Source organism: Eubacterium coprostanoligenes, from assembly GCF_900167205.1.
In the GTDB taxonomy this organism is placed as follows: domain Bacteria; phylum Bacillota; class Clostridia; order Oscillospirales; family Acutalibacteraceae; genus Eubacterium_R; species Eubacterium_R coprostanoligenes.
Window position 1 is genome coordinate 1 of the sequence record NZ_FUWW01000007.1, and the last position, 57,671, is coordinate 57,671.

At 41.3% G+C, this 57,671-nt stretch carries 40 protein-coding genes and 1 tRNA gene (1 of these 41 running past the window's edge); 25 read left to right on the forward strand and 16 right to left on the reverse strand.

What is annotated here, in order from left to right; translation table 11 throughout:
• The 3 genes from B5D29_RS08685 to B5D29_RS03975 form a co-directional block, all read left to right on the forward strand.
• Positions 1 to 391: tetratricopeptide repeat protein (locus B5D29_RS08685; RefSeq protein WP_159443382.1), on the forward strand; the 391-nt coding region annotated here is incomplete at its 5' end.
• Between the two features lie 13 nt (positions 392 to 404).
• Entirely contained in the window at positions 405 to 2,372 is a 1,968-nt protein-coding gene (locus B5D29_RS03970) for a fibronectin type III domain-containing protein (protein WP_078768286.1), read from the forward strand.
• Positions 2,373 to 2,385: 13 nt separating this feature from the next.
• Positions 2,386 to 3,162: a hypothetical protein gene (locus B5D29_RS03975; protein WP_078768287.1), complete on the forward strand. Its 777-nt coding sequence runs from the start codon at positions 2,386 to 2,388 to the stop codon at positions 3,160 to 3,162.
• 1,039 nt (positions 3,163 to 4,201) lie between these two features.
• Here the strand turns inward: B5D29_RS03975 and B5D29_RS03980 are convergent.
• The 8 genes from B5D29_RS03980 to B5D29_RS04015 all read right to left on the reverse strand — a co-directional run bounded on the left by B5D29_RS03980 (position 4,202) and on the right by B5D29_RS04015 (position 16,820).
• Positions 4,202 to 5,221 carry a glycerophosphodiester phosphodiesterase family protein gene (locus tag B5D29_RS03980; protein ID WP_078768288.1) on the reverse strand — a complete coding sequence of 340 codons (1,020 nt, stop codon included), beginning with the start codon at positions 5,219 to 5,221 and terminating at the stop codon, positions 4,202 to 4,204.
• 151 nt (positions 5,222 to 5,372) lie between these two features.
• Positions 5,373 to 6,074 carry a M23 family metallopeptidase gene (locus tag B5D29_RS03985; protein ID WP_078768289.1) on the reverse strand — a complete coding sequence of 234 codons (702 nt, stop codon included), beginning with the start codon at positions 6,072 to 6,074 and terminating at the stop codon, positions 5,373 to 5,375.
• Between the two features lie 41 nt (positions 6,075 to 6,115).
• Positions 6,116 to 9,574, reverse strand: coding sequence for a transcription-repair coupling factor (gene mfd / locus B5D29_RS03990; RefSeq protein WP_078768290.1), 3,459 nt, complete (start codon positions 9,572 to 9,574; stop codon positions 6,116 to 6,118).
• A 15-nt stretch (positions 9,575 to 9,589) separates the two neighbouring features.
• Positions 9,590 to 10,180 carry an aminoacyl-tRNA hydrolase gene (pth, locus tag B5D29_RS03995; protein ID WP_078768291.1) on the reverse strand — a complete coding sequence of 197 codons (591 nt, stop codon included), beginning with the start codon at positions 10,178 to 10,180 and terminating at the stop codon, positions 9,590 to 9,592.
• A gap of 3 nt (positions 10,181 to 10,183) precedes the next feature.
• Entirely contained in the window at positions 10,184 to 11,452 is a 1,269-nt protein-coding gene (locus tag B5D29_RS04000; protein WP_078768292.1) for a hemolysin family protein, read from the reverse strand.
• 82 nt (positions 11,453 to 11,534) lie between these two features.
• Entirely contained in the window at positions 11,535 to 12,959 is a 1,425-nt protein-coding gene (locus tag B5D29_RS04005) for a radical SAM protein (RefSeq protein ID WP_078768293.1), read from the reverse strand.
• A gap of 136 nt (positions 12,960 to 13,095) precedes the next feature.
• Positions 13,096 to 16,155 (reverse strand): beta-galactosidase, LacZ type, encoded by a 3,060-nt coding sequence (gene lacZ, locus B5D29_RS04010; RefSeq protein ID WP_078768294.1) that lies wholly within the window; start codon positions 16,153 to 16,155, stop codon positions 13,096 to 13,098.
• Positions 16,156 to 16,202: 47 nt separating this feature from the next.
• Positions 16,203 to 16,820, reverse strand: a complete 618-nt coding sequence (locus tag B5D29_RS04015; RefSeq protein WP_078768295.1) for a sugar transferase — start codon at positions 16,818 to 16,820, stop codon at positions 16,203 to 16,205.
• 239 nt (positions 16,821 to 17,059) lie between these two features.
• Between B5D29_RS04015 and B5D29_RS04020 the strand changes: the two genes are divergently transcribed.
• The 11 genes from B5D29_RS04020 to B5D29_RS04070 all read left to right on the forward strand — a co-directional run bounded on the left by B5D29_RS04020 (position 17,060) and on the right by B5D29_RS04070 (position 30,648).
• Positions 17,060 to 17,656, forward strand: coding sequence for a hypothetical protein (locus B5D29_RS04020; RefSeq protein WP_078768296.1), 597 nt, complete (start codon positions 17,060 to 17,062; stop codon positions 17,654 to 17,656).
• A 109-nt stretch (positions 17,657 to 17,765) separates the two neighbouring features.
• Positions 17,766 to 20,582 carry a preprotein translocase subunit SecA gene (gene secA, locus B5D29_RS04025; RefSeq protein ID WP_078768297.1) on the forward strand — a complete coding sequence of 939 codons (2,817 nt, stop codon included), beginning with the start codon at positions 17,766 to 17,768 and terminating at the stop codon, positions 20,580 to 20,582.
• A gap of 226 nt (positions 20,583 to 20,808) precedes the next feature.
• A complete protein-coding gene (locus B5D29_RS04030; protein WP_078768298.1) occupies positions 20,809 to 21,981 on the forward strand; it encodes an Mbeg1-like protein in 1,173 nt (390 codons plus the stop codon).
• Between the two features lie 14 nt (positions 21,982 to 21,995).
• Positions 21,996 to 22,550, forward strand: a complete 555-nt coding sequence (locus tag B5D29_RS04035; RefSeq protein WP_078768299.1) for a VanZ family protein — start codon at positions 21,996 to 21,998, stop codon at positions 22,548 to 22,550.
• Positions 22,551 to 22,593: 43 nt separating this feature from the next.
• The gene (locus B5D29_RS04040; protein ID WP_078768300.1) at positions 22,594 to 23,940 is read left to right on the forward strand and encodes an MFS transporter; all 1,347 of its coding nucleotides are present in this window, start codon (positions 22,594 to 22,596) and stop codon (positions 23,938 to 23,940) included.
• 2 nt (positions 23,941 to 23,942) lie between these two features.
• The gene (locus B5D29_RS04045; RefSeq protein ID WP_078768301.1) at positions 23,943 to 26,180 is read left to right on the forward strand and encodes a glycoside hydrolase family 2 protein; all 2,238 of its coding nucleotides are present in this window, start codon (positions 23,943 to 23,945) and stop codon (positions 26,178 to 26,180) included.
• 161 nt (positions 26,181 to 26,341) lie between these two features.
• Positions 26,342 to 27,208: a leucine-rich repeat domain-containing protein gene (locus tag B5D29_RS04050; protein WP_078768302.1), complete on the forward strand. Its 867-nt coding sequence runs from the start codon at positions 26,342 to 26,344 to the stop codon at positions 27,206 to 27,208.
• 64 nt (positions 27,209 to 27,272) lie between these two features.
• Positions 27,273 to 28,766, forward strand: coding sequence for an exo-alpha-sialidase (locus B5D29_RS04055; RefSeq protein ID WP_078768303.1), 1,494 nt, complete (start codon positions 27,273 to 27,275; stop codon positions 28,764 to 28,766).
• 98 nt (positions 28,767 to 28,864) lie between these two features.
• Positions 28,865 to 29,059 carry a hypothetical protein gene (locus B5D29_RS04060; RefSeq protein WP_078768304.1) on the forward strand — a complete coding sequence of 65 codons (195 nt, stop codon included), beginning with the start codon at positions 28,865 to 28,867 and terminating at the stop codon, positions 29,057 to 29,059.
• Complete coding sequence (locus tag B5D29_RS04065; RefSeq protein WP_078768305.1) at positions 29,056 to 29,745, forward strand: hypothetical protein; 690 nt, start codon at positions 29,056 to 29,058, stop codon at positions 29,743 to 29,745. Before B5D29_RS04060 ends, B5D29_RS04065 begins: the two co-directional genes overlap by 4 nt.
• Positions 29,746 to 29,751: 6 nt before the next feature.
• Positions 29,752 to 30,648: a hypothetical protein gene (locus B5D29_RS04070; RefSeq protein ID WP_143406722.1), complete on the forward strand. Its 897-nt coding sequence runs from the start codon at positions 29,752 to 29,754 to the stop codon at positions 30,646 to 30,648.
• 178 nt (positions 30,649 to 30,826) lie between these two features.
• Here the strand turns inward: B5D29_RS04070 and B5D29_RS04075 are convergent.
• Positions 30,827 to 30,904 (reverse strand) — tRNA-Pro (locus B5D29_RS04075).
• Between the two features lie 411 nt (positions 30,905 to 31,315).
• On the opposite strand from B5D29_RS04075, the gene B5D29_RS04080 reads away from it, so the two are divergent.
• Positions 31,316 to 32,449, forward strand: coding sequence for an iron-containing alcohol dehydrogenase family protein (locus tag B5D29_RS04080; protein WP_159443392.1), 1,134 nt, complete (start codon positions 31,316 to 31,318; stop codon positions 32,447 to 32,449).
• A gap of 23 nt (positions 32,450 to 32,472) precedes the next feature.
• Positions 32,473 to 33,633 carry an FprA family A-type flavoprotein gene (locus tag B5D29_RS04085; RefSeq protein WP_078768308.1) on the forward strand — a complete coding sequence of 387 codons (1,161 nt, stop codon included), beginning with the start codon at positions 32,473 to 32,475 and terminating at the stop codon, positions 33,631 to 33,633.
• 118 nt (positions 33,634 to 33,751) lie between these two features.
• On the opposite strand, the gene B5D29_RS04090 is transcribed toward B5D29_RS04085, so the two are convergent.
• The 7 genes from B5D29_RS04090 to B5D29_RS04120 all read right to left on the reverse strand — a co-directional run bounded on the left by B5D29_RS04090 (position 33,752) and on the right by B5D29_RS04120 (position 41,355).
• Positions 33,752 to 35,026, reverse strand: a complete 1,275-nt coding sequence (locus tag B5D29_RS04090; RefSeq protein WP_078768309.1) for a metallophosphoesterase — start codon at positions 35,024 to 35,026, stop codon at positions 33,752 to 33,754.
• Positions 35,027 to 35,065: 39 nt separating this feature from the next.
• Positions 35,066 to 35,671, reverse strand: coding sequence for a cation diffusion facilitator family transporter (locus B5D29_RS04095; RefSeq protein WP_078768310.1), 606 nt, complete (start codon positions 35,669 to 35,671; stop codon positions 35,066 to 35,068).
• On the reverse strand, positions 35,668 to 37,611 hold the full coding sequence (gene metG, locus B5D29_RS04100; RefSeq protein WP_078768311.1) for a methionine--tRNA ligase: 1,944 nt from the start codon (positions 37,609 to 37,611) through the stop codon (positions 35,668 to 35,670). The genes B5D29_RS04095 and metG overlap by 4 nt, the downstream gene beginning before the upstream one ends.
• 30 nt (positions 37,612 to 37,641) lie before the next feature.
• Entirely contained in the window at positions 37,642 to 38,337 is a 696-nt protein-coding gene (locus tag B5D29_RS04105) for a hypothetical protein (RefSeq protein WP_078768312.1), read from the reverse strand.
• A gap of 135 nt (positions 38,338 to 38,472) precedes the next feature.
• On the reverse strand, positions 38,473 to 39,198 hold the full coding sequence (gene nagB, locus B5D29_RS04110) for a glucosamine-6-phosphate deaminase (protein WP_078768313.1): 726 nt from the start codon (positions 39,196 to 39,198) through the stop codon (positions 38,473 to 38,475).
• Between the two features lie 14 nt (positions 39,199 to 39,212).
• On the reverse strand, positions 39,213 to 39,683 hold the full coding sequence (locus tag B5D29_RS04115) for a VanZ family protein (RefSeq protein ID WP_078768314.1): 471 nt from the start codon (positions 39,681 to 39,683) through the stop codon (positions 39,213 to 39,215).
• Entirely contained in the window at positions 39,667 to 41,355 is a 1,689-nt protein-coding gene (locus tag B5D29_RS04120; protein WP_078768315.1) for an ABC transporter substrate-binding protein, read from the reverse strand. The genes B5D29_RS04115 and B5D29_RS04120 overlap by 17 nt, the downstream gene beginning before the upstream one ends.
• Positions 41,356 to 41,764: 409 nt before the next feature.
• Between B5D29_RS04120 and rpoB the strand changes: the two genes are divergently transcribed.
• From rpoB to B5D29_RS04165, 9 genes are all read left to right on the forward strand, one after another.
• Positions 41,765 to 45,517 (forward strand): DNA-directed RNA polymerase subunit beta, encoded by a 3,753-nt coding sequence (gene rpoB / locus B5D29_RS04125; protein WP_078768316.1) that lies wholly within the window; start codon positions 41,765 to 41,767, stop codon positions 45,515 to 45,517.
• 69 nt (positions 45,518 to 45,586) lie between these two features.
• Complete coding sequence (gene rpoC, locus B5D29_RS04130; protein ID WP_078768317.1) at positions 45,587 to 49,240, forward strand: DNA-directed RNA polymerase subunit beta'; 3,654 nt, start codon at positions 45,587 to 45,589, stop codon at positions 49,238 to 49,240.
• Positions 49,241 to 49,457: 217 nt separating this feature from the next.
• The gene (gene rpsL, locus B5D29_RS04135; protein ID WP_078768318.1) at positions 49,458 to 49,877 is read left to right on the forward strand and encodes a 30S ribosomal protein S12; all 420 of its coding nucleotides are present in this window, start codon (positions 49,458 to 49,460) and stop codon (positions 49,875 to 49,877) included.
• Between the two features lie 138 nt (positions 49,878 to 50,015).
• Positions 50,016 to 50,486, forward strand: coding sequence for a 30S ribosomal protein S7 (gene rpsG, locus B5D29_RS04140; RefSeq protein WP_078768319.1), 471 nt, complete (start codon positions 50,016 to 50,018; stop codon positions 50,484 to 50,486).
• Between the two features lie 21 nt (positions 50,487 to 50,507).
• Positions 50,508 to 52,616: an elongation factor G gene (gene fusA, locus B5D29_RS04145; RefSeq protein WP_078768320.1), complete on the forward strand. Its 2,109-nt coding sequence runs from the start codon at positions 50,508 to 50,510 to the stop codon at positions 52,614 to 52,616.
• An 86-nt stretch (positions 52,617 to 52,702) separates the two neighbouring features.
• Positions 52,703 to 53,896 carry an elongation factor Tu gene (tuf, locus tag B5D29_RS04150; protein WP_078768321.1) on the forward strand — a complete coding sequence of 398 codons (1,194 nt, stop codon included), beginning with the start codon at positions 52,703 to 52,705 and terminating at the stop codon, positions 53,894 to 53,896.
• A 140-nt stretch (positions 53,897 to 54,036) separates the two neighbouring features.
• On the forward strand, positions 54,037 to 56,265 hold the full coding sequence (gene recD2 / locus B5D29_RS04155) for an SF1B family DNA helicase RecD2 (protein WP_078768322.1): 2,229 nt from the start codon (positions 54,037 to 54,039) through the stop codon (positions 56,263 to 56,265).
• A 68-nt stretch (positions 56,266 to 56,333) separates the two neighbouring features.
• A complete protein-coding gene (gene mreB, locus B5D29_RS04160) occupies positions 56,334 to 57,362 on the forward strand; it encodes a rod shape-determining protein (RefSeq protein WP_159443393.1) in 1,029 nt (342 codons plus the stop codon).
• Positions 57,359 to 57,671, forward strand: partial view of a cob(I)yrinic acid a,c-diamide adenosyltransferase gene (locus B5D29_RS04165; RefSeq protein ID WP_078768324.1) — the 5' portion only. Its footprint extends 149 nt past the window's final position; only the first 313 of its 462 coding nucleotides appear in the window; the start codon lies at positions 57,359 to 57,361; its stop codon lies off the right edge, out of view. Before mreB ends, B5D29_RS04165 begins: the two co-directional genes overlap by 4 nt.

A 57,671-nucleotide genomic window follows, 5' to 3' on the forward strand; every position in this document is an offset into this window, starting at 1 on the left:
AAATGACAAACAATCAGCTTATGTTCTTGCACAAGAAATTTTGAAGCGGAATGACAGTGTTTATGAACCGAATAATGTTATGGCTAACATTTATTCGGCTGATAATAAATACGGTAAGGCTATAAAGCAAATGGAACTTGTAATTGAAAAAGATCCACGAACTATGCAGCACTACCGTGATTACATTGATTTGCTTGTAAAAGCAAATAAATATTATGAAGAAAGGGGAGAAACAGAAAAATCTAAAAACTGCAAAAACAAAATTGCTTCAGTTGATGATATGATTATGGAGTTGAAAGAGAATACTGCAGCAAGAGGAATTTTGTACGGAAGAAAGCAGAATTTTGAGATTGGAAAAAAGTACAAAAAAATCATAAAACAACAAAGTTAAAGGAGAAAAAATTATGGAAAAATCAACAAAAAAGTTTTTGTCTGTTTTGCTTTCTATTGCAATGCTTTTGAGCTTTCCAATTGCAGTAAATGCTAATCAGGCATATGACGAAACATTCAACGGTACTTATGTTGCACCGTCAAGTACCAAAAATTATCTTATTAGCGGTGATGAAGCATCATTGACTGAATGGTATGGAGAAAGAGTAAAGACAAATAAAGGCGTATATTCTGTTCGCCAAAATCAATATGGTTTGAATGAAGACGGCAATATCATTGAGGCAAAGCAACAAACAAAGTACACTCTTTGGCTTGCTCAATACGGTGTTGCAACTCTCAAATTTGTTGTACCTGAAGACGGTAAGTATGTAATCACTACATTGAGAAACAAGCAGTATAGCAATGATAAAAAGCCGTCTGTCAGTCACAATGATATCAGAGTATATGAAGATATTAACGGTAATAAAGATGCAGCCCTTGATATTGCTTCTGCAAAAGATAAAACCGATAATATTATGTATGCTTCGGCTTTGACCTATACATATCATGAAGGCGATGTGCTTTATATTGCTGCTTCAGCGGCATTTGGCGGTTATGAAACTCAAAGTTTGCTTGAAAATGATAGCGATTTCTTGAATCTTCGTCCAAATGATATGGTCTATGATATTGAAATCAGAAATGTAGATGATATAGATCCGAACACATGTACACATGCTTTTTCATATTTTGTTTCAAGAGAACAACAGGAAAATTCTTGTATAGAAACTGAAACAAGAGAATGTGAACTTTGCGGTAAAAGATTTACACTTGAATATGAAAATCATAATTATATAGGGTTCGAGATAAAAGAGCCGGAAGATGCAAAGTGTGGGGAAAAACAGAAAGTAACTTTTGGAGACAAATGTTCTCGTTGCCAAAAAGAGGAATATGTTCACACTTATACAACATATACCGATCACAAATTAGGAGATGATAAAAAATTAGTTGACCCTAATGATGAAATTGTTAAAGACTTTTGGAGACATTATTCTTATAATGGTGGTGTAAACCAAGGTTGGAATGCTTTTTATGAAGGCACATGTACTGACTGTGGCGAATATATTAAATATCAGCTCGAAGAGTCTCCATGCCGTGATGAAGAAAATAATGTAAAGCATGATTTTGGTGTGGATGAATCTTCAATAGATTGTCAACATCCGGCAACTTGCAAGACTTGTGGATATACTGCAGCACCTCATAAGTTTGAAGATGAAAAAGACGAATCATACAAGGGAAGCAAATGCATTCATTCATATTCAAAATGCAAATGTTGTGATAAATATAGATCTAATTATATTAATCACAAAAAGGTAAGATACATTCAGGTTACTCATCAATATGGCAAAGTTTGTGGAACATATAAAATTCATTGTGACGAATGTAATGAGGATATAACTCCTGTTCTTACATGTCATTCATATTATACAGTTGAAAACGAAGACGGCACATATACAAAGAAATGCTCTCGTTGCGGACAACTATATAATAATGATAATCACGGCGGTAACCCAGGCGGCTCAACAGGCGGCTCAACAGGCAGTGGCGGAGGCTTCGTTCCTGCACCTGCTCCTGAAGACACAGACAAAAATGATGACGACAAGAAGCCTGAAGCAAAGCCAAACGAAACAACTCCTGCACCAAGCACATCAAAGAAGCCTGCTAAAGTTACAATAAAGAAGCCACAATCAAAGAAAAAGGCTGTTGTTGTAACATGGAAGCCTGCAAAGAATGTAACCGGATACGAGATTCAGGTTGCTACAGACAAGAAGTTCAAGAAGAACAAGAAGTCTGTAAAGGTTAACAAGAAAAAGGCAAAGAAAAAGACTGTTAAAAATCTTAAGAAGAACAAGAAGTATTATGTTCGTGTAAGATCATATAAGATCGTAAACGGCAAAAAGGTTTACGGCAAATGGTCAAAGGTTAAGGCAGTAAAAACTAAGTGATTTGGGGTAAAAAATGAAAAACAAAATGTTTAAAAGAGTTATTTCAGTAATTTTGGCAATTTGTTGCATAGTGTCAACTCTTGCATTTACAAATATCAGTGCACTTGCCGCATCCAATGCTCGCAATAAAGCTTATAGCAAGGTTGTTACAAGTCTTGTAAATCAATATGGCAAAGCAAAGTACAGTCATAATGATAACGCAATTTTAGGTGTAAACTGTGTTGAACTTATTGATTTCAATAACGATGGCAAAGATGAAATGCTTGTTACTTATACAACTGTAAGTGAGAAGTCTGAAGAATTTAACTGTGTGCTTTATTATAGAATTTATGCATTTATTGATAAAAAAGCAAAATGTGTAAAAAAAGGCATTTACGGTAAAGGTGTAGAAATCGGCGAACGCGGCGGAGTATTTTTGTGTTATACAAATAAAGGTGTTTTGCTTGTAACTGAAAAATCCGATTATGATTTTGAACAAGAAAAGGATTATTATTATGTAACTTCTTATTCTTTTAACGGAAAAAAGGTTAAGGCAAAAGATAAACTTTCCAGTCTTTATGACGGAAAAACCGATAAATCAACCCGAAAGATAAATGGCAAAGCTGCTTCTGAAAAAGAATTCTTGAACAAAAAGAAGACTTTGCTTTTTGACAGATTTGATGCAGAAAAGAAAGGTCAAATTATTTACAAAAAGGGTAAGGTTAAACTTATCTTGACCGATTCATATGAAAAGAAAAATCGTTCTATGATTATTTCAAGAGTAAACAAAAATATTGCTAATTTGAAGTGATATAATTAATCCCCCTCTTGTATGAACAAGTCAGTGAATAATTGACACAAAAAATCCCTCTTGGTGTAGGATATACATCAGGAGGGATGATTTTTTATATTTGTGGAAAATGCAGAAGCACAAAAGATGTATGTTTCAATTGACTGTTATTGTTACTAAAAAATTTTCTTCAGGTAACATACAAATAATATACACGCATTATGTCGGCATTTCAATATGTTTCCTTTATCTGATGAAAAGGTAACACATAGGTAACATATTGCAAAATAATTGATTTTGTGCAATACTTTATTCGCTGGTTAGTTTTGTACGACTGTGTTTTAAGCTGTAATTTCTTTAAGTGTTTTGTTTTGAGGTTTGGGACTTAATTACAAAACATTGAGTTGTTGTTAAAACAAGCTATACCGCCTATGGGGTGACTGCTGTTGCAAATCGGTAGTTGTGATGAAATGAATGAGCCACGATTATGGAAATTCTTTTGATGATGTCATTGGAGAGAAAAGAGGACGCATCATCAGGGGAGTTTCATATTACATAAGGCATATGGTTAGGGGAGAAACAGAGAAACCAAGGCTAATAAGAGATAAATGTGCATAAAGCACAACGGCGGTAAAAAGAAATTATAGCTAAACAAGTCAAAAACTAAATCTAACAGAAAACCCTCCACGAATGGGAGGGCTTTTGCATGTTCAGGAGTTTTATCGACACGCTGTAGGCTGTTGAGAAAGTTTCTGAATTTCGTTTTCTTGCGAAGGAAGATGTACGATGGTACCTCGACTGAGCAAAAAAAGAAAAACGCCAAAAATGCTGTAAGTACGATACTTACAGCATTTTTAAAACCCCACCGTCAACACTTCGTGTTGCCACCTTTACTGCGTAGACGCCCCCTTTTGTCTGTGTTGCAGACATTTCCCCCGATTAACGGGGGAATCACCTTGCGTCAAAGGGAGGCATAATTTGGTTGATTATATTTTGGCGTGTTTCAGGAGCTTTATCGACAGTCTGAATCCCTCCCAGATTGGGGAGGGATTCGTTTTTGTTATGAATTTTTTACATTGTAGAGCTTGTCAGGATAGTCTGTCATAATGCAGTCAGCGCCCATTTCAAGCAAGTACTTCATATCTTCTTCGTCATTGACTGTCCAATATTGCACAGCCATATTGTGCTTGTGTGCATAGTTAATCATTTGTGCAGTTGCAAGGTTAAATCCAAGATTTTTGTACGGAGCACAGAATGGAATTTGTAAAACATTGCAAGGTGGCTCGTAATTAGGGTCATCCTTGAGTGCTGCTTTCCAGAAATTAACAACTTCCGGAATTGATGTGCTTCGTGCAAGGTCAGGGTATTTCTCGTCAACATATGCACTCACTTCTTTGTGGAATGTGCCGAACACAACATTTTCAAGAATGCCTTTTTCAATCAAGGTGTTGTAGAGAATATCTACACCTTCTTTGCCCAAATCATCGCCGTTCTTGATTTCGATGATGTATTTGTATCTGCCGCCGCCTTGAGCAATGAGATAATCAAGAATATCGTTGAGCTTGAGAATTCTCAAATCGTCAGGCACTTCGTCACCCTTAAGGTCGGCATATGGTGATTCGCCGTCTTCGTTTTCGAATTTCGCACCCATATTAAGAGTTCGGAGTTCTTCATATGTCTTGTTTTCAGGTCTGACTTTCTTTTCGCCGAAAACTTCAACGCTGTCGGAAGTTCTGTCGAGTGTGTCATCGTGCAAAAGAATGAGTTGCTTGTCTTTTGTGATGTGCAAGTCAAATTCAAAAACATCAATGCTGAAAGCAGGGTTTTCTGCACAGTTCTTGAATGCAAGCATTGTTTCTTCAGGTTCGATTCCGCCACCGCTTCTGTGACCCGAAATGTCGGTTTCCTGAAGTATGTATTTGTTGTCGGTTTCGTATGTTTGGAGCTGGTCAGGTGTAGAACGGTGCTTGCCCGACACAGTCATTACTGTTGCAAGTGCAACAATCAACAAAACAACGATAGCCAAAACTATCCATTTTGTCTTTTTTTTGTTTGATTTTTTTGTTTTGGTTTCTGCCATAATTATCCCTCTTTGTTAATATTATACAAATAATTTTACACAATGAATACGACAATATCAACAAAAGTTTTCCACAAAATATACAAAAAGTTGTAATTGTATATAAAAAGCCTCCCGCTGTTTGAGGGAAGCCTTTTAAAGATGATTTGGTTTATTCGGTTTTGCTCATAACATTCAAAGGATTCACGGGTTGACCTTTTAGCTTTGCAGACAGGTGCAAATGTGCGCCGTCACCGACTTCGCACGGAACTTTTCCGAGTGTGCCGATTGTGTTGCCGATGTCAACAAAATTGCCCTTTTTTACGGTTGCACTTTCAAGTCCGCAGTATCTTACAACAAATTTTCCGCCGTGGTCAATTTCAACGCACAAGCCGTACATTGAATCGGTGTAAACCTTTGTCACAAGTCCGTCATTGATTGCAGTCACTTTGTCGCCGAGTGCACCGCTGAAATCAACTGCCGTGTGCGCACGGTAATCACCCATGGTTTTGTCGTAGGTCAACTCCTCGCTATAACCCTTTGAAACAGCGTCCGTCAGCGGATATTTGTAGTAGCTTTTGTACGGAGTGTTGCCCTTGCCCTGCGACATTGTAACATCCTTTTTCGCAGTCGGTTTTTGTTTGGAAACCCTTGCTTCGCTTGTTGTTTGCGTTGTGGTTTCTTTTGCCGTAACTGCGTGCTGAACCTCGGTGGTTTCAACAATCGTTGTCGGCTCGTTCACCGTGCTGTCCTTGCCCTTTTGAGTGGTAGAAAAGTAAACTATCAAGCCAAGCGAAACAATGCACAGGCAAACAACGGAAAATAACGCTTTTACATTTTTGTTGTCGTTCTTTTTTGAATTTGATGTAGACATAAAAAACACCTCGGTTATATTATCAACCGAGGTTTCGTTTTTTATTCATTTTTGACAGATTCGCTCAAAAGATTGAGTGTGTCACGCACGCATCCGATTGTGTCACCGCCAATGGTTTCAACCGATATAAAGGTCTTTTTGCAGGAATTCAGCTTTGCTCTGCCACGCATTTTTTCGTTGAGAGCAATAAGATATTCAGGCTTCACATCATTCAAGAAGAATTTTGCGTTTATGCCGGATTGCCTGATTTCATAAATGCCGAGTTGCATTGCTGTGTTTCGCAAAAGTGCAATTTCTACAAGTCCGTACACGCTTGCCGGCGGAACACCGAAACGGTCGGTAAGTTCGTCATAAACATCGTTTGCTTCCTCGTTTGAACGGATGTTTGCAATAGTCTTGTACATATCAAGCCTTTGCGGAGTGGAGGTGATGTATGTTGACGGAATACTTGCATCAACAGGTAGGTCGATGAGGCACTCTTGTTCTTTTTCGTCAGGAACAGCCTCGCCCTTTTCTTCGCTGACAGCCTGTTCAAGCAGTTTGATGTACATATCGTATCCAACGCTTTCCATATGACCGTGTTGCTTGTTGCCGAGCAACGAACCCGCACCTCTGATTTCAAGGTCACGCATAGCAATTTTGAAGCCTGAACCGAATTCGGTGTATTCACGGATTGCCTCAAGTCGTTTTTGCGCAATATCGGTCAGTTCCTTGCCCTTTGCAAAGGTGAAGTAGGCATATGCACGCCTGCTGCTTCTGCCGACTCTGCCACGGATTTGGTGAAGTTGCGCAAGTCCGAGTTTGTTTGCGTTTTCAATTATCAATGTGTTTACATTTGGTACATCAATACCTGTTTCGATGATTGTTGTGCACACCAAAATGTCAATTTCGGCATTGAGCAGTTTTTGCCAAACATCGGATAATTGCTCCTCGGTCATTTGACCGTGTGCAACTCCCACCGTTGCATCCGGGAGTTCTTTTTTTATCTGCATTGCAATGTGGTCAATGGTTTCAATGTCGTTGTGCAAATAATAGCATTGACCGCCTCTTGCAAGCTCTTTTTCCATGGCTTCGATTATGATTCCAAAATCGTATTCAATAACATAGGTCTGCACAGGCTTTCTGTCGCCCGGTGCTTCTTCAAGCAGGCTCATATCACGGATTCCGCTCATAGCCATATTGAGTGTTCGTGGGATAGGTGTTGCCGAAAGGGTGAGAACATCAACTCTTGGGAATTTTTCCTTGATTTTCTCTTTTTGAGCAACGCCGAAACGCTGTTCTTCGTCAACAATCAGCAGCCCCAAATCTTTGAATTTGATGTCACCGCCGAAAATTCTGTGAGTGCCGATTAACAGGTCAACCTTGCCTTTTTCAAGGTCACTCAGCACTTCCTTTTGCTTGGTTGCCGATACAAATCTGCTGAGCATTTCTATCCTCACAGGGAACGCTTCCATTCGTTTCTGTGCGGTTTGGAAGTGTTGCATTGCAAGAACGGTGGTCGGCACAAGGATTGCACATTGCTTGCCGTCACCAATACATTTGAATGCCGCACGCAAGGCAACTTCTGTTTTGCCGAATCCGACATCACCGCAAAGCAGTCTGTCCATAGGTGCGGTTTTTTCCATATCGCCCTTGATTTCGTCAATCGAACGGAGCTGGTCGTCTGTTTCTTCGTATGCAAATCGAAGCTCAAAATCTCGTTGCATATCGGTGTCCTCGGAAAATGCAAAACCCTTTGTGTTCATTCGCTTTGAATACAGGGCAATAAGCTCTTTTGCCATATCCTGAAGTCCTGCACGAACCTTGGATTTAGTCTTGCTCCAATCACCCGAACCGAGGCGGTTAATTTTCACTCTTGAATCGTCTCGAGGTCCGATGTATTTTGAAACAAGGTCAAGTTGGGTTACGGGAACATAAAGATTGTCGCCTTTTGCGTAGCTGATTTTGATGTAGTCCTTGCTGACATTGTTTATTTCGAGTGCCTGTATGCCCTCAAAAATACCGATACCGTGGATGTTGTGAACAATGTAGTCGCCGATGACGAGTTCGTCAAGCGAATGAATAGCATCCTTTGAACTGAAATGCTTGTGCTTTTTCTTGGCTTGGTTAACTTTGCCGTAGGTGATGAGCGCAAACTTGCAAGTCGAAAGCTGAAATCCTGCCGATGTTGTGCCCGACATAACGGTTACAAGACCGTGGGCGAATTCGCTTGGCTTTTTGTCGCAGTAAATTGCTTGATAGCCCATTTCCTGCAAGTCGTAGGCAAGTGCCTTTGCCGATTTTGCTGTGCCGGCAAGTATGCAAACGGCGTATTTTGTTTTGATGAGAGGGAACAGCTCGTCTTTTAACTGGCTTAATGTTCCGCTCCAAGAATTGAATGTTTGACAGGTGAATGACGCAAGGTGTCTTATCGGTGTGTCAAAACTTCCACGAGGGAATGAGTCGAGATAAATCGCCTTGCAGTTTTCGTAAACGCTCAAAAGGTCGGTGAAATCAAGGCTGAATTTGTCAATGCCCTTGCAGATTATGCCGTCCTCAAGAAGCCACTTGATGTCCTCAAGCATAAGTTTCTGCTGATTTTCGCACTTTTCCTTGCATTTGCCGCTTTCAAGCACAAACAGCAGACCGTCAAAATAATCAAACAGTCCGTTGCTGTTGTATGCAAGCGGAAGATATTTGTCGTTGCACGGCAGATTCACACCCTGCTTGAGCTTGTCGCTGTCGGCATAGAGTTTTTCTCTTGCTTTGATAGCTTTTCCCTTTAGTGAGCCTGCAAGCTCGTCAATCTTCTTCGCCTGAATTTCCTTTGACGGAAACAAAACTTCCGTTGCCGGAATGATGTCAATCTTGTCAACAATATCATTTCGCCTTTGGGTTGAAATATCAAATTTTGCGATAGAATCAACGGTGTCGCCCCAAAGCTCGATTCTCACCGGGTCGTCTGCTCCGGGAGGGAAGATGTCAATAAGTCCGCCTCTTACGCTGAACTGACTTGTGCCGTCAACTTGGTCAAATCGTGTGTAGCCTGCTTTTACGAGCTTGTTAACGGTTTCGTCAATGTCGATGTCCTCGCCCTCGCTGATGGTGAAAGAACGGTCAATGAGAGCCTGCGGAGGCATCGTCATTTGGCAAGATGCTTGCACCGATGCAACAACAATGTTGTATTCGCCCTTGATGATTTTTGACAGCACGCCGAGTCTGATGTGCTCAAATTCACGGCTTATGCCCTCAACATCAAGGAATGTGAACTCTCTCCTCGGATAGAGCAAAACTCCGTCTGTCATTGTGGACAAATCTTCGTAAGCCTTGATTGCGCTTGCTTCATCGGGAGTAATTACAAAAGCCTTTTTCTCAAGGTCGTCACACAAAGAGTGAACAATGTGAATCTTGTTAATTTCGGGCAGACCAACAGCGCCCACAGGAAATTCGTGGGCGTTAACTGCTTCTTTTAAATTTTGGTATTCTTTGTTTTTTTCAAATATTTTTGAATAACAGCTCATATTTGCCTTGTGCCTTTAACTGTTGTATTTGTTCATAGCTTCATCGGTTTTGCCGTTGACCATAAGCCTTACTGCCTTTGTTGCGTTTTCAAGTGCGGTTTGCAGTTCTTCGGATTTTTCCTTTGGAAATTCGCTCAAAACCCATTTTGCAAGGTCGTATGACGGATTTGGCTTTTTGTCAACTCCGATTTTAATTCGTGGAAATTCTTCAGAACCAAGGCAGGAAATAATGCTTTTGATTCCGTTATGACCGCCGGCACTGCCTTTTCTTCTGATTCTCGTTTTGCCTATGTCAAGGCTAATGTCGTCATATATTACTATGATGTTTTCGTTTGGAATATTATAGTATTCCGCAGCTTCCATAATTGCCTCACCGCTGAGGTTCATCATCGTTTGCGGTTTCATAATCAAACAACGCTTGCCGTCAACCATCTCGTCTGCAATAAGAGCCTGAAATTTTGATTTCTTGATTTCAAACCCCTCTTCTTTTGCAAGTTGGTCAACAGCCTTGAAGCCTGCGTTGTGCCTTGTGTTTGCGTATTTTGGACCCGGATTTCCAAGTCCCGCAATGATGTATTCTATTTTTCCTCGTCTGAATGAAAACATTTGTTATTCCTCGATTTGTTCTTCGTTTTCTGTGATTATTTTTGTAACCTTGACTTTTTCTGCTCTGCGTCCGTCGGTTTCTATAACTTCAAAATGCAGGTCGCCGTAGTCAAAGCAGTCGCCGATTTCAGGTATTTTGTCTGTGTTTTCCATAACCCAGCCGTTGAGCGTGGTTACATTGGTGTTCTTGTCGTTGATTTCGAAATATTCAAACACATCATCAAGGTTTGCCATACCGTCAACAATGCAGGTTGTGTCGTCAATTTTTTCAATGTCAACCTCAATCTCGTCGTGCTCGTCCCAAATTTCGCCTACAAGTTCTTCAATTATGTCCTCAAGCGTCACAATGCCCTCTGTACCGCCGAATTCGTCAATAACAACGGCAAGATGGGTTTTGTTCTTTTGGAATATCTTCAAAAGTTTGCTGATTTTTGTATCGGGGCTGACGGTCGGAACAGTCTTGATGATTGTGCGCAACGATTTCAATCCACGGCTTCTGATGTCCTCAAAATCACGGTGGTGAATGATGCCCACAATGTTGTCGATGTCGCCGATATAAACAGGCAATCTGCTGTATCCGCTTGATTTGAATATCTTTTCGATGTCGGACAACTTTGCGTATTTGTCAACCGCTTCAACATCAATTCTCGGAGTGAGGATGTCGCTTGCGTAAAGGTCGTCAAATTCAATTGATGAACGGATGAGTTCGCTTTCGTTTTCGCTGATTTCACCGCCTGTTTGAGCCTCGTCAACATAGGTTTTCAGTTCTTCTTCTGTCACAGCACTGTTTTTTTCAAGGTGGAACATTTTGTTGAGCAGAAGTTTCCAACCTCTGAACAACATGTTGAGAGGGTAGAAGAGAAACACGAAAAACTTAATTGCCGGAGCAACTGCAACTGCAAAGGTTTCTGCCTTTTCTTTTGCAATGGTTTTTGGTGTGATTTCGCCAAAAATCAACACAACGATGGTCATAACCACCGTGCTCACGGTTGCGCCGAGGTCGCTGTTGTCGCCCAAAAGTCCTGTAAAAAACAGGGTTGCAATAGAGGTTGAAGCAATGTTTACGATGTTGTTGCCAATCAAAATTGTTGAAAGCACAATGTCAAAATCATCCGCCAACTTCAATGTTCGCTCGATTTTTTTGCTTTTTTCGCCCTGCTCCATAGCCTTCAACTTCACCTTGTTGAGTGAAGAAAACGCTGTTTCGGCTGACGAAAAAAATGCCGAAAACATTACTAAAATAATCATCACGATTAATAAGGGTGTGTTCATTTCTACTCCTTTGTTCAAAAATTGATTTAAAGGGCATATCTGTGTGATATGCCCTTATTTTGTTTATGCGAAAAACCTGTTGTTATTCAGTTTTTTCAAATTCGCTAAATTCTCTTTCAGAGTCATCTTTCTCGTAGTTGTACATATTTTCATCTTTAACATGCTTTGCAATGTACTCATCTCTGTCAAACAATTCGTCTGCCTTAACTTTCCAAGCCTTTGCAGCCTCAATAGTTTTGTCAAACAAAGCGTTTGCACTTTCAGGATGTTGCATTTCTGTTGAATATGCACCTGTTTCGGCAACCATCTTGCTGATAGCACCCGGGTTGTCAAGCACAGGACATGGACGAAGCATATTGTTTGAGAACGGCTGATTATTCTTGTAAGCCATAAAGAGTGGGCTTTGGAGTGCTTCCAAAACGCTGCAATCCTTGATGTTGACATTTGAATAGTGAACAAATGCACATGGCTCGCAGTCACCGTTTGAATTGATGTGGAAATAGTGTCTGCCACCTGCGATACAGCCCTGAACATACTCACCGTCATTCCAGAAATCAAGAGCGAAAATAGCTTTTGTCTTGCGCCACTCGTGCATCTTTTTGTACATAAGAGCACGCTGTTCAGGAGATACCATAAGATCTGTTACGGCACCGTTGCCTGTTGGCATATATGTAAAGAACCAAGCAAACTTTACGCCCTGTTCAATGAGCCAATCCATATATTCGTCTGATGCCAAAACATCGGTGTTTTTGCTTGTGTAGCAAAGAGAAGCACCAAACGGAACGCCTCTGTCCTTAAGGCGCTTCATAGCGGCTGTGCACTTTTTGAATGTGCCGTTTCCACGGCGGAAGTCGTTTTCTTCTTCGTATCCCTCAATAGAGAATGCAGGGTAGAAGTTGCCAACCTCTTTGATTTCGTCAGCAAAGCTGTCGTCAATCAATGTGCCGTTTGTAAAGCTCAAAAATGCACAATCAGGGTTTTCACGGCAAAGACGCATCAAATCTGCTCTTCTCATAGTAGGCTCGCCGCCTGTGTAAAGATACATATATGTGCCGAGTTCCTTGCCCTGTCTGATGATTCTTGCAAGGTCGTCATATGAAAGACTGCTTGTGTGGCCATATTCGGCAGCCCAACAGCCTGTGCACTTGAGGTTGCATGCTGCGGTTGGGTCCATAAGGATTGCCCAAGGCACATTACAGCCGTATTTTTCGATAGCTGCCATACGCTTTGTGTAGCTGTTTACGGCAACATTCATAAGTGGCGGAACGAGCTTTTCAAGAACATGCTCGTCTGTGTTGCAAATGATGTCCTTAACAAATCTCATCCAGTTGTTGTTTGGGTCGTCCATAACTTTGTGGAGACCCGCATATGTTGAACGATTAACACGCTTTACATCTGCTTTTTCAATTAAATTTAAAATTTTCGGTGCGTTTCTGTCAAAATCTTTTCTGGCATACTTGATAGCATTTCTGATAGCAAAATCAACTATTTGCTCTTTAAGTGACATGGTTTTACCTCTCTCACGGGGCACAGCCCCTCTTTCATCTGATAAATTCAATTAAACCTTTAATTGCTAATTATAATAGTACTTATAAAACTGTTTGTCAAGATAGATTTGTCTAAATTACAATTTAGTAATATTCTTAAAACCTAAGTTGGAATTTTAGACGATATGTTTTATCTGTCTTGTTTTTGTATTTGTCGTTGCAATGTGCGCCCCAGCTGTCGTATCCGCCGACACCCTGCTGTCTTGCAATAACTCTCACAACGGTTTTGTCGTATTCAGGCATATCCTTTTCGTGCCAAATGTTTTCAATTTCCTTTGGCAGATAGTGGCAAGCGTTCAATTCGCAAACAGGCTCTGCAACAATGCCAAACGACTTTTTGTCGCCGATGAGAGTTGCGTATCTCACTCCTGTTCTGTTTCCGCATTCTTGCGGTTTGAGATAATTAACCCACATATCGTTTACAGTGGTGGTGTACAAGCCGATTTTTGCAGATGCACATCTGTCAATGTAGTTTTCGTCAGGACCTGCGCCAAGATATGTGATGCTTTCAAAATCCTTTGGAAGTTCAAACAAAAGGCTGACTTCAGGAATTTCAGGCAATGTTTCGTTTGGCTTGAATTCAAGGCTGATTTCCATACCTTTTGATGTGATTGTGTATACCACAATGGCTCTTGAAACAGGTTGTGTGCAAACTTCCGCACCGCCCACAACAACAACTTTTTTGCCGTTGTCGAGGATTTGATAATTCTCAATTCTCCATTTGGTGTTGTTGAAGATGCCCGGTGTGTCGCCTGCATCTCTCCAGCAACCGAGTCTGCTTCCGGCTCTTGAACCTCTGTCGTTGTCGGTGAGTGCTCTCCAGAAGTTAAGTCGCATAGGTGCTTGAAGCATTTCTTCACCGTTGACTTTGATTGAGTAAAGCTGATTGCGCTCTCGTCTTTCAAAGCGAATGTTGATGTCGTCGCTGATTATGCGGAGTGAACCGTAGGTGTCGTCAACAAGTAGAGGAATGTCCTCCTCCAATTCATCGTATGTGTTGACAAACTCATTTATAACAAATTGCTCTTCTGCAACAATGTGACCTGCCTTGCACCAAGAGGTGTCCTCTTTTGTGCGAAGTTCAAGGTTGAGATAATATTCGGTTGATGATGCCTTTGCAAGTTCAAGATTGATTGTCTTTTTGTCAAACGGCTCAAGGTCAACCGTGATTGTGCCCTCGCTGAACACTCCCTTGTCACTGCATTGGCTCCAGTGCAATTCGTATTCGTTGAGATTTGTGAATATGTTTTTGTTCTTGATTTCAATTATTCCACGCTCTGCGTCAATAGACTTGAAATCAACATTCTGATATAGTTTTTTGATTTCCGTAAGTTTTGGAGTAACGGTTCTGTCGCCAAACAAAAGACCGTTTCCGCAGAAGTGACCGTCGTGTGGATTTTCACCGAAATCACCGCCGTATGCAAGATATTCCTTGCCGTTCTCGTCGGTTGTCATTATGCTTTGGTCAACCCAATCCCAAACAAATCCGCCTTGAAGGCAAGGATATTTGTCCCAAAGAGTGGTGTATTCGTCTGTTGAACCGCAGGAATTGCCCATTGCGTGTGTGAATTCGCAGAGAATATAAGGTCTGCCGTCTCTGCCTGTGAGTGCGTATTCTTCACATTCCCAAGGTTTTGCGTACATCTTGCTTTGAACATCCGAAAGTTCTTTTTCATCGGGTGCTCTGTCACATTCAAAATGCACAAATCTTGATTTGTCGTTGTCTTTGAGCCACTTGTACATCTTCTTTGGTGTTTCACCGCCGAGTGATTCGTTGCCAAGACTCCAACAAACAACGCAGGAATAGTTCTTGTCACGCTGATACAAAGCCTTGATTCGCTCCATGCAAGCCTTTTCCCATTCGGGACGGGAAGCAGGGAGTTGCGGGCAGCCGATGATGGTTGACCAGCCTGTACCGTGAGTTTCCATATTGTTCTCGTCAATTACATACAGTCCGTATTCGTCACAAAGTTCATACCATCTCGGTGTGTTCGGATAGTGCGAAGTACGAACTGCATTGATGTTGTTTTTCTTCATAAGTTCGATATCTTGGCGCATAACATCCTCTGTGATGTATCTGCCTTTGTGACAATCAAACTCGTGTCTGTTTGTGCCCTTGAACACAATTCGTCTGCCGTTGATTCGGATAATTCCGTCTCTGATTTCAACGGTTCTGAAGCCGATTTTGTGAGATATGTATTCAATCGGTGCGCCGTTGTTTTTGAGTGTGAGCACAACGGTGTAAAGGTGAGGGAATTCACTGCTCCAAGGCTTAACATTTGTAACAATCGCCTTGAGGTCTGTAACATGATCCTCGCTTGCATATTGACTGTCGAGGGCAACCATTGTGCCGTCATCGTCAAACACGGTCATATCAAGGCTCAATCCCTCGTATGCACCGTTTGTTTTGACTTGAACTGTCAAATATCCGTCATGAAGTTGTGAGTCAGGCTCTGCGTGAATTTCAAAATCACGGATATATTCTCTTTCTGTTGTGTAGATGTAGACATCACGGAAGATACCGCCCAAACGCCACATATCCTGACATTCAAGCCAACTTCCCGTGCACCAACGGTAAACTTCAACGCCGATAACATTTGAACCCTCAACAAGATGACGGGTGATGTCAAACTCGGCTCTGTTGAATGTTGATTCGCTGTATCCGACTCTTTCGCCGTTTACATAGAGATAAAATGCCGATTCAACACCTTCAAAGCAGAGAACAACTCTTCTGTTGAGCACTGCCTGATTGATGTGAAATCTTTTGAGATAACAGCCGACAGGGTTGTGCTTTACAGGTGCGTTTGGCGGGCAAATATCTTCGCTTCCCTCCCAAGGATAACGAACATTGCAGTATTGCGGTTGGTCATAGCCTTGCATTTGCCACGAACATGGCACAATTACAGAATCCCAATTATGCGAATCGTAATTTGGGTCTGCAAAATCCGATGGTTTGTATGCATAGTTTTTGTACAGCTTAAATTTCCATTTGCCGTTCAAAAGTTTGCATCTTGAAGAAGCGTATCTGTCCGCCTTTTTTGCTTCTTCAACATTTTCGTATGGCATAAGAGTTGCATGTTGCGGAAGTCTGTTTACTCCCACAATTTCAGGATTGCTCTGCCATTCGGTATATCCGTCAATAAAGTTTCTTTCCATATATCTTCTCCCTCGGGTGTGTTATATATTCGAGTAAAGTTTGCTTGTTATCTTCTGTGGATAGCGCCTTCTTGGTATCCCTCTCTCTTGACAACAACACCGATTGAACGGAGCAGAATAATCAAATCGAGTTTCAAGCTCCATTTGTCGCAGTATTCTTTGTCAAGTTTCATTTTCTTCATAAGAGAAATATCGTCACGGCCGTTGATTTGTGCCCAACCGGTAAGTCCCGGTCTGAAACGATAAACGCCGTATTCAAGTCGAAGTCTGTGCGCTCTGATTTCACTTGAAATGAGCGGTCGAGGACCGACAAAACTCATATCTCCTTTGAGAATGTTCCACAATTGCGGAAGCTCGTCCATGCTTGTTTTTCGAAGAAAAGCGCCGAATTTTGTGATGTATTGTTCAGGATTTTCAAGTTCGCCGGTGGCACAGTTAGGTGTGTCGTTTTTCATTGTTTGGAATTTGTAAATCTTAAACGGTTTTCCGCTTCTGCCTCTGCGTTCGTGACTGAAAAATACCTTGCAGTTCGGTGTAAAATAGTTGACCGCTATAATGAACAAAAATAGCGGTGATAAAATAATCAGACTGAAAAATGAAACTACAATGTCAAACAAGCGTTTCCACTTTGTAGCCCCAAAATATTTGTGCAAAAACTGTTTCATTTATTCTTCCTTAATTCATCAAATAATCGTGTTCGGTCACAACAAAATGTGCCGTGCCGGGTGCAAAACCCCAATATATAGTTTATAGACTAAATGATTATAGCATAACTAAATAAAAAAATCAACATTATTTCGTTAACAAAAAAATTAATAAAATTTTACAAAAAATATATACAAACAGTGTTCAGTGTGGTAAAATAGCGTATAATTTCTTGTATATATTATAGTGAGGTATAGATATGAAAAATATTCCTAAAATTCTTTTATCCGTGGTATTGGTTGTGGCGCTGGCGTTTTCTTTTTCGTCTTGCTCAAAAAGTGTTGAGTTGACAGAGGAAAATGTGATTGAAACTGTTGCCGTTGTTGAGGAGTCATTAAAGAAATTCGACACTAAAAAACTTGAAAAATATGTCAATTCCTCAACTTTGAGCACAATTATGAGATATGCAGATAAGCATAAGCAGTTCAAGGAACTCGGAAAGGCTATTTTTAGCGATTTGAGCATAACGGTTGATGATGTTGACATCAAAAATCAGACCGTTACCGTAACCGTGAAAAACAAGGATTTGAGTTCGGTGGCATCGGATTTTGCCGAAAAATTAAAAAATAATTACTCTGCGGTTCAGTTGCTTAACAAACTTGATGATGACGATTTTCTTGATTTTTCACTCAATCAACTTGTTGAGTCTATGGATGCCGTTGATGACGAAACCGAAGTAACCGTTACACTCAATGTTAAAAAAGGCGACAAAAATCTTGTTTTGACATTTGATGACGATTCCGAGGACGCAGTTTCGGGCGGAGCATTGACGGCAATAAAGAATATATATAAATAAGATAAATATTTACTTGAGATAAAATAATAATTGACAATTTGCTACCGATGTGGTATCATATCAAAGTATGCAAATGCAAAATACTAATTCCTATTTTGAGGTGAAATAAATGGCTAACAAATTTGTAACAGCTATTTTCGGAGATTACTCAAAGCATGAGGTAAAGAAGCTCCGCAAAACAGTTGACAAGATTAATGCTCTTGAAGAAAAGTACAAGAGCATGGATGACAAGGAGCTTGCAGCACAAACTCCTGTCCTTAAAGAAAGACTTGCAAACGGAGAAACTCTTGACGATATTCTTCCTGATGCGTTTGCGGTTTGCCGTGAGGCAAGCTCCCGTGTTCTCGGTATGCGTCACTTTGATGTTCAGCTTATCGGTGGTATCGTTCTTCATCAGGGCAGAATTGCCGAAATGAAGACCGGTGAAGGTAAGACTCTTGTTGCTACACTTCCGGCTTATCTTAACGCACTTTCAGGCGAGGGCGTACATATCGTTACCGTTAACGACTACCTTGCAAAGCGTGACTCCGAGTGGATGGGCAAGATTTATCGTTTCCTCGGCTTGAGCGTTGGACTTATCGTTCATGAAAAGAGCGATGCAGAGCGCCAGGAAGCATATAATGCAGACATTACTTATGGAACAAATAACGAGATGGGCTTTGACTATCTTCGTGACAATATGGTTCCTTACAAAGAGCGTAAGGTTCAGAGAGGTCATTCATTCGCAATCGTCGATGAAGTTGACTCAATCCTTATTGATGAGGCTCGTACTCCTCTTATCATTTCAGGTAAGGGCGACGCTTCAACAGACCTTTATCGTCAGGCAGACATCTTTGCAAATACCCTTACAATGACAAAGGTTGCAAAGACTGATGACAAGCAGGACACTGAAGAACAGTACGAAGGCGACTATGTAGTTGACGAAAAGGCAAAGACAGCAACCCTCCTTAAGAGCGGTGTTGAAAAGGCTGAAGCATTCTTTAAGGTTGATAACCTTATGGATATTGAGCACACAACTCTCCGTCACCATATCGACCAGGCTATCAAGGCTCACGGTGTTATGACAAGAGATATCGACTATGTAGTTAAAGACGGTCAGGTTAAAATCGTTGACGAATTTACAGGTCGTATCATGGAAGGCCGTAGATATAACGAGGGTCTTCACCAAGCTCTTGAAGCCAAGGAAGGCGTAAAGGTTGAGCACGAGAGCAAGACTCTTGCAACCATCACATTCCAAAACTACTTCCGTTTGTACAAGAAGCTTTCAGGTATGACCGGTACAGCTTCAACAGAAGCAAACGAATTTGACGAAATCTACAAGCTTGATGTAGTTGAAATTCCAACAAACAAGCCTGTTATCCGTGTGGACAAGCCTGATGTTATTTTCCAAACAGAAAAGGGCAAGTACTACAATGTAATTAAGCAGATTGAAGAATGCCACGCAAAAGGACAGCCTGTTCTTGTTGGTACAATCAGCATTGAAAAGTCAGAAGAACTTTCAAAACTCTTGAAGAAGGAAGGCATTGAGCATAAGGTGCTCAACGCAAAGAACCACGAAAAGGAAGCAGAGATTGTTGCACAGGCAGGTAAGTTCGGTGCTGTTACAATCGCAACAAATATGGCAGGTCGTGGTACTGATATTATGCTCGGCGGTAACGCAGAATTCCTTGCAAAAGCTCAAATGAAGAAGATGGAATTCACAAATGAGCAAATCAGAGAAGCAACAGGCTTCGGCGACACTGATGATGAGGACATCCTTCGTGCTCGTAAGACATTTATCGAGCTTGAAGCAAAGTTCAAGGATGAAATCAAGGAAGAAGCAGATAAGGTAAGAGAAGCAGGCGGTTTGTTCATTCTCGGTACAGAAAGACACGATGCTCGCCGTATCGACAATCAGCTTCGTGGTCGTTCGGGTCGTCAGGGTGATCCGGGTACAAGCCAGTTCTTCCTTTCACTTGAAGATGACCTTATGCGTTTGTTCGGTGGCGACAAAATGCAAAAGATGATGAGCAAGCTCACAGATGATGAGAATATGCCTATCGAATCCCGTCTTATCTCAAAGACAATTGAGTCATCACAGCAAAAGGTAGAGGGCAAGAACTTTGCTATTCGTAAGAACACTCTTCAATACGATGATGTTATGAACCGTCAAAGAGAGCTTATCTACAATCAGCGTGATCAGGTTCTTGACGGTGTTGACCTTACAGAAACTGTTAACAAGATGCTCGACACAAATATTGAAGAAACAGTTACAAACTATTTCACAGGCGAATCAAAGGCCGACTGGAATGTTGACGGCTTGAGAGAGAAGTACAAGGATTGGAACATTGCAACTGATGATGACTTCAAGGATGTTGAGTCACTCACAATTGCAGACACGGTTGAACTTCTCCAAGACAGAGGTCACAAGATTCTTGAAGAAAAGGAAAAAGTACTCGGCTACGATATGTTCCAAGACTTCGAGAGAATGGTTATCCTCAGAAATGTTGATACATATTGGATGGATCACATTGACGCTATGGAAGACTTGAAGCAGGGTATTCACCTTCGCTCTTATGCTCAAAAAGATCCTGTTGTTATCTTCCGTATGGAATCATATGATATGTTTGATGAAATGACATCACTCATCAGAGAAGATACAGCAAAGATGATGCTCACACTTATGCCTATCCATAAGTCAGATGTTCAGCGTAAGGCAGTTGCACAGGTTACTTCAACAACTTCAGGCGGCGAAGATCCTGAAACTGCAAAGGCTGTTACAATCCGTAAGGATAAGAAGATTGGTCCAAACGATCCATGTCCATGCGGAAGCGGATTGAAGTATAAGAAGTGCTGCGGTTCTCCTGCAAAGCTTGCAGAGGCTGCTCTTGAGGCAGATAAGAAGCACAAGGAAGAAAAGCGCAGAATTAAGCCAAGATTAAAGTAATCAAATAGGAATTTTGAAAGCGATTCGATTTTCGAATCGCTTTTTTACTTATATAATATATAATAATATTACATTATATATATGTTACTTTCTGTCGTTTTTTTGGCATATTGCAGGATTTTGATATAAATAAACAGCATTTGTAAAAATTACATAGTTTTTTATTGAAATAGTGTAATTCTTTTGTTATAATCAATATATATTTACATTAAACGGAGTGATTATTATGCCCAATGTTATAAACTATATTGAAAAATACGGAGATACTTCTTTTTGCTCTGTACCATTCAGTGAGGCAGATAATGTTGCGTTGTGCGATATGTACTATATGCCACTTGACCTTGTTGTGACAGAGAGTTTTGATGATGAGCCTATGAACTATGCCGATGTTGCAAACAAGATTTTTGAACTCCGTGGCAGAAAGCACGAGCCTGTTGGTTTAGTGCTTCAAAAGTGCATAAGCGAAGTTATGATGGCAATGGCAGAAAAAAAGCGTTTTGCCGAGATGAAAGTTGTTTCTGCCGTTCGTATTTACGAAAAAGAGCCGGCTGTTCAGTTTGAGGCGGCAACATTTTTGCTTCCTAACGGAGATGTTGTTGTGCTTTTCAAGGGCACGGATGATACTCTCATCGGCTGGAAAGAGGATATAGACATCCTCACCAAAAAGGGAATTCCGTCAAATATGTTTGCAACCGAATATCTTGAAAAAGTGGCAAACAAATTCAGCGGAAACATCATAGTTTGCGGTCACTCAAAAGGTGGCTTCATTGCTCAATATGCAACCCTGTTCTGCAAAAAGGAAATCAGAGACAGAATAATAAAAGTATACAACAATGACGGTCCGGGCTTCTGGGATTATTCTTATCTCGAAAGTGATGCGTATGCAGAAATGTTGCCAAAATATCGTCATTTTGTTCCGCAATCGTCTTTTATCGGAATGATGCTTGCCCATGATTATGACTATACAGTAGTTAAGAGCGACCAAGTTTTGGGTCCGCTTCAGCACGATTTGTATTCTTGGCAGTTTGAGGGCAGACGACTAAAGAAAGTTGACGACCTTACACCGATCGGTAAACTTAACGACGGCATTTTGCGTGACTTGGTTGAAAATCTTACCGATGAGCAGGAAAAAGCGCTTGATGAAGTGTTTGATGTTGTGATTTCGGGCATAAATCAAGAGGGTTTGCTTGATGTTAAAAATAATATTATTCCGTCACTCAAGGGCGGTGTAGAGGCATGGCGTTCACTCGATAAGGATACTCAAAAGAAATTTTTGAAGATTTTTTCTTCCGCTCCGTCAATAGTTGTTAAAAATACGGAAAAGGTAAGAAAAGAAGAGAACGCAAAGCGTATCAAAAATATTTCCGATACATTGAAATATCTTAATGTATTGTTTTAAATTCGAGGTGTAATATGCGACATTTAATACGCAATATCTATTGTATGGATAAAGGCGTTGTTCTGCTGGCATTCGTTGTGCTGTCGCTCCTTTGTGCCGTGTATAAATTTTTGTTTCAGTCAAAAAAATTCAACAATTCACTTGTGGGTGTGGCGTTTGCTTTTTGTGTTGCGATGGCTCTCGGTCCGTCAATTTTGACAAGGTTTGCCGATGCTTACACACGGGAACTTGCACTTGAGCCGTTTAGGTCAATCAAGCTGTATTTCCACACCGGGTATGAGGAATGGCTGCGTGTTCTTGTGATGAATATGGCAATGTTTTATCCTCTCGGCTGTGCTTTTGCATGCTTCAATAAGCAGGTCAATATCAAGCCGTGGATGTTCTTTTGCTTTTCTTTTTTGTTAAGCGTTGCGATAGAAACCGTGCAGTATATATTCTCTCTCGGCGTCAGCGAAACGGACGATGTCATTTTCAACACCCTCGGTGCAGTTCTTGGATACTTGATAACATTTCTTTTTTACAAAATGTTTGAAAAGTCGGCAAAGGGTAATACTAAATTAGAAAATTAAACAGGCTGAAAGGCATTGTGCCGATAGCTTGAAAGGAGAAAAAATGGGAAACAAGGAAGTTAGACCTTTTGGTATGCGTGACAAAATAGGATACGGTCTTGGTGATTTCGGCTGTAATATGAGCTTCGCTTTCATCAACAACTATCTTATGGTGTTTTATGTCACTTGTATGGGAATCAAAGCAAAGCATTTTGCGATTATTATTTTGCTCGCAAAGATTTTTGATGCAATCAACGACCCGATTATCGGTGGTATTTGTGACGCTTCAAAGCCGGGCAAAGACGGTAAATTCAAGCCGTGGATTAAGTGGGCGAGTTTACCGCTTCTTGTGTCAAGCATTCTTATGTTCATCTATGCGCCAAACGCACCGTATGCACTCAAAATCGCAATGTGCCTCGGTTTGTACTGCGTGTGGAGCGTTGCTTACACAAGTGTAAATGTGCCTTATGGTTCAATGCAGTCTGTAATCACAACGCAGTCGGATGAGCGTTCGTCACTTTCAACTTGGCGAAGTGTCGGCGCAATGTTAGCACAAATCCCGGTAATGGTTTTGCTCCCGAAACTTGTTTACGATTCAAAAACTTCAAATCCACGAGGCAATGTGTTCATCTATATTGTAGGTGTAATGGGACTTATCGGCTTCGTATCGTTTATTCTTCTTCGCAAACTCACAACGGAAAGAGTTGAGCCTACGGTTAACAATGTGCAAAAGTTTAATTATTTCAAAACTCTTGCTTCATTCTTCAAGAATAAGCCTATGATGGGCGTAACAATTTCTTCGGTTGCTTATCTTGCGTTGATGATGACAGTTACAAATTCTATGCAGTATGTGTTTATGTGCTATTTCAAAAACACAAAGATTATTCCGATTGCAACCGTTATTGCAGGGCTTCCGATTGGCTTGGGTATTGTTATCACAAAACCGCTCCTCAAGAAGTTCACAAAGAAACAGCTTTGCACCTATCCGTTTGCAATTTCAGCTGTTGCGGCAGGCATTGCAACTTTTGTAAGATTTGACAACCCTTATGTTTGGATTGCATTCATCGGTGTCTCGATGTTCGGCACTTGCTTCTATCTCACTCTTATGTGGGCACTTGTTGCCGATTGTATTGATTATCAAGAAGAAAAAACAGGCAGACGAGAGGAAGGCTCAATTTATGCAACCTATTCTCTTTTCAGAAAGATTGCACAGGGCGTAGGTGCTTCAATCATCGCTCTTTCACTTGATTTGACAGGATACAGCGAAAAACTCGATGCACTTTCACAGGCAGAGGGCGTACCTGAAAAAATATACACTATGACAGGTGCATTGCCTCTTATCGGTGCACTCATTTGCTTATTTAGTATGCACTTCTTGTACAATATTAAAGATAAAAAATCGGAGGAATGATTTTGAGAAATATCATTACAATAAACGAAAATTGGTCATTTACCAAAGAAAATAAAACAGAAACAGTCAATTTGCCACACACTTGGAACGGCACAGACGGTCAGGACGGCGGAAACGATTATTATCGTGGCACTTGCATTTATCAAAAGGAAATTGCAAAAGCCGATATGCCTGACGGCGAGGAAGTTTACATTCAGTTTGACGGTGTAAATTCAAGCGCAAAGGTGCTTTTCAACGGCAGGGAAATAGCAGTTCATCACGGCGGATATTCAACCTTTAGGGCAAAACTTGACGGCATAAAGGACAGCAACACAATTGTTGTTGAAGCAGATAATTCGCCAAATGATTTTGTTTATCCACAGCAGGCAGATTTTACATTTTACGGCGGAATTTATCGCAGTGTAAAACTTATCGGCGTGCCAAAGGTTCATTTTGATTTGGACTATTACGGTGCACCGGGTATTATGGTGACCCCTGTTGTTGACGGCAAAAATGCAAAAATCAACATGCAGGCATTTGCAGACGGCGAGGTTCAGTTTGATATTATTTCAGACGGCGAGGTTGTTTGCACAAAAACCGCAAACGGCAAAAATCCGACTGCCGAGGCTGTTATAGAAGATGTCCGCCTTTGGAACGGAACAATTGACCCTTATCTTTACACGCTCAAGGCAAGCCTTCTTGTTGACGGCGTGGCTGTTGATGAAGTCAGCACAAAATTCGGTGTCCGTTCATTCAAGATTGACGCACAAAAAGGCTTTATTCTCAACGGCAGGGAATATCCGCTCCGTGGTGTTTCCCGTCATCAGGACAGACCGCAAATCGGCAACGCTCTAAATTATGAGCATCACAAGGAAGATATTGACCTTATTTGCGAAATGGGCGCAAACACAATCCGCCTTGCTCACTATCAGCACGCACAGGAATTCTATGATTTGTGCGATGAAAGGGGTCTTGTTATTTGGGCGGAAATTCCGTATATTTCCCGCCATATGCCAAACGGTGTTGAAAACACAAGAACGCAGATGACCGAGCTTATCTGCCAAAATTATAACCATCCGTGCATCGTCACTTGGGGATTGTCAAACGAGATTACCATGGGCGGAGCAAGTGACAAGAGTTTGATTGATAATCACAAAATGCTCAATGACCTTGCCCATTCGCTTGATAAAACCCGACCGACTACTCTTGCGGCACTCACAATGTGTGGCATAGATGAGGAATATGTGCACATTTCCGACATTTTGTCATATAACCATTATTTCGGTTGGTACGGCGGTAATGTTTCAATGTACGGTCCGTGGTTTGATGATTTCCACAAAAAATATCCAAACAGGGCAATCGGCATAAGCGAATACGGTTGCGAGGCGCTTAATTGGCACACCTCAACTCCTGAACAGGGCGACTATACCGAGGAATATCAGGCGTATTATCACGAGGAGGTAATCAAGCAGATTATCGACCGTCCGTATTTGTGGGCAACTCATGTTTGGAATATGTTTGATTTTGCCGCAGACGCACGAAGCGAGGGCGGTGAAAACGGTATGAATCACAAGGGTCTTGTGACCTTTGACCGCAAGTACAAAAAGGACAGTTTTTATGCTTATCAGGCTTGGCTTTCGGACAAGCCTATGGTGCACATTTGCTCAAAGAGATATGTTGACCGAGTTGAACCTGTAACAAAAGTTACCGTTTATTCAAATCAAAACGAGGTTGAACTTTTTGCAAACGGCAAAAGTGTCGGCAAGCAGACAAAGGGCAAGTATCCGTTCTTCTATTTTGAAGTTGAAAATGCAGGCGAAACCGCACTTGTTGCCAAAGCGGGCGAGTGCGAGGACACCGCTGTTATCAAAAAGGTTGACACTTTCAACGAGGCTTATAGAATGGCGGAGGAGGGTGCAGTTATCAACTGGTTCGAGATTGACACCCCTACGGGTTACTTTTCCATAAACGACACTTTGGGCGATATTATGTCAACCTTTAGGGGCAAAATCGTGCTTCTCAGTATGATTCCGATGCTCAAAAAGGCACTTTCGTCACCCGATAAGCCAAAGGAGAAAAAGGAAAAAGAAAAATCTTCGGGCGGTATGTCGGTTATGGGCTTCAAGATTAACAAAACCATGCTCGACATTGCCAAGGGATTTGCGCTCAAGCGTGCGTTCTCGATGCTCGGCGGAAAGTTCACAAAAGAGCAAATTCTCACAATCAATAAGCGCCTTAATAAGATTAAGAAAAAATCATAACCGCTTCACAGTTCCTCTTTTTGCTATTAAGGGGAACTGTTTTGGTATTTTTTGTTGTTTTATTACCAATTGTTGACAATAACGATGGTTTAAGTTATTCTAAAATTAAGAGTTAAACTTTTTTAACAAAGCAGAGGGTATATAAAAAATTTAAGTTTGGAATGAGGTGCTATTATGAAAAAGTTAACGAGCATTTTGTTGGCAAAGATGCTTTTTCAAACAGCAAAAATATCACAAAAATCACACTCGGCAAAAGAATTGAGCGAATCGGCAAAGACGCATTCAAGGGCACAAAGTTCTACAAAAACAATGCAAAAACCGTTTCAAACGCAAAATACATCGGCAAATATCTTTGCGAGGGTGTTTACGGCAAAAAGAGTGTAAAGGTCAAAAACGGAACAACTGTTATTGCTGACGGTGCGTTTGATTTTGGCGACAGAAAGTCGAAACTTGAGAAAATCGCTTTGCCGTCAAGCCTCAAGACTATCGGCGACATAGCGTTTAAGAATTCAAAATTAAAGACTGTGACCATTCCTAAAAATGTGAAATATATCGGCAATCAGGCATTTTTAGGCAACAAGAAGATTGAAAAGTTCAAGGTCAACAACGACAGCAAGTATTTCTCTGTAACATCGGGTGTGCTCTTTAACAAGAAAAAGTCGGAAATTATCGTTTATCCGTCTGCATCATCACGCACGGCGTATTCTTTGCCAAATAGCGTGAGATATATTGCTCCGTATACTTTTGCAGGTGCAAAAAATATTAAGAGCGTAAAGCTGAACAAAGGTCTTGTGTTCATCGGCGAGCTTGCATTCCTCGATTGCAAAAATCTCGACAGCGCAACCGTTCCCGATTCTGTAAGACGAATTTGCTCAATGGCATTCGGTGCAGTTTCCGCAAATGAAGGTTCGTTTGTGTCAAAGCAGTTTACACTGTACGGCAGTGCTTCAAGCGTGGCAAAACGCTTTTGCGAGGCGCAGGAACTCGACCACCAAGGCTACCACGCACCGATATTTCAAGAACTCTGATTTCATCGGTTAAAAATATAAATAATAGTGAGAAGAATTTTGCCATGGGCATGGAGGGAAAACAATGAACAAAAAACTCGTAAAGAAAATATGCTTGTCCGTGTTGGGTGTTGCAATTCTTGCATTGGCAATCACTGCGATTGTGTTTTTTGCAAAGCTCAGCGACAGCTCACCGCTTGAAATTGCTGACAAACCAAGCGAAAATATAACCGCAGATCAACCGTTTGTGCAAGGTGTCAGCGGAGGCAGTGAAAATTTCCGTATTCCCGCAATCATAACTCTTGACAGTGGCAGACTTGTAGCTGCTGTTGATGCCAGGTACGACCAAACGCAGGACGGTGGCGGACTTGATACCGTGGTTGCTTACAGTGACGACAATGGCAAAACTTGGAACAGCTACACAGCGAATTTCCTCGGCGACAACGGAAACAAATATTCCACCGAATCAACTGCATTTATCGACCCTGAATTGTTGACAGACGGCAAAAATGTTTGGATGATGACAACATTTTATTCGGGCGGAGTTGCTTTGTCGGACTACACAGGACTTAAGGCTGCCGTTGACAAGCCTGCATTTGATGATGACGGAATGTTGCTGCTTTCAAAAAATCACGGTTTGAGCTATAAGTACAAGGTTGATGTTGAGAATTTTGAAAACGGTTATTCAAGCATTTTGAGTATTGACGGCGAGGACACAGGCTACAAGATTGACGAATACTATTTCTTATATGACGAAAACAGCGAAAAAATCGGCAACATTTTTTACATCAAATCAAAGTCGGTATTTTCAGTTGTGCAAACAACATTTTTGTATATGACAAAGTCGGTTGACGGCGGTGCAAGTTTCGGTGCTCCGAGATTGATAAATGTTAAAAATGCGGACGAACCGTTCTATGGTGCTGCACCGGGCAGAGGACTTGTTGCGTCAGACGGCACTATGATTTTGTCGGCATATTTTGCAAATATCAAAAAAGGACTTCAGTTTTCGTCGTTCATTTATTCAAATGACGGTGGCGAAACTTGGCAGAGAAGCGACAATTTGCCGTTCAATGAGCAGTGTGAATATTCGGGCGAAAACCAAATTGTTGAGCTTCCAAACGGCAATTTGCGTTGCTTTTTCAGAAACAACAGCAATAGAATTACTTATGTTGACGCTGTCAAAAAAGACGGAAAATACACCTGGGGCGAGATTGTCATTACCGATATTGAGTCAACAAGCAGTTGTATGCTCAGTGCTGTCAGCGTTGCAAAAGACGGCAAAAACTACATTCTCGTGTCCTGCCCAACGGGTACAGAAACCGATGATAAGGGCGAAACAAAGCACGCAAGAACAGACGGAAAAATCTTTGCATTTGCCTTGGACGAGGCAGGCAATATGACTCTTGCAAATACAACTTCAGTCAAAAAAGATGCGTTTTTGTATTCCTGTATGACTGTGACAAAGGATGGAAACATCGCAATGCTATACGAAAGCGAGGTCGGCGAAATCACATTCGCAACCTACCAACTTTCGGATTTGTCTTTAATTGATGTTCAGTTTAAAAGTTCATATAATTAACTTAGATAATAAAACAGGGGTGGTGCCAATGTACTTCTAAATTAAATTTTATCATATAAATGAAATAAAAATTATATATTTAGAAAGAAGGTTCAATTATGAAAAAAATATTTTCACTCTCATTAGCAATAATAATCTGTGCAATTAGTATCGTTAATTATTTTCCAGTATATGCAAATGAAGGAAATAATTCTATAAATAATAAAGTAATAATTACAAGAGAAGAAAAAATGCTTTTCAGTAATTATTTTTTGAAAATAATCAAGAGTTTGAAGAAATATTATCTGCAATGACAAACCAAGAAACTTCAGCACATTCACTTAATGAATATATGAAATTATCAAATAATGAATTTAATGAAGAAGAGATAAATTGTATAATAAAAAATATATTTATTGCAGATGAATATGTAAAAGAAGAATCAAATAATCATGATTACTCAATTCAACCATTGTGGAATAAAGATACTGTTCATAACAGTAAAACTGCAGAATTGGCTAAACAATATTTTTCAACAACAGTTGCAAATAAAATAGGAACTTATAATAGAGAAGTAGATATAGAATATTCAGCAACAAAGGGATTCGTATTTAATACACCTTGTAAATATATTCATTTCAATGAATATGCATCTGGTAGTGACGATAGCAGAGATTATGTAGCGTCAATGTGGTTTGTTTCAAGTGAATTAGCTTGGAAAAAAGGACAAAAAGAAAATGCATATATGTATTTAGGATATGCATTGCATCCATTACAAGATAAAGAAGCACACGGACAAATTGACAGAGGAGAAAAATATCCTGCACACACTTATATAGTAGGAAGTAATAGACATCATGCTGATGACGAAACGGATTGGGAATGGACAAACAGTAATAGAAATGAATTAAAAAAAGTTCCAGGAAGTAGAGCAAGATATAATGCGACTGTATCAGTAACAAAAACATGGCTTGCAAAATATAGCAAAATATTTACTTGATTTCAGATGATTTATATGAAAACTTTATTTAAAAATTTTCTGCCTTTTGTTTCTTATTGGGCATTTGCGGGCATATTTTTGCTTTTGCCTGCATTAGTTTTTTCATTTGTCAGCAATACAACAACCGAAACTGACAAATCCATTTTGAGTTTTTCTTGTATTATTTCCTGTTTGGTTTTCATTGTTTGCAATATTTTAATCGGTTTAAAATGCAAATTGAAAGAATTTTTAACAGGATTTATTTTGCTTGAAATTCAACTTGGTGTTTTTGCTGTTTTGATTTTTACGAGCGACTTCTATCAAACTTTTGCTCCATTTAATATCATTTTCGGCAATGCAAAATATTTATTTTTAAATGAAATTTTTGCGCTCGTTTTTTCCTTATTATTACCTTTGAGCGTGTTTATCGGCTATTGCTTGCAAAAGAAAAATATATTTGTCGGCAAGAGTAAAACAAATTCAAACGCAAAAACACTCTCTAAAACCATACTCAAAAACACTTTTTCTATACTAACATATTGGATTCTGGTATTTTTCTTCGTGTTTTCAATTCCTGTATTTTCGGTATTTGTGCCCGAAAATATCAACACTCATCTTAACATAATTTTGTTGTGTGTTTTCATTATTTTGTTTGTACTTTTCACTTTTGTAATTGGTTTCAAGCAAAAATTGAGTGAATTTATCGGTGGTTTTGTTTTGCTCGAACTTCAACTGCTCGTTTTTGGAATTTTAATTTTTGCAAAAGGGTATAACAATCTTATATATTTCAATATTCCTTATTGCTGTTTTGAAATGATGCATATTAACGGAGTTTTAAGTCTTATTTTATCCTTACTTTTACCTACTGTCAGCACATTTTCAGGCTACTTTGTGCAGAAAAAAGCAAATGATGATAGTAAGTAAAAATTATAAAAGTTGTTTATATGTAGTTTTTAAGCGATAAGTCGGCGAAATCACATTCGCAACCTACCAACTTTCGGATTTATTAGGCTAAACAAAACCGCCGATTTGTGAACATTCACAAATCGGCGGTTTTTTATTTTTTTTAAAAAAATAAAGACCGGAAAGTTCCGATCTTTGATGGTCGAGGTGACAGGACTTGAACCTGCGGCATCCTGCTCCCAAAGCAGGCACTCTAGCCAAACTGAGTTACACCTCGATATGATTATTAAGTTTTTGAGGTCTTGCTCTGTTGTGATTTGGTCGCCCTCTTGCAAAATCGTCGCACTGTACACTGCCGTGTCCATTGCTCTGTTTTGCTGCGCTTCCTCAAGCTCCCTTTATCTGCCACCGGTAGCGGTCGTTTTCGTCACCCAAAGCAGGCACTCTAGCAAAACTGAGTTACACCTCGAAGTATATTAATGAGCGGTGCTCATTGCTTGTTATATGTAAAACTCCCGAAGGAGTGTTACTGCTTGATTTCCTAATGCTTTGAAATTATACTATAAAAATAAGCATATGTCAAGGATTATTTTTGATTTTTTTAATTTTTTATGAAATATATTTTATTTGATGTTCGTTTGTGGTAAAATGTTTAAGAAATATTATTGCTTTTCGTGAGGTGATTTTCTTGAATTGGGATTTTAATTTGCCTGTAAAACTTGCATTTGGCGTTGGAAGGCATAAGGAATTGTCCGCATTTATTGATGAAATCGGCGGTCAGGTCGGAGTGCTTGTTTGCTCTCGTTCATTTGCAAAAAACGGACTTGCCGATGAATTTGTTTCGCTTGCAAACGGCAGAATTAAGGCGGTTTTCTCCGATATAAGACCTAACCCTACCACAGATAATGTTAATGCTTGCGTTGCGGTTATGCGAGAGGTTAACGCAGATTTTGCCGTGGCTCTCGGTGGTGGTTCGCCTATGGATTGCTGTAAGGCGGCTTGTGCCATTGCAAAGGGTGATGACTTAATCGAACCGTATCACAGCGGTGGAAAGCCTGTCAGTTCGGCAGAAGCAATACCAATGATTGCCGTTGCCACAACTTCGGGAACTGCAAGCGAGGTCACAAATATTTCTGTGCTTACCGACACGGCGAAAAATTTGAAACAACCGATGAACGACCCGGCAATGTATCCGAAAATTGCGGTTATCGACCCTGTGTTGACACTCACTGTGCCGCCGCAGGTTACGGCTTCGACAGGTCTTGATGTGTTGTCCCACGCAATCGAAAGCTATTGGGCAACTCTCAATCAACCGATTTGTTCTGCGTGTTCAATTTATTCCGCTCGACTTGTTTTTGAATATTTGGAGCGTGCGTACAATCATCCTGACGACCTTGAGGCAAGAGAAAAAATGGCGGAGGCTTCTATTGTTGCGGGTGTTGCGTTCAGCCATCCGAGAACAACAGGTTCTCACGCTTGCTCTTTTCCGCTGACTAATATCTATGGTGTGCCTCACGGCGAGGCTTGTGCGTTCACTCTTGATTATTTTGTCAAGTTCAATGCCGAGCACGCCGATGCTGACGGCAGAATTTCTGCATTCGCAAGGGATTGTGGATTTGAGTCACCGCAGGCTATGGCAGATGAAATTTCTGCTATGAAGAAGCGAATGGGTATGCGTTCAACACTTGAAGAAATCGGATGCACAACCGATGAGCAAATTGACGAGCTGACAAAAAAGAGTATGTCAATGCTTATGAAACGAAATCCTATTGAACTTACCGAAGAAGATATATATAATATGTATATAGCATTGAGGTATTAATTATTTATTTGAAAGGAAAAATTATGATTAAAATCAGTGATAGTGTAAAATATATTGGCGTAAACGATTACGATATTGACCTTTTTGAGGGTCAGTATAAACTCGAAAAGGGAATGGCGTATAATTCTTATGTCATCTTTGACAAAAAAGTTGCTGTTATGGACACGGTTGACAAAATTGCTGTTGACAGATGGCAGGAATATTTGAGCGAAGCGTTGGGCGACAGGAAGCCTGATTATCTCGTTGTTCAACATCTTGAGCCTGACCACAGCTTTGGCATTCAGGCAATTGCGGATAAATATCCTGAAATGAAGCTTGTTATGTCGGCTGTTGCGCTCAGAATGTTGCCACAGTTCTGCGATGTTGACCCGTCAAGAGTTATCGCCGTCAAAGAGGGCGACACTCTTGAACTCGGCTCACACACATTGAATTTTGTTATGGCTCCTATGGTTCATTGGCCGGAAGTTATGGTTTCGTATGAAAGCAGTGAAAAGATTTTGTTCTCTGCCGATGCGTTTGGCAAATTCGGCACAGTTGACGCTGATGAGGCTTGGAACTGCGAAGCAAGAAGATATTATTTTAACATTGTCGGCAAATACGGTAAGCCTGTTCAAACATTGCTCGGCAAGGCAGCAAAGCTTGATATAGCAACAATTTGTCCGCTTCACGGTCCTGTTCTTAAGGATACTATTCCGGAAGTTGTTGACCTTTACAAAAAGTGGTCTACATACGAGCCTGAAAATGAGGGCGTGTTCATTGCCTGTGCTTCAATCCACGGCAACACTTGGACGGCTGCCCAAAAGTTGAAAGAAATTCTTGAAGTAAAGGGTTGCCCAAGAGTTGCAATTGCCGACCTCACTCGTGATGACCTTGCAGAAGCGGTTGAGGACGGATTCCGCCACAGTGTGCTTGTTTGTATGGCTTCGTCGTACGATGCAGGCGTGTTTACTCCTATGGAGAATTATCTCAACCGTCTTGAACATAAGGCTTTTCAAAACAGAACTGTTGCCCTTGTTGAAAATGCTTCGTGGGCACCAAGCGCAATTAAAGCGATGAAAGCACATTTTGAAAAAATGGCAAACATCACACTTGTTGACAAAACCGTGACTATCAAAACAAGACTTACCGATGCATATGTTGCCGAACTCGAAGAACTTGCAGACGAAATTATGCAGAAATTCTAAATAATTTAGGTTTTGCTTTTGTAAAAAATTCATTTGTTATAGAAAAAAGCCTTGGCAATATTCGCCAAGGCTTGAGCGTGTCGAAAAAATTTCGACACGCTTTTGTTATGTAGTCGTATTATTCACGAGAAACAAGGTCTGAATGGTAGTCCTTCATTGTAACCTTTTCTTTTTCGTTGATTGATTTGTACTTATCTTGATAATAGTTCTCAAGTGTGCGGTCGTATGTTCCGTCCGGATGAACTTCCATAACAGCGCAACCACGCTGAAGACCGTATTGATAAATGCCCATATATGCAAGATAGTCAACAGTGTATGAGTAGCCAAGCTGGATGCCGTCATACATAAATGAGATATTGTTTGTGTGGTCGTGACCAAAGAATACGCCCTTTGTTGAGCCGAGCTCTTTAATCTTCTCAAACATACCTTCGTTTTTGTCACTTGCGTAAACAACCTTGCCTGATTCACCGGTCTTGCCGTAAACATATTTTACTCGGTCGGTGTCTTTGAAGCCGTTGTCACGATATTCATAATATGCAGTTTGCATTTCCTGAATAGGAATGTGGAAGAACATCATTGATTTTGGAACTTCTCCGCCGTTTTCTTCGGTGAATGCCTTAACATTCTTTTCGTACCAATCAATTTGGTTCTTATGGATGCAGTCGTACTTCCACAATGCACCGAAGTAGTCGCCGTCAGTGTATGAGTGAGAGTCAACCATAAAGAATACTTGTGTGATTTTGCCTGCGCTGTTCTTGACCTTGATTGGGTAGTTGCCGTAGCCGTCAACATCTTCAGGACCTGATTGAAAGAGGCAGTGAGGATATTTTTCTTTGTTGCTGTAAATCTTTGAGATGTCAGCTCTGTTGAAGAAACTGTAAGCCTCTGTGTCGTGATTACCATATGTAAGGCACCAATAAACGCCCATCTTTTCCATAAGATTTGCAAAGATTTTTGCAGCATTCTTGTTGTTGAGTGTGCCTGATTGGAAAGGCACAGGATAGCCGATGTCACCCGTAACGACAACAAGGTCAGGCTTTTCGGCTCTCACCATTGCTTCAACAGCGTTGGCAGCCATAATGTCTTTCTTTGTGCTCATAAAGCCTGCACCGATATGAACATCAGAAAGCTGAACAACTTTGAAATCTTTATCGGTTGTAAATGTGTAATAGCCGTCTTTTTCATCAACTGCCGGTTTGAGCTGATTGTCATATTCAACTGCATTGATTGTTGAAATGAAGTTGTTTGTGGATTTAACTGAAATAGCATTCATAGTGGCAATAACTGCTGCAATAATTGCGATGACAATTACTATCCACATAATCACTTTTCCGAAAATTGTCCATTTTTGTTTAGCCGTTTTCTTCGGCTTTTTTGTTTTTGTTTTAGCCATGATTAAACCCCTTTAAAATTTGACTTGAAAAATTTATATTTAATTGTTAATTAAATATCTGCCTTGTTCGATAATATTTTTCACAGCCGAAACGGTAACTGCTGTGCCGATGATGATGGCAAACACACCGTCTGCTGCAAAATTTATCTTTGTGATTAGGAACAGACCCATAAGTGCAAAAGTCGTTGTTGCGCAGTCAAGAAAACTGTCGAGCACCATTGCTTTGAGAACAGGTGAGCCTGCTTTTTTGTTGAAGCAAATGTACATAATCGCCATAAGCACTTTTGCAAAAATGGTTGCAATGATGATGTACGAATATTCAACGCTGTACGCAATTCTCAAAGGATACAGCAAACGATTAAGTCCGTTGTACACAAAGTAAGCACCGGTTGCGGCTATTATCAATGAGATAACAAAGGTGCAAAGGCTTTGCGTTTTTTGAGATTTCAACTCGCTGACCTTGCGTGCAAGGAAAAAACCGAGAACGGCTATCAAGCACGAAAAAGTGTCGCCGAGATTGTTGATTGCGTCGCAGTAAATAGAAAGACTGTTTGTGCTTATTCCCACATAGAATTTTGCAAAGAATAAAAATAAGTTGAAAACAGTGCCGAGGGACACCGCTGTTAGTCCTGCTTTGTTCATCATCTGAGTTGTGTTCCGGCAGGGAGGTCAACAAAGACAACCTTAACATCGTTGTCGTTAACATCGCCTGCAAGGAGCATACCGTTGCTCATTTCTCCGCAAAGTTTTGCCGGTTTGAGGTTTGCAACGATGATTACATTTTTGCCGATGAGATCCTCCGGTTTGTACCAAGGTGCAATGCCCGATACGATTTGGCGAGGCTTTGCCGTGCCGTCATTTACCATAATTTTGAGGAGCTTCTTTGCCTTTTTGATAGGCTCACATTCTGTAACAGTTGCCACACGAAGCTCAACTTTTGCAAAATCATCAAATTCGATTTGTGCAAGTCCCTCGATTTCTTTTGGCTTTGCGGCTTCCTCGGCTTTTGCCGCTGCCTCTTGTTTCTCTGCGATTTCAGCAAGCATTTTTTCTGCATCAATTCTTGCAAAAAGAGCTTCAGCCTTGCCAACCTTTTCGCCTGATTTGAGCGCACCGAAGTTTTCAAGAGAATCGTAATCCTTTATGTCGCAGTTCATTTGAGCAAAGATTTTTTCGCTTGTTTCAGGCATAAACGGACTGAGAAGAACTGCTATATATCGGATAGCCTCAAGGAGATTGTAAAGCACTGTGCCGAGGCGAGGAAGTGACGCTTCGTCTTTTGCAAGTGCCCACGGAGTTGTTTCGTCAATATATTTGTTTGAACGCTTTGCAAGGTTGAGAACGGCCTCAACTGCATCTGCAACACGGTAGGTTTCAAAGCATTTTTCAATTTTTTTAACTGTGTTGAGTGCAAATGTTTTCAACTTGTCATCAACAGGTTCTGCAACATCGCCGGGTTGAATAACACCGTCAAAATACTTGTTCTGCATTGCGATTGTTCTGTTAACAAGGTTGCCGAAGGTGTTGGCAAGGTCAGAATTGTAGCGTTCAATAATTGTTTCGTAAGTGATAGAACCGTCTGAAGCATATGGCATTTCGGACACAAGATAGTATCTTACGGCGTCTACTCCGAGGAGTTCAACAAGGTCGTCTGCATAAATGACATTGCCTCTTGATTTGCTCATTTTGTCCTCACCAAAGAGAAGCCAAGGATGACCGAATACCTGCTTTGGAAGCGGTTCACCGAGAGCCATAAGCATAATAGGCCAATAAATTGTGTGGAATCGAACAATGTCCTTGCCTATGATGTGAACATCAGCAGGCCAATACTTTTTGTATTCGTCTGATGAACCGTCAGGGTCGTAGCCGATAGCAGTGATATAGTTTGAAAGTGCATCAATCCAAACATAAACAACATGGTCAGGGTCAAAGTCAACAGGGATACCCCATTTGAAACTTGTTCTTGAAACGCAGAGGTCCTGCAAGCCCGGTTTGATGAAGTTGTTGAGCATTTCTTTTTTTCTTGCTTCGGGATAAATGAAGTTTTCGTTTTGCTCAATGAAATCTTCAAGACGCTTTTGATATTTTGAAAGCTTGAGGAAGTATGCTTCTTCTTTGGCAGGCTTTACTTCTCTGCCACAGTCAGGGCATTTGCCGTCAACAAGCTGGCTTTCGGTCCAAAAGCTCTCGCACGGTGTGCAGTACAAGCCTTCGTAGTGACCTTTGTAAATGTCGCCTTGCTCATAGAGTTTTTTGAATATCTTTTGAACGATTCTTTCGTGCTGTTCATCTGTTGTGCGGATGAAACGGTCGTATTTTGTGTTCAAAAGGTCGCAGATGCCACGGATTTCGCTTGACACCTTGTCAACATATTCCTTTGGTGTAACACCTGCGGCTTCTGCATATTCCTCGATTTTTTGACCGTGTTCATCTGTGCCGGTAAGCATAAACACATCGTAGCCCTGCAAGCGTTTGTATCTTGCAATGGCATCGGTCAACACAATTTCGTAGCTGTTGCCGATGTGAGGCTTGCGAGAAGTGTATGCTATGGCTGTTGTAATGTAAAATTTTCCTTTGTTTGCCATTATATATTTTCTCCTGTTTGACAGTTATTTTTATAAAACTTTAATGCTTGTAACTTTATCTGTTTTGAGGTCTCTTTCATTTGCTTTGCCTGTTTTTAAATCAACGGTGATTACAGATGTTATAGTATGCTTGTCAGGGTTTGTGAAAACCGCAAAGTAAGCACGATCACCCTTGTTGTTAGGGTCGTAGTCGTAAAAATAGTTAATCCATTTTTCAGGGTAGTTAACTTGAAGATTGCTTAAAGCCATAGAATCCGATAAAACATAATCTTCTTCAGGTAAAGCGGGAAGTTCAATTGGAGCATTTGATGGTCTTGTTGTATAAGTTGTTGTACCTTCGTAATGCTTGGTAGTTGTTTCACCTTTTTTTGTGGTAGTTGTACTTGCGTTTTTATCATTATTATTATTATTATTATTATTAGGTGCAGTTGTTGATATTTTGTTACCGCTGATATTTGTAACATAATAAGGCTTTGTAGGTTTTTCCTTAACCTTCTTTGCCTTTTTTGTTTTCTTCGCTGTTGTAGAGTCAGCTGTGCTGTTTGTAGTTTCGCTTCCGTCTACTGTAACGATTTCTTCGTTTGAATTTGTAACAGTCTGCTCTTGCGATGAAGAGTTGACATATTCGCCGTCAGGCTTTTTATCCTTTGCAGAACAGCCTGCAACAGTAATTGCAATTGTTGATGCAAGTGCAAGGGAGATGATTGCTTTTGTTTTCTTTTTCATAATTTATCACCTTGAATAGAATTAAATTGTGCTATGTAAAATGATGTTTTTTATTAAGAATGATTGTATCTCTTTATATAAGGTACGCTCAAAGTGCATTTATAAACTAAATGATTTGAGAGAAAGTGCTTTATCTCAAATCAAGGATGCTGCACCCTTGTCGAGCATAAGTGTCACATCCTTGTGGAACTGAAGCACCGAAGCCGGACATTGTGGAGTTACATTGCCGTCAATAAGCTGTTTGATAGCCTTTGCCTTGTTCTCGCCGATTGCGATGATGAGAATGCGCTTCGCTTGCATAATTGATCCGATGCCCATTGTTACGGCATGTGTCGGAACTTCCTCAATTGAATTGAAAAATCTTGAGTTGTCCTTGATTGTGCTTTCCTTAAGAGCTACAACATGGCTCCATCTTTGGAATGAATCAGCAGGTTCATTGAATGCGATGTGACCGTTTGAGCCGATGCCGAGAAGCTGAATGTCAATTCCGCCACATTTTTTGATTCTTTCTTCGTAAGCCTTACATTCTGCATCCATATCTTCTGCGTTGCCGTTGAGGAAATTGATGTTTTCATCAGGAATGTTGATGTGGTCAAAAAGATTTTCATACATAAAGCTGTGGTAGCTGTTCTTGTCCTTTACATCAAGGTTGCAATATTCATCAAGATTGAAGGTTGTTACCTTTGAAAAATCAACCGCACCATCTTGATAGAGTTTAATCATATGTGCATATGGCTTGAGCGGTGTTGAGCCTGTTGCAAGTCCCAATACACTGTCAGGCTTTTGCAAAACCTGACCGCACATATAGTATCCTGCGGCGATTCCGATTTGTTCTTCTGTGTCAAATGTAAGTACATTCATTTTTGAATATCTCCTTAAATCTTTTTATCTTCTTTTTTATGCTCAATTATCTTGCGGATAATCAAATTCAGTATTAAAAATATTATAGCACCGGTGACAATGCCTGCCGTGTCGAGTGCCCAGTCGGTGAACTGACAGCTTCTGCCGTCAACAAAAATCTGGTGGATTTCGTCAGTTCCCGCATATGCCGAGCCGATTGCTATGCCGAGCGGCAGCTTTTGTTTGTCGATTGAATAGTACAGTGCCGTGTTTATTAAAAACCCAAGTCCTGCAAATTCTGTGAAATGTGCAAATTTTCTGACCATATGCTCGGTTATTGCCTCGGTGTGAAACAGCCTTTGCAAAAACAGAGTTACAACGGAGCTTTGACCTGCCGATTGATTTGCCGGTCTTGACGAAAAATAAAATATGATTGCCATACAAATTGCCGTTAATATCCAAAATATAACGGCAATTGCTTTGCTTCTTTTATTTTCTTGTTGCATTTACAAAGCTCACCCTTCCTGTTCCCGGGTGGAACTGAATGTTTTTCACTCCGTTTGCCGAGGCATAGTAGCTGCTTTCGTATATCATAGGGTAAAGAGCATATGTGTCAAGTATCGTTTGCTCTGCTTGCTTCAAATATTTTGAAGATGAGGCAAGAGTGCTTTGGTTTTGTGCCTTTTTGATAAGAACGTCAACTTTTTTTGAATTGATGTCTGTTATGCCGTCGCTTGAAATTTGGCTGATGAACGATAGTGCACTGTTGCCCGTTGCAGTGAACGGTAAAAATGCAACATCATATGTGTTCTTTGCAATTTCGCTTCTTATCTCTTTTTCGGTCATTGCCTTGACCTTAAGTGTCAAAGTGATTGCTTCGCCCTTTGAATTTGTCAAATATGAGCCGAGCCCTGCTTGTACACCCTGCAATAATAGTTTTACATAGTTTTCCATATAGTCAGGGGTGAGCACTGTGACCGAAACATCGGTTGTGTCGAGAATGTCAAGTGCCTTTTTCCAATCGGTAACGCTTTTCTTTTGATTTTGCGGTGCAACTGTGTTGCCCATAGCCTTAACGGCGTTGTTGCCGTTGATAACGCAAGAGGACGGTGTGAGATTTGTTGCGGTTTTCAGATAATCTTTGTCAAATTCCTTTGGTCTGCTGAAGCCCTCACAAAATGCTTTGCGCATAGTTTTTGATTGGAACACTTCGTCATTTGTGTTGAACACAAAGCCCCAAGTGGTATCCTGATATGCTGTGTAGGTGACACCGCTGTTTTTCTTCACTTTGTCGCTGTCTTTGCCGGTGATGAATGCAGCGTCATAGTATCCGCTTTCAAGTTTTGAAACAAGGTCGTTGTTGTCTTCGTCGTTTTTGTCGGGTATTTTGAGCGTAAGCTCTGTTGCCGTTGCAGGTGACGGGCCTGTGTATCCCTTGTTTTTCTTCAAAAGATATGATGCGTCAAGAATTTGGCTGACATAAAACTGACCGTTGAACAGTGTGTATTTGCCTTCCAAACCGTATCTGCCTTTTGTTGCAACAAAGAATTGCTCGTTGCATGGCATTGCAACAGCCGATGCAAGAGTTTGCATAAAGGTGTCGTCTCTGTGTTCAAGCATAATAGTCAGGGTGTAGTCATCGTTTGCAACCGCTCCGAGTTCGGTAGGGAGCACGGCGCCTGTGTGAATTCTGTTTGCGTTTTTGATGCACGAAACCGATGCAAATTGCGGACAGTCGGTGTAGTAATAAACCGCTCTTCTCAATGCAAACACAAAGTCGTGCGCAGTGATGTCGGGATTAAATTCGTAGCCGAGCATTTGCAGGCGAGAGTCAATGAACTTTCCCTTGTTTTCGCCTTTTTCGTATTTGTCGGTGTTGATGTTCCACTTCATACCTTTGCGAATGTGGAAAGTGTAGGTCAATCCGTCATCGCTGATTTCCCACTTTTCAGCCATACCCGGAACTATTGTGCCGTCGTCGTTGATTCTGATTAATCCCTCAAAGGTGTTTTCAATAATCAAAAATTCATCGGCAGTTGAAGCAACCTGCGGGTCATAGCTGTTGACATTTGCCCCGAAAGGATAAATGAAATCAATTGAGTCCTGCTTGTTTTTACAGCCTGAAAACAGCGAAATCACAAGCAATAATGATATTAATATAGATAAAATCTTTTTCATTATAAATATAATTCCTTAAAAGAATAGTTACATTATAGCAGATTAATTACATTATTTCAATACGGAAATTGTTGCCAAACAAATAATTTTTTCTTTAGGCAATACTGACGATTTTAATCGAGTTTTTTTGGGTATTTCTACAAAACACACGGCACAGTTGATAAAAAATGTGATTTGCATATTGAAACCCGCTTGGTCAGTGGATTTGCAAATTTTTTGTAATATTTTAAAATTTTTCTTGACTTTAATTATTTAATAGTGTAGAATGTCATCACGATTATATACTGGTAGTATGCGTCTTTATGTCCGGCTATTAAATAAGCTATATATTAAAGACAAATGGCAGGATTTTGTCAAGCGCTGCCGGTCTATGTATTGCAAATAAGAAACGAATGGAGTGAATACCTTTATGGTAAATGTGAAGGATGTACAACTCGGTACAACTACACGAAAGAGCTTTGCTAAAATCAATGAAGTTATGCAAATGCCTAATTTGATTGAAGTGCAAAAGAAGTCTTACCAATGGTTCCTTGACGAAGGTCTTAAGGAGGTATTTAGGGATATCGGTTCAATCACCGATAATTCAGAAAAGCTTGTTCTCGATTTCATCGACTACAGCATGGATGATGAGCCTAAGTACAGCATTGCAGAATGTAAGGCAAGAGATACCACCTACTCAAAGGCTCTTAAAGTGCAGGCACGCTTGAGAAATACGGAAACAGGCGAGGTAAAGGATAGCATTATCTATTGTGGCGACCTTCCGCTTATGACAGATTCAGGCACTTTTGTAATCAACGGTGCAGAAAGATGTATCGTATCACAGTTGGTTCGTTCACCTGGTGTGTACTACAATATGGACCACGACAAGACAGGTAAGGAATTGTTCACAAACACAGTTATTCCTAACCGTGGTGCTTGGCTTGAATACGAAACCGATGCTAACGATTTGTTCTATGTTCGCATCGACAAGAACAGAAAGATTTATATCACAACTTTCCTTCGTTCTCTCGGTCTTGGCTCGGACGAGCAACTCCGTGATTACTTCGGCGAAGACGAAAGATTGGAAGCAACTATCGAAAAGGATGTAACAAAGAACGAGGAAGAGGCTCTTCTTGAAGTTTACAAGAAGCTTCGTCCGGGCGAGCCACCTACAGTTGACACTGCAAGGGCACATCTCGACGGTTTGTTCTTTGATTCAAGAAGATATGACCTTTCAAGAGTCGGCAGATATAAGTACAACAAGAAGCTCGGATTGGTTGAGAGAATTACAGATCAGATTTTGGCTGAACCTGTTATCTCACCTATGGGTGAATTCCTTGCTGATGCTGACGAAAAGATTACTTACGAAAAGGCTGTTGAGATTGAAAATGCAGGTGTTATGTCTGTATTTGTAAAACTCGAGTCAGGTAAGGTGGTCAAAGTTATTTCAAACGGTATGGTTGATATCGACAAGTATGTAACTATCGACAAGAAGGCACTTGCAATCAACGAAAAGGTTTCATACCGTGTTCTTTCGGAAATTATGGAAAAGGTTGGCGACGACCAAGAAGCTCTTGAGGCTGAAATCAAGATTCGTCACGATGACCTCATCCCTAATCACATTATTATTGACGATATTTTTGCAACAGTATCATATTTGCTCAACCTTGCAAACGGTGTTGGTAAGGTTGATGATATTGACCATCTCGGTAACCGTCGTATTCGTGCGGTAGGCGAGTTGCTCCAAAACCAATTCCGTATCGGTTTTACCCGTATGGAAAGAGTTATCAGAGAGCGTATGAATGTTCAGTCACAGGACGACAGCGATGCTATCACTCCACAGGCTATTATCAATACCCGTCCTGTAAATGCGGCAATCCGTGAGTTCTTCGGTTCTTCACCGTTGTCACAATTTATGGACCAGAACAACCCTCTTGCAGAACTTACTCACAAGAGAAGACTTTCGGCACTCGGTCCCGGCGGTTTGTCAAGAGACCGTGCAGGCTTCGAAGTTCGTGACGTACACTACACCCACTACGGTCGTATGTGCCCTATCGAAACTCCTGAAGGTCCAAACATCGGCTTGATTTCTTATCTTGCTTGCTACAGCCGTCTTAACGAATACGGATTTATTGAAGCTCCTTATCGTAAGGTGGACAAGGAAACAGGCGTTGTTACAGCCGAAGTTGAATATATGACAGCAGATGTCGAGGATGATTATATCATCGCACAGGCTAACGAGCCTCTTGACGAAAACGGCAGATTTACAAACACAAGAGTTACTTGCCGTTATAAGGACGAGTTCATCACAGTTGCACCTGAAAAGGTTGACTATATGGACGTTTCTCCAAAGATGGTAGTTTCTGTTGCTACCGCAATGATTCCGTTCCTTGAAAACGATGACGCAAACCGTGCTCTTATGGGTGCTAACATGCAGCGTCAGGCAGTTCCTCTTCTTAAGACAGAAGCTCCTGTTGTCGGTACCGGTATGGAATACAAGGCAGCGTACGACTCAGGCGTTGTTGTTATCGCAAAGCGTGGCGGTACAGTTGTTTCGCTTGACGCACGCACAATCGAGATTAAGACCAAAGACGGTAGCATTGATAAGTATGAACTTATTAAGTATGCCGGTTCTAACCAAGGCACTTGCATCAACCAAAGACCTATCGTATCTCTTCATCAAGAGGTTGAGGACGGTCAGGTTATCGCAGACGGTCCTGCAACATGCAACGGTGAAATTTCAATCGGTAAGAATGCCCTCATCGGCTTTATGACTTGGGAAGGTTATAACTACGAGGACGCTGTTCTTATCAACGAAAAAATTGTTCGTGATGATGTTTACACATCTATTCATATTGTTGAGCACGAGGTAGAATCCCGTGATACAAAACTCGGTCCTGAAGATATTACAAGAGATATTCCTAATGTCGGTGAAGACGCTCTTAAGGATTTGGACGAGGACGGTATCATCCGTGTCGGTGCAGAGGTTCACTCGGGCGATATTCTTGTTGGTAAGGTAACACCAAAGGGTGAAACCGAGCTTACAAGCGAAGAAAGACTTTTGCGTGCTATCTTCGGCGAAAAGGCAAGAGAAGTTCGTGATACTTCTATGAAAGTGCCTCACGGCGAATATGGTATCGTAGTTGATGTAAAGGTATTTACAAGAGCAAACCACGATGAGCTTAATCCGGGCGTAAACAAGGTTGTTCGTGTTTATATCGCACAAAAGAGAAAGATTCAAGCCGGTGATAAGATGGCCGGTCGTCACGGTAACAAGGGTGTTGTTTCTCGTGTACTTCCACAAGAGGATATGCCATTCCTTCCTGACGGTCGTCCGCTTGATATCGTGCTTAACCCGTTGGGCGTACCTTCTCGTATGAACATCGGTCAGGTTCTTGAAGTTCATCTTGGCTATGCCGCTATGGCACTTGGCTGGAAGATGATGACTCCTGTATTTGACGGTGCTCACGAAGATGACATCAGAGAATGTCTTAAACTTGCAGACATCGGTTATTATATCGATGAAAACGGCAACAAGATTTATGACGGTAAGGTTCAGCTTACAGACGGCAGAACAGGTGAGAAGTTTGACAATCGTGTAACCGTAGGTTATATGTATTACCTCAAGCTCCACCACCTTGTAGATGATAAGATTCACGCTCGTTCAACAGGTCCTTACAGCCTTGTAACTCAACAGCCGTTGGGTGGTAAGGCACAGTTCGGTGGACAGAGATTCGGTGAGATGGAAGTTTGGGCACTTGAGGCTTACGGTGCAGCTTACACCTTGCAGGAAATCATCACTGTTAAGTCGGATGATGTTGTTGGTCGTGTTAAGACTTATGAAGCAATCGTTAAGGGTGAGAATATTCCGCCGGCAGGCACACCTGAGGCATTTAAGGTTCTTTATAAGGAACTTCAGGCACTTGCTCTTGATACAAGACTTTATGACAAGGACGGTAACGAAGTTATCCTTAAGCAAGACCTTGACGATGACGGAATTCCAACCGTTTCAGACGATCAGGCATTTACAGAGGTTAATGACTTTGACGGTCAAGAGGGCTATGGAATGCTTGATGAAAACGGTGAGGAAATCGAGGAAGCAAATCAAAATGACGAAGTTGACTTGTTCGCAGAGTTTGCAGATATGGACGACAGCGACAGTTATTATGATGATGAAGAATAATTATTATAATAATTAACTTAATGCTTTTGATTAACTTTCAGATATATTACAGAAAAGGAGTGCTTCCATATGGATAATACAGCTAATTCAACAAATGAATTTAGTTCAATTAAAATTGGGCTTGCTTCTCCGGAGGCCATTCGTGAATGGTCTTACGGCGAAGTAACAAAGCCTGAAACTATAAATTACAGAACTCTTAAGCCTGAAACCGGCGGTTTGTTCTGCGAAAGAATTTTTGGTCCTATGAAAGACTGGGAATGTCATTGCGGAAAGTACAAGAGAGTTCGCTATAAGGGTAAAGTCTGCGAGCGTTGCGGCGTTGAAATTACCCGTGCAAAGGTTCGTAGAGAGCGTATGGGTCATATTGAGCTTGCTGCCCCTGTATCACACATTTGGTACTTCAAGGGTATCCCAAGCCGTATCGGTCAGGTTCTCGACATCAACCAAAGAAATCTTGAAAAGGTGCTTTATTTTGCACTTTATATCGTTATCGACCCGGGTGATACTCCGCTTCAAAAGAAGCAAACTCTTACTGAAAAAGAGTATCAGGATATGCGTGAGAGATACGAAGATGACTTTAAGGCAGGTATGGGCGCAGAGGCTATCAAAGAGCTTCTTGCAGAAATCGATGCCAAGGAACTCCGTGATGAGCTTACGGCAGAGCTTGAGGGCGCAACAGGTCAAAAGAGAGCAAAGCTCCTTAAAAGACTTGATGTTGTTGACGCTTTCGTAAACAGCGGTAATAAGCTCGAATGGATGATTCTTGATGTTATCCCTGTTATTCCTCCGGATATTCGTCCTATGGTTCAGCTTGACGGTGGCAGATTTGCTACATCTGACCTTAACGATTTGTACAGAAGAGTAATTAACAGAAATAATCGTCTTAAAAGACTTATGGAACTTCACGCACCTGATATTATTATCAGAAACGAAAAGAGAATGCTCCAAGAGTCTGTAGATGCCCTTATTGATAACGGCAGAAGAGGCAGACCGGTAACAGGTCCTAACAACAGACCTCTCAAGTCACTTTCTGATATGCTTAAGGGTAAGCAAGGTCGTTTCCGTCAGAACCTCCTCGGTAAGCGTGTTGACTATTCGGGTCGTTCGGTTATCGTTGTTGGTCCTGAACTTAAGATGTACCAGTGCGGTCTTCCAAAGGAAATGGCTATTGAACTTTTCAAACCTTTCGTTATGAAGCGTTTGGTTCAAACAAATGTTGCTTCAAATATCAAGCAAGCTCGTAAGATGGTAGAAAAAGCAAACCGTTCAGAAGTTTGGGATGCTCTTGAAGTTGTAATCAAGGATCATCCTGTTATGCTCAACCGTGCTCCTACACTTCACAGACTTGGTATTCAGGCATTTGAGCCTGTTCTTGTTGAGGGTAGAGCAATCAAACTTCACCCACTTGCTTGTACAGCGTTCAACGCCGACTTTGACGGTGACCAAATGGCTGTCCATGTTCCTCTTTCAGCAGAGGCACAGGCAGAAGCAAGAATGCTTATGCTTGCATCAAACAACCTCCTCAAGCCTTCAGACGGTAAGCCTGTTGCTGTTCCTTCACAGGATATGGTTATCGGTTCTTACTATCTCACAATGATTAAAGAAGGCGAGCCTGGATGTCCTTATAAGGAAATTATTGACGGCGAGGAAGTAACAAAGTATAGAATTTTCCGTGATGTTGATGAGGCTATGATGGCTTATCAGGAAGGCTCACTCGGTCTTCACTCGGAATGTAAGATTAGATTTACAGGCGAAGTAAACGGCGAAATGAAGTCGGGTATCGTTACCACAACAATCGGTCGTGTAATCTTCAACAGACCTATTCCTCAGGACCTTGGCTTTGTTGACAGAAGTGTTCCGGGCAATGAGTTTGTGCCGGAAGTCAGCTTCGTTGTTAAGAAGGGCGGACTCGGCAAGATTGCTGATGCTTGTATCCGTACTCACGGTGTTGCTATCGCTTCAAAGGTACTTGATGATATTAAGAATCAAGGCTATAAGTATTCAACAGTTTCAGGTACAACAGTAGCCGTTATTGACGCACTTATCCCTGAAAAGAAGAAGGAATTCCTTGCTGAAGCTGAAGCAAAGGTTGATGAAATCACAACAAACTATAACTATGGTTTGATTACAAACGAAGAGCGTTATTCACAGGTAGTCAAGACTTGGGAAGTTTGTACTAATAAGGTATCTGATGAACTTATAAATAACTTTGACGGTACACATAACCCAATTCACATGATGGTAGACTCCGGTGCTCGTGGTAGTACATCACAGCTTCGTCAGCTTGCCGGCATGAGAGGTCTTATCGCCAACACATCAGGTGCTACAATCGAAATCCCTATTCGTGCTAACTACCGTGAAGGTCTTAACATTTTGGAATACTTCATTTCTTCTCGTGGTGCTCGTAAAGGTCTTACAGATACAGCGCTTCGTACAGCCGACTCGGGTTACCTTACAAGGCGTCTTGTTGATGTATCACAGGATGTAATCATTCGTGATGACGACTGCGGATGCCATGACGGTATTGAAGTTTACGCTATTATGGATGGTAACCGTGTTCTTGAATCACTCGAGGAAAGACTTGTCGGCAGATTTGCTGCAGAACCTATCGTTCATCCTGAAACAGGTGAGGTTCTTATGGACACCGATAGAATTATGAACGAAGAAGATGCAGAAAGAATCACAGCCGCAGGTATCACAAAGGTTAAGATTCGTTCACTTATCACTTGTAAGTCACGCCACGGTGTTTGCCGTAAGTGCTACGGTTCAAACCTTGCATTCAACGAGCCTGTTCAGGTTGGTGAAGCAGTTGGTATTATCGCAGCTCAGTCAATCGGTGAGCCTGGTACACAGCTTACAATGAGAACCTTCCACACCGGTGGTGTTGCAGGTGGTGAAGATATTACACAGGGTCTTCCAAGAGTCGAGGAATTGTTTGAGGCAAGAAAGCCAAAGCAACTTGCTATCCTTTCTGAAATCAGCGGTACGGTTAGATTCGAGGAAATCAAAAAGACTCGTCATGTTGTTGTCTTTAACAAAGAATCAGGCGAGGAAAGAAAGTATCTCATCCCTTACGGTTACAGACTTTGCGAAAATATAGTAGAGGGCGCATATATCGAAAAGGGTACAGAGCTTACTCTCGGTTCAAAGAACCCACACGATGTACTTGCTATTCTCGGTGAGGAAGCAGTTTATAACTACCTTATCAAGGAAGTTCAGTACGCATATCGTACACAGGGTGTTGATATCAACGATAAGCACATCGAGGTTATCGTTCGTCAGATGCTCAAGAAGTGCATCGTTGATGACGCAGGTGACACAGAGCTTATCTCCGGTACAAATGTTGATGTTGCAGCAGTTGCTGAAGAAAATGATAAGATTGATGCAAGAATTGCAGCAGGTGAAGAAAACCTCAAGAAGGCAACATATATTCCGCTTCTTTTGGGTATCACAAAGGCTTCTCTTGCAACAGATTCGTTCTTGTCAGCAGCTTCATTCCAGGAAACAACAAGAGTTCTTACAGACGCTGCCATCCGTGGCAAGTCAGACCCACTTATCGGTCTTAAGGAGAATGTTCTTATCGGTAAACTTGTTCCTGCCGGTACAGGTATGAGTGTGTTCAGAGATGTTGATGTTGTTCCAAGCTATTTCTCATCCGAAAGCGGAATGGAAATAAAAGATTTAGAACAATTGCAACAACTATTGACAAATAGCAACAACTAAGTTATAATACTTATCTGTGTGCAGATTAACTTGTGCAATGTTACCAAGTTTTATCGCTTTAATTTGTTAAAATCGTCTATCGAGGCATAAGGGATTATGCCTCGGTAGATAGTGCAATATGTGCATCCGATACCTTATATAATATGTAAGGTATGCAATGTGTATATTGCAATTCGTTGCAGTATGTGCACAAATAATCAGAAAGGAGAATAAACTATTGCCTACCTTTAACCAATTAGTTAAGACCGGTCGTAAGTCACTTGAGAAGAAGTCAAAGACTCCTGCTCTTATTAAGGGTCTTAATACAAAGAAGAATGTTATGACAAACAATGCGTCTCCACAAAAGCGCGGTGTTTGTACAGCGGTTAAGACAGCAACACCTAAAAAGCCTAACTCAGCTCTCCGTAAGATTGCCAGAGTTCGTCTTACAAACGGTATGGAAGTTTCAGCTTACATCCCTGGTGTAGGTCATAACCTTCAAGAGCACTCTGTTGTTATGGTTCGTGGCGGCCGTGTTAAGGATTTACCTGGTGTTCGTTACCACATCATCCGCGGCACACTCGATACACAGGGTGTTACAGGCAGAATGCAGAGCCGTTCAAAGTACGGTGCAAAGAAGCCAAAGGCTAAGAAGTAATCGGATTTTTTAGCTAAAATTTAACGAGGAAACCCGACAATAGTTTATTTATTCATATAAAGGGCTTATTGTTGGCTCCACGGAAAAACCGAGTACCTATGAACTCATATTATAATTTAATGAAGGAGGGAAGCGAAGATGCCAAGAAGAGGCCAGATCGCTAAGCGTGATGTATTACCTGATCCAATGTACAACTCAAAGGTTGTAACAAGACTTATCAACAACATCATGCTTGATGGAAAGAAGGGTGTCGCACAGAAGATCGTTTACGGTGCGTTCGACATCATCCAAGAAAAGACAGGCAACGACCCATTGGAAACTTTTGAAGCTGCAATGGAAAATGTTATGCCGGTTCTCGAAGTAAAGGCTCGCCGTGTCGGCGGTGCAACATATCAAGTTCCTTTGGAGGTTCGTCCTGAAAGAAGACAGACATTGGGTCTTAGATGGATTACACTTTATGCTCGTCAGAGAAGTGAAAGAACTATGAAGGAGCGTCTTGCAGCAGAGCTTATGGACGCTGCAAACCAAACAGGCGGTGCAGTTAAGAAGTGTGAAGATACACACAAGATGGCAGAAGCAAACAAGGCTTTTGCTCATTTCAGATACTAATCAGCCGGACAGGAGGATATTATGCCAAGAAAAGTTGCTCTTGAAGAAACAAGAAATATTGGTATTATGGCGCATATCGATGCCGGTAAGACTACTACAACAGAGCGTATTCTTTACTACACCGGTATCAACCACAAGATTGGCGAAACCCATGAGGGTGGCGCTACAATGGACTGGATGGAGCAAGAGCAGGAAAGAGGTATTACAATTACTTCTGCTGCTACAACATGCTTCTGGAAAGGCCACAGAATTAATATCATCGATACACCGGGTCACGTTGACTTCACAGTAGAAGTACAGCGTTCACTCCGTGTACTTGACGGTTCGGTTACCGTTCTTTGTGCAAAGGGCGGTGTTGAGCCACAGTCTGAAACCGTATGGCGTCAGGCTGACGAATACAATGTACCTCGTATGATTTTCGTTAACAAGATGGATATCATGGGTGCAGACTTTTACAATGTTCTCAATATGGTATTGGAGCGTTTTAAGTGTAATGCACTTCCAATTCAGCTTCCTATCGGCAGCGAGGACACATTTGAAGGTATCGTTGACCTTGTAAACAACAAGGAAATCGTATATATCGACCCTGATAAGAACTTGGGTACAGTTTTTGAAGAAAGAGAAATTCGTCCTGAACTTCAGGAAAAAGCTGCTAAGTACAGAACAGAACTTGTTGAGTTCATCGCAGAACAGGACGAAGAACTTATGGAAAAGTATTTTGAAGAGGGTGAAGATGCAATCAGCGTTGACACAATGAAGAAGTACATCCGTAAGTGCACAATCTCCGGTGACATGGTTCCTGTATGCTGTGGTACAGCTTACAGAGATATGGGTGTTCAGCCGCTCCTCGACGCTATCGTTGATTACATGCCGGCTCCAACCGATATCGAATCAATCAAGGGTATCAACCCTGAAACCGAAGAAGAAGAATATCGTCATTCATCTGATGACGAGCCGTTTGCTGCTCTTGCATTTAAGATTGCAACTGACCCGTTTGTAGGTAAGATTTGCTACTTCAGAGTTTACTCCGGTACAATCGAAGCAGGTACACCTTGCTACAACTCTGTAAAGGGCAACAAAGAAAGAATGGGTAGAATTCTTCAGATGCACGCAAACCACAGAGAAGATATTCCTGTATGTTATGCAGGTGATATCGCTGCTGCAGTTGGTCTTAAGAATACTACAACAGGTGATACACTTTGTGATGAAAATCACCCAATCATTCTTGAATCAATGAATTTCCCTGACCCTGTAATTCGTGTAGCTATCGAGCCAAAGACTAAGGCAGGTCAGGAAAAGATGGGTATTGCTCTTGCAAAACTTGCAGAAGAAGACCCTACATTTAAGGCTTATACCGATGAAGAAACAGGACAAACCATCATCGCAGGTATGGGTGAACTTCACCTTGAAATCATCGTTGACCGTTTGCTCCGTGAATTTAAGGTAGAGGCAAATGTCGGTGCACCTCAGGTTGCATACAAAGAAACAATTACTCAGGACTCTATGTCCGATACAAAGTATAAGAAGCAATCCGGTGGTAGCGGTCAGTACGGTCACTGTAAGATTCGTATGTTCCCTAACCTCGACGAAAACGGCGTAGGTAAGGGCTATGAATTCGACAATCAGATTGTCGGCGGTGCTATTCCTAAGGAATACATCCCTGCAGTTGACGCAGGTATTCAGGCTGCTATGAAGAGCGGTATTTTGGCCGGTTATCCGGTTGTTGATGTTCGTGTAGAACTTTATGATGGTTCTTACCATGAAGTCGACTCTTCTGAAATGGCATTTAAGATTGCCGGTTCTATGGCATTCAAAGATGCTGCAAAGAAGGCTCATCCTGTAATTCTCGAACCTATGATGAAGGTTACTGTTATCGTTCCTGAAGAATACATGGGCGATGTAATCGGCGACCTTAACTCACGCCGTGGTCAAATCCAAGGTATGGAAGATAGAACAGGTGCAAAGCAAATCAATGCGAGAGTTCCGCTTTCAGAGATGTTCGGTTATGTAAACGACCTCCGTTCAAAGACACAGGGTCGTGGACAGTACACAATGGAACCTGACGGTTACGACCAAGTTCCAAAGTCAATCTCTGAATCAATCATCAGCGAACGCTCAAAGAAAGACTAATATAAAAAAACACTTGATATTTACCAACCTTTTTGGTAGAATATTAGTAACAAATTTTTTAAGAAATTTTTAGGGAGGAAATTCCAATGGCAAAAGAACATTTTAATCGTACCAAGCCACACGTAAACATTGGTACAATCGGTCACGTTGACCACGGTAAGACAACTCTTACAGCTGCTATCACAAAGTATCTTGCAAACAAGGGCTTCGCTAAGTTTGAAGACTATGCTGATATCGATAAGGCTCCTGAAGAAAGAGAACGTGGTATCACAATCAACACAGCTCACGTTGAGTATGAAACAGAAAAGCGTCACTACGCTCACGTTGACTGCCCGGGACACGCTGACTATATCAAGAACATGATCACAGGTGCTGCACAGATGGACGGCGCTATCCTTGTAATCGCTTCAACAGATGGTCCTATGGCTCAGACAAAGGAGCACTTGCTTCTTGCTCGTCAGGTAGGCGTTCCTGCAATCGTTGTATTCATGAACAAGACTGACCAAGTTGACGACCCTGAACTCCTTGAACTCGTAGAGATGGAAATCAGAGAAACACTTGCTGAGTATGACTTTGACGATGAGTGCCCAATCATTAAGGGTTCAGCTCTTAAGGCTCTTGAAGCTACATCAAACGATGATCCTGCTTGCGCTTGCATTCAGGAACTCATGGATGCAGTTGATGAATATATCCCAACTCCTGACCGTAAGGCAGACCTTCCTTTCCTTATGCCTATTGAAGACGTATTCACAATCACAGGTCGTGGTACAGTTGCAACAGGTAGAGTTGAAAGAGGTCAGCTTAAGACAAACGATACAGTAGAAATGGTTGGTCTTGAGGACGAAATCAAGTCAACAGTTTGCACAGGTATCGAAATGTTCCGTAAGATCCTCGACTATGCTGAGGCTGGTGACAACATCGGTTGTCTTCTTCGTGGTGTTCAGAGAACAGATATCAAGAGAGGTCAAGTACTTGCTGCTCCTGGTTCTATTCACCCACACACAAAGTTCACAGGTCAAGTTTACGTTCTTTCAAAGGACGAAGGTGGCCGTCATACTCCATTCTTCAACAACTATCGTCCACAGTTCTACTTCAGAACAACTGACGTAACAGGTGTTATCACACTTCCTGAAGGTGTTGAAATGTGTATGCCTGGCGATAACGTTGACATGAACGTTGAACTCATCACTCCTATCGCTATCGAAGAAGGTCTTCGTTTCGCTATCCGTGAAGGCGGTAGAACAGTAGGTTCAGGCGTTGTTACAAAGATCAACGAGTAATCACCTGATTTACTAAATCTATTAGAGCAAAGCTTCGGCTTTGCTCTTTTTTTCTTGTTTGATATTTATTTTTGTTTGCTATATGCTTGCCTATATATCCTTTTGTTGCTATAATAGAAGCAGATTTTTGAGGTGCTGATATGGAAAATGAAGTTCAGGACATTTTAATAGGAACGGTTGAGGATATTTCGTTTTATAACGATAATACCGGCTTTTGTGTTGCGGAAGTGAACACGGGTGACGAGGGCGTAACCGTTGTCGGCACAGTGGGTGAACTTGCTGTCGGAGCTGAAATTGAATGCAGAGGCATTTGGAGTTTTCATCCTTCTTTTGGCAGACAGTTCAAGGCTGAAACCGTTGTTCAAACTCTGCCTGCGGATGTCGGCGGAATTTTGAAATACCTATCGTCAGGCATCGTTAGAGGTATCGGACCTGCAACCGCAACAAAAATTGTAGAAAAATTCGGCACTCAAACCTTTGATGTTCTCGAAAATGACCCTGCTCGACTTGCAACAATCAGAGGCATTTCAAGTGCAAAAGCTCGTGAAATGTGCAAAAATTTCAAGTCGCAGTTTTCTGCAAGAGAAACCTTGATGGGATTGACAAATTTGGGACTTTCGCAAAATGAAGCAATCAAAACCTATAACTTGCTGAAAGCCGAAGCTATGGATTTTATTACAGCTAACCCGTATGCTCTTATTGGTGCAGAAACAGGCATAACATTTGACAAAGCGGAGCAAATTGCAGAAAATTTGCAAGAGCGACCTCCGTTTACATACCGTGCTCAAGCCGGAATTTGCTATATTTTGCATCACAATTTGGGCAACGGCCATACTTGTATTCCAAGAGATAAGATTATTGAACCCGCTAAAGAACTGTTGATTTGTGACAGCGACGCCGTGGAAATCGCTATTGATAATGCTATTGAGTCAAAAGCAATTATTCAGCGAAAAGTTTATGACAGAGATTTTCTCTTTTTGCCTGAAATCTATCACGCCGAAAGAGGTATTGCCGACCGTATAAAAATTATGGTTGAATTCCCTCCGAGGCAGAATGAAATTCATCAAAGTGAGATTTACGCTTTTGAGGAAAGCAGTAAAATCAAATTTGACGAAAAGCAAAGGACAGCAATTGAATATGCCGTATCAAAAGGATTGCTAATTCTTACAGGTGGTCCGGGTACAGGTAAAACCACCACGGTCAAAGGCATAATTCAACTGATGAAAAATCGAAATCTCAAGGTGGCACTTGCCGCACCGACGGGAAGGGCGGCACAGCGAATGGAGGAACTCACGGGCAGTGAGGCAAAAACCATTCATCGCTTGCTTGAGGTTGAATATAAAGAGGGCGAAAACACGCAGAGCTTTGTCCACGATTTGAAAAATCCGCTTGATTATGATGCGGTAATCGTTGATGAGCTGTCGATGGTGGATGTCACACTTTTTTCGGCTTTGCTTGATGCTTTGCCACTTCATTGTCGATTGATTATGGTTGGCGACCAAGATCAGCTTCCGCCTGTCGGTGCAGGAAATGTTCTCCGTGATATGATTGACAGCGGTGCTTTGCCGGTGGTAACTCTTGACAAGGTGTTCCGTCAGGCAATGAAAAGCAAGATTGTAACAAATGCTCACCGAGTTGTTAAGGGCGAAATGCCGGAGTTTGATAATTCGGCAGAAAGCGACTTCTTCTTGCTGAAAGAGAATTCAAAATATAACGCACAGAAAAAAATTCTTGACCTTGTAACTGCCCGACTTCCTGCGGGCTACGGCTTTGACCCTATGGGCGACATCCAGGTGCTTTGCCCGAGCAGAATGGGCGAGGTCGGAACGCAAAATATCAATGCGATTTTGCAGGCGAAAATCAATCCGCCTTCAAAGGAAAAGCAGGAAATTCGTTATAAGGGTTACACCTTGCGTGAGGGTGACCGTGTTATGCAAATCAAGAACAACTATGATGTTCCGTGGTTTAAAATCGGAGAAACAGGCACGGGAGTTTTCAATGGCGATATTGGAATTCTCACTCGAATTGACAAGGCGAACGATATTATCAATGTCAGATATGATGACAAAGAGGCTATGTACAGCGTTGAAAATGTCAAGGAACTTGAACTTGCATATGCAATGACGGTTCACAAATCGCAGGGCAGTGAATTCAACGCAGTTGTTATGCCTGTGCTTGCTGTTCCGCAAAAACTTGCATACAGAAATCTGTTTTATACTGCGCTTACAAGAGCAAAAAGACTGCTTGTTCTTGTCGGCAATGAACAGGGTATAAGGCAGATGGTTGAAAATGACAAAAAGTCACGCCGTTTCAGTGCACTTAAATATTTTATTGAGAGTGATGATAACGATGATTTGTTGACATTTTAGAGTCGCTATTGTACAATAGTTAATTGATATAAATATAAATTTTGCTATAAAACAAACGAGGAATGCAGATGTTTGGTTATGACCTTGGTATAGATATGGGCACAAGCAACATCGTTATAACCGTGCCGGGTAAAGGCGTGGTTATCAACGAGCCGACTTATGTTGCCTATGATACCGAAACAGAGAAAATTTTATATGCAGGCAGAAGAGCTTATCATCTTGAGGGCAGAGAGCCAAGCGGAATAACCGTGTTGCAACCGCTTAAAAACGGTGTTATCGGTTCATATAATATGACCGCACAGATGGTAAAATACTTTATCGGCAGAGTTATCAAAAAAAGCATATTCAGACCGAGAGTGGTTGCCTCTGTTCCGGCACTTGCAACAGATGTTGAAAAAAGAACGATTATTTCTGTTATCATCTCCGCAGGTGCAAGGTCGGTGTGCCTTGTTGAAGAACCGCTTTGTGCCGCTTTTGGCGCAGGAGTCGAACCTCAACAGCCAAACGGTGCGTTTGTAATCAATATCGGCGGTGGCACAACTGATATGGCAGTTGTCAGCCAAGGTTCAATGAGCCAGTGCGAAACCGTTAAGGTTGCCGGCAACACCTTTGATGATGAAATTGTAAAGCACCTTAAGGATGAACATTCTGTTTTGATTGGTGTTCGCACCGCAGAAGAAGTCAAAAAGCAAATCGGCAGTGCAATCCCTCGTGAAATAGAAGTTACTATGAATGTCAACGGCAGAAGTTCTGTTACAGGACTTCCGAGAACTGTTGAAATCACAAGCACAGAAATTTATGAGTGCTTGAAGCCGTTGCTTGCGGAAATTACGGCAGCTGCACAAATTATGTTTGAGCGTACATCACCACAGCTTATTGCGGATATTACCGTGTCAAAGGTTATTTTGACAGGCGGTTCGGCACAGCTTTACGGTATGGATGAGATGTTCAAAAAAGCACTCGGGCTTGATGTTGAGGTTTATCCAATGCCTGATTTGTGCGTTGGCAAGGGTGCGACTGTTGCACTTAATAATATGCACATTCTTGACAATTACGGATACAGATACAAGACAAAAGAAGAAGTTAGAATAAAATGATTCATTATTATTACGGCTACGGCAAGGGCAAAACCTGTTCGGCTGTCGGTGCGTCAATGCGTGCCCACGGTGCAGGAATGAGCGTTTTGCTTGTTCAGTTTTTTAAAAATGACAGTAGCAGTGAACTTTCGGTTTTGCCGTTTGAGGTTTATCCGTCACCGCATAATTTGGGCTTTAACCCCGGTGACGAATATCAATCGTGGGTTGACGAAGCGGTGGAGTATATCAAAAAATCAACGGCAGATGTGATCGTGCTTGACGAATTTTCGGACTTGATTCCAAAATTTTTGAGCGTTGATGATATGAAAA

Coding starts and splice junctions, on each gene's coding strand:
- B5D29_RS03970 (WP_078768286.1), top strand. CDS start 405: ATGGAAAAATCAACAAAAAAGTTTTTGTCTGTTTTGCTTTCTATTGCA.
- B5D29_RS03975 (WP_078768287.1), top strand. CDS start 2,386: ATGAAAAACAAAATGTTTAAAAGAGTTATTTCAGTAATTTTGGCAATT.
- B5D29_RS03980 (WP_078768288.1), bottom strand. CDS start 5,221: ATGGCAGAAACCAAAACAAAAAAATCAAACAAAAAAAAGACAAAATGG.
- B5D29_RS03985 (WP_078768289.1), bottom strand. CDS start 6,074: ATGTCTACATCAAATTCAAAAAAGAACGACAACAAAAATGTAAAAGCG.
- mfd (WP_078768290.1), bottom strand. CDS start 9,574: ATGAGCTGTTATTCAAAAATATTTGAAAAAAACAAAGAATACCAAAAT.
- pth (WP_078768291.1), bottom strand. CDS start 10,180: ATGTTTTCATTCAGACGAGGAAAAATAGAATACATCATTGCGGGACTT.
- B5D29_RS04000 (WP_078768292.1), bottom strand. CDS start 11,452: ATGAACACACCCTTATTAATCGTGATGATTATTTTAGTAATGTTTTCG.
- B5D29_RS04005 (WP_078768293.1), bottom strand. CDS start 12,959: ATGTCACTTAAAGAGCAAATAGTTGATTTTGCTATCAGAAATGCTATC.
- lacZ (WP_078768294.1), bottom strand. CDS start 16,155: ATGGAAAGAAACTTTATTGACGGATATACCGAATGGCAGAGCAATCCT.
- B5D29_RS04015 (WP_078768295.1), bottom strand. CDS start 16,820: ATGAAACAGTTTTTGCACAAATATTTTGGGGCTACAAAGTGGAAACGC.
- B5D29_RS04020 (WP_078768296.1), top strand. CDS start 17,060: ATGAAAAATATTCCTAAAATTCTTTTATCCGTGGTATTGGTTGTGGCG.
- secA (WP_078768297.1), top strand. CDS start 17,766: ATGGCTAACAAATTTGTAACAGCTATTTTCGGAGATTACTCAAAGCAT.
- B5D29_RS04030 (WP_078768298.1), top strand. CDS start 20,809: ATGCCCAATGTTATAAACTATATTGAAAAATACGGAGATACTTCTTTT.
- B5D29_RS04035 (WP_078768299.1), top strand. CDS start 21,996: ATGCGACATTTAATACGCAATATCTATTGTATGGATAAAGGCGTTGTT.
- B5D29_RS04040 (WP_078768300.1), top strand. CDS start 22,594: ATGGGAAACAAGGAAGTTAGACCTTTTGGTATGCGTGACAAAATAGGA.
- B5D29_RS04050 (WP_078768302.1), top strand. CDS start 26,342: ATGAGGTGCTATTATGAAAAAGTTAACGAGCATTTTGTTGGCAAAGAT.
- B5D29_RS04055 (WP_078768303.1), top strand. CDS start 27,273: ATGAACAAAAAACTCGTAAAGAAAATATGCTTGTCCGTGTTGGGTGTT.
- B5D29_RS04060 (WP_078768304.1), top strand. CDS start 28,865: ATGAAAAAAATATTTTCACTCTCATTAGCAATAATAATCTGTGCAATT.
- B5D29_RS04065 (WP_078768305.1), top strand. CDS start 29,056: ATGACAAACCAAGAAACTTCAGCACATTCACTTAATGAATATATGAAA.
- B5D29_RS04070 (WP_143406722.1), top strand. CDS start 29,752: ATGATTTATATGAAAACTTTATTTAAAAATTTTCTGCCTTTTGTTTCT.
- B5D29_RS04085 (WP_078768308.1), top strand. CDS start 32,473: ATGATTAAAATCAGTGATAGTGTAAAATATATTGGCGTAAACGATTAC.
- B5D29_RS04090 (WP_078768309.1), bottom strand. CDS start 35,026: ATGGCTAAAACAAAAACAAAAAAGCCGAAGAAAACGGCTAAACAAAAA.
- B5D29_RS04095 (WP_078768310.1), bottom strand. CDS start 35,671: ATGATGAACAAAGCAGGACTAACAGCGGTGTCCCTCGGCACTGTTTTC.
- metG (WP_078768311.1), bottom strand. CDS start 37,611: ATGGCAAACAAAGGAAAATTTTACATTACAACAGCCATAGCATACACT.
- B5D29_RS04105 (WP_078768312.1), bottom strand. CDS start 38,337: ATGAAAAAGAAAACAAAAGCAATCATCTCCCTTGCACTTGCATCAACA.
- nagB (WP_078768313.1), bottom strand. CDS start 39,198: ATGAATGTACTTACATTTGACACAGAAGAACAAATCGGAATCGCCGCA.
- B5D29_RS04115 (WP_078768314.1), bottom strand. CDS start 39,683: ATGCAACAAGAAAATAAAAGAAGCAAAGCAATTGCCGTTATATTTTGG.
- B5D29_RS04120 (WP_078768315.1), bottom strand. CDS start 41,355: ATGAAAAAGATTTTATCTATATTAATATCATTATTGCTTGTGATTTCG.
- rpoB (WP_078768316.1), top strand. CDS start 41,765: ATGGTAAATGTGAAGGATGTACAACTCGGTACAACTACACGAAAGAGC.
- rpoC (WP_078768317.1), top strand. CDS start 45,587: ATGGATAATACAGCTAATTCAACAAATGAATTTAGTTCAATTAAAATT.
- rpsG (WP_078768319.1), top strand. CDS start 50,016: ATGCCAAGAAGAGGCCAGATCGCTAAGCGTGATGTATTACCTGATCCA.
- fusA (WP_078768320.1), top strand. CDS start 50,508: ATGCCAAGAAAAGTTGCTCTTGAAGAAACAAGAAATATTGGTATTATG.
- tuf (WP_078768321.1), top strand. CDS start 52,703: ATGGCAAAAGAACATTTTAATCGTACCAAGCCACACGTAAACATTGGT.
- recD2 (WP_078768322.1), top strand. CDS start 54,037: ATGGAAAATGAAGTTCAGGACATTTTAATAGGAACGGTTGAGGATATT.
- mreB (WP_159443393.1), top strand. CDS start 56,334: ATGTTTGGTTATGACCTTGGTATAGATATGGGCACAAGCAACATCGTT.